This is a genomic window from Vreelandella hamiltonii, assembly GCF_014651775.1.
Lineage (GTDB): Bacteria > Pseudomonadota > Gammaproteobacteria > Pseudomonadales > Halomonadaceae > Vreelandella > Vreelandella hamiltonii.
In genome coordinates this window covers 1-46351 of sequence record NZ_BMXN01000027.1, presented here as the reverse complement: position 1 = coordinate 46351, position 46351 = coordinate 1, and the positions used below count along the sequence as shown (strand labels likewise).

Annotated in this window: 25 protein-coding genes and 1 tRNA gene; 18 read left to right on the top strand and 8 right to left on the bottom strand. The window is 58.4% G+C overall.

The features are described from left to right. Positions 1-143: 143 nt before the first annotated feature. The 13 genes from IE091_RS16200 (at position 144) to cysQ (ending at position 21514) form a co-directional block, all read left to right on the top strand. Positions 144-1082: a hypothetical protein gene (locus IE091_RS16200; RefSeq protein WP_189464120.1), complete on the top strand. Its 939-nt coding sequence runs from the start codon at positions 144-146 to the stop codon at positions 1080-1082. Continuing rightward, positions 1079-3538, top strand: coding sequence for an acylphosphatase (locus tag IE091_RS16195; RefSeq protein ID WP_189464119.1), 2460 nt, complete (start codon positions 1079-1081; stop codon positions 3536-3538). The genes IE091_RS16200 and IE091_RS16195 overlap by 4 nt, the downstream gene beginning before the upstream one ends. A gap of 46 nt (positions 3539-3584) precedes the next feature. Then, positions 3585-4370 carry a polysaccharide lyase gene (locus IE091_RS16190; RefSeq protein ID WP_189464118.1) on the top strand — a complete coding sequence of 262 codons (786 nt, stop codon included), beginning with the start codon at positions 3585-3587 and terminating at the stop codon, positions 4368-4370. A 244-nt stretch (positions 4371-4614) separates the two neighbouring features. After that, positions 4615-5841, top strand: a complete 1227-nt coding sequence (locus IE091_RS16185) for a glycosyltransferase (RefSeq protein WP_144984505.1) — start codon at positions 4615-4617, stop codon at positions 5839-5841. A gap of 226 nt (positions 5842-6067) precedes the next feature. Continuing rightward, positions 6068-7234 (top strand): nucleotide sugar dehydrogenase, encoded by a 1167-nt coding sequence (locus tag IE091_RS16180; RefSeq protein ID WP_144984502.1) that lies wholly within the window; start codon positions 6068-6070, stop codon positions 7232-7234. 169 nt (positions 7235-7403) lie between these two features. Further along, complete coding sequence (locus IE091_RS16175; RefSeq protein ID WP_189464117.1) at positions 7404-10385, top strand: glycosyltransferase; 2982 nt, start codon at positions 7404-7406, stop codon at positions 10383-10385. Between the two features lie 72 nt (positions 10386-10457). Beyond that, positions 10458-12755: a glycosyltransferase family 2 protein gene (locus IE091_RS16170; RefSeq protein WP_189464116.1), complete on the top strand. Its 2298-nt coding sequence runs from the start codon at positions 10458-10460 to the stop codon at positions 12753-12755. Positions 12756-12790: 35 nt separating this feature from the next. Beyond that, positions 12791-15097: a glycosyltransferase family 2 protein gene (locus IE091_RS16165; protein WP_189464115.1), complete on the top strand. Its 2307-nt coding sequence runs from the start codon at positions 12791-12793 to the stop codon at positions 15095-15097. A gap of 93 nt (positions 15098-15190) precedes the next feature. After that, positions 15191-16273: a glycosyltransferase family protein gene (locus tag IE091_RS16160; RefSeq protein WP_096923232.1), complete on the top strand. Its 1083-nt coding sequence runs from the start codon at positions 15191-15193 to the stop codon at positions 16271-16273. Position 16274: 1 nt separating this feature from the next. Continuing rightward, a complete protein-coding gene (gene pgm, locus IE091_RS16155) occupies positions 16275-17867 on the top strand; it encodes a phosphoglucomutase (alpha-D-glucose-1,6-bisphosphate-dependent) (protein ID WP_189464114.1) in 1593 nt (530 codons plus the stop codon). Between the two features lie 261 nt (positions 17868-18128). After that, entirely contained in the window at positions 18129-19826 is a 1698-nt protein-coding gene (gene pgi / locus IE091_RS16150) for a glucose-6-phosphate isomerase (protein ID WP_189464113.1), read from the top strand. Continuing rightward, entirely contained in the window at positions 19823-20677 is an 855-nt protein-coding gene (locus IE091_RS16145) for a UTP--glucose-1-phosphate uridylyltransferase (RefSeq protein ID WP_096923229.1), read from the top strand. Before pgi ends, IE091_RS16145 begins: the two co-directional genes overlap by 4 nt. Before the next feature lie 69 nt (positions 20678-20746). Next, on the top strand, positions 20747-21514 hold the full coding sequence (gene cysQ / locus IE091_RS16140; protein WP_189464112.1) for a 3'(2'),5'-bisphosphate nucleotidase CysQ: 768 nt from the start codon (positions 20747-20749) through the stop codon (positions 21512-21514). Positions 21515-22673: 1159 nt separating this feature from the next. Here cysQ and rfaH read toward each other — a convergent pair. The 7 genes from rfaH to IE091_RS16105 form a co-directional block, all read right to left on the bottom strand. Further along, positions 22674-23189, bottom strand: coding sequence for a transcription/translation regulatory transformer protein RfaH (gene rfaH, locus IE091_RS16135; RefSeq protein ID WP_039177757.1), 516 nt, complete (start codon positions 23187-23189; stop codon positions 22674-22676). 233 nt (positions 23190-23422) lie between these two features. After that, on the bottom strand, positions 23423-24751 hold the full coding sequence (locus IE091_RS16130) for an aminotransferase class I/II-fold pyridoxal phosphate-dependent enzyme (protein WP_189464111.1): 1329 nt from the start codon (positions 24749-24751) through the stop codon (positions 23423-23425). Continuing rightward, positions 24748-32091: a type I polyketide synthase gene (locus IE091_RS16125; protein ID WP_189464110.1), complete on the bottom strand. Its 7344-nt coding sequence runs from the start codon at positions 32089-32091 to the stop codon at positions 24748-24750. The genes IE091_RS16130 and IE091_RS16125 overlap by 4 nt, the downstream gene beginning before the upstream one ends. Next, entirely contained in the window at positions 32088-33749 is a 1662-nt protein-coding gene (locus IE091_RS16120; RefSeq protein ID WP_189464109.1) for an LTA synthase family protein, read from the bottom strand. Before IE091_RS16120 ends, IE091_RS16125 begins: the two co-directional genes overlap by 4 nt. Then, a complete protein-coding gene (locus IE091_RS16115; protein WP_144984470.1) occupies positions 33746-34543 on the bottom strand; it encodes an SDR family NAD(P)-dependent oxidoreductase in 798 nt (265 codons plus the stop codon). The genes IE091_RS16120 and IE091_RS16115 overlap by 4 nt, the downstream gene beginning before the upstream one ends. Continuing rightward, complete coding sequence (locus IE091_RS16110; protein WP_189464108.1) at positions 34540-35775, bottom strand: capsule biosynthesis protein; 1236 nt, start codon at positions 35773-35775, stop codon at positions 34540-34542. The genes IE091_RS16115 and IE091_RS16110 overlap by 4 nt, the downstream gene beginning before the upstream one ends. Position 35776: 1 nt before the next feature. Beyond that, positions 35777-37804, bottom strand: a complete 2028-nt coding sequence (locus tag IE091_RS16105; protein WP_189464107.1) for a capsular polysaccharide biosynthesis protein — start codon at positions 37802-37804, stop codon at positions 35777-35779. A gap of 273 nt (positions 37805-38077) precedes the next feature. Between IE091_RS16105 and IE091_RS16100 the strand changes: the two genes are divergently transcribed. Continuing rightward, entirely contained in the window at positions 38078-40093 is a 2016-nt protein-coding gene (locus IE091_RS16100; RefSeq protein WP_189464106.1) for a sensor domain-containing diguanylate cyclase, read from the top strand. On the opposite strand, the gene IE091_RS16095 is transcribed toward IE091_RS16100, so the two are convergent. Continuing rightward, positions 40090-43164 (bottom strand): bifunctional diguanylate cyclase/phosphodiesterase, encoded by a 3075-nt coding sequence (locus tag IE091_RS16095; protein WP_189464105.1) that lies wholly within the window; start codon positions 43162-43164, stop codon positions 40090-40092. The two genes, IE091_RS16100 and IE091_RS16095, sit on opposite strands and share 4 nt — an antisense overlap. Before the next feature lie 127 nt (positions 43165-43291). Between IE091_RS16095 and IE091_RS16090 the strand changes: the two genes are divergently transcribed. The 4 genes from IE091_RS16090 (at position 43292) to IE091_RS18680 (ending at position 46144) form a co-directional block, all read left to right on the top strand. Beyond that, positions 43292-44239, top strand: a complete 948-nt coding sequence (locus IE091_RS16090; protein WP_039177736.1) for an AEC family transporter — start codon at positions 43292-43294, stop codon at positions 44237-44239. A 52-nt stretch (positions 44240-44291) separates the two neighbouring features. Then, positions 44292-44368: transfer RNA gene (locus tag IE091_RS16085), tRNA-Arg, on the top strand. Positions 44369-44501: 133 nt separating this feature from the next. Then, positions 44502-45743: a tyrosine-type recombinase/integrase gene (locus tag IE091_RS16080; RefSeq protein ID WP_308428146.1), complete on the top strand. Its 1242-nt coding sequence runs from the start codon at positions 44502-44504 to the stop codon at positions 45741-45743. Beyond that, entirely contained in the window at positions 45740-46144 is a 405-nt protein-coding gene (locus IE091_RS18680; RefSeq protein WP_422822539.1) for an ogr/Delta-like zinc finger family protein, read from the top strand. The genes IE091_RS16080 and IE091_RS18680 overlap by 4 nt, the downstream gene beginning before the upstream one ends. The last annotated feature ends 207 nt before the right edge of the window (positions 46145-46351 follow it).

Genomic DNA, 46351 nt, shown 5'->3' with positions numbered 1-46351 from the left:
TATGTTGGGCATGGCACTGTCTGGGTGAATGGCGATAATGGCTATATTGCCATGCAGGTCAGTGGGTTAGAAGTGCTTCCGGGGGCCGGTCTCACGGATTCAGGTCTTTCTCATTTATCGTCGTTCTGAGGTTTCAATAAAAAATGTCTTGGTCAATTCGTTATGTTGGTGATGAAAGGTCATTTGCTCGTTGGGGTGGAGTAAAAGATATTTACTTTTCGTTAGACCAGTTTGAATCCGTGGATAGTTTAGTTGATGGCTGCTACACGATTTATGAAAGTGGCGCTTTGATTGATATTAATGTAGAAGCTGCAAGTGCTGGGCCTCTGTTGGTTTTTTTCAATGGGGCTAAAAATAGAGAGGATAGTACGAAGCTTCCTATTTTTTCCGGTGCTAAGGTAACGCCTTCAGGTAAAGCAAGTCGGCTTTCCATTAATGATCCAGCCTTGTATCTCGCAGATGATATATCTATGGGTTGGTACGCAGGCACTAAAACGATTGCTCTGCAAAAAGATATTATACCGAGAATTGTAAGTAAAGTTGCATCTCTTCTTTCAGCCAGCAAGATTGTCTTTGTGGGTGGTTCTGCGGGAGGTTTTGCCAGCCTGTTTTATGCTTCAAAGTTCCCGGATTCTATTTGTATAACATCAAATCCTCAAACATCAATTTTTAGATATTACAAATCACACGTTAATCGTTATTTGAAGTATGGTTTTGATGTGGAGAGTGTGGATGCTGTTAGAGCTAATTCAAAGCTGACGCGTGGCACCGTTACCAATTTGTTGAAATATTACGATGGTTCTCTTAAGAACAAAACGCTTTACATGCAAAACCAAAAAGATTTGCATCATGTAAATCGTCATTATATTCCATTCTTGGAGTCGCTTGGTGTTGAACCCATGCTGAATGCAGGGGCGCATCAACATAACGATCACTTAGTGACGTGTAATGGTGATTGGGGCGATGGACATAAAACAGCTCCAAGGGGTTTTTGGGCAAACGTTCTAAATAATGTCGTTGAGAATGTCAATGATATTGAAGATATGTTTGCTCATAAGCGGGCGGCGGATCTTTTTAAGTGATTTTGGTGGCTCAGGCAATGATGAATGAACACGATGTTGCTTTGTTTGAATCTGTTAAGAGCTGCAATGTCCATAGTAGCTCGCTATGCTGCCATGCGATAATGGCAAGTGCGTTAGCTCGTGATGTTAAGGTTTATATCTATTCTGCTGAAGAGATTAAAAAAATATGCGCTACGCACGGTCTGAAGTTTCGCCAAAGTTATTACGGTGTAGGGCAAGTTTTTTCATTGACCTATGGCGATAAAACCTATCTTGTTAATAAGACCAAGTTTCTACTTTCTAAACTGCCGCCTGCTTTTTCAAAGAAAGCATTGAAAGATAGTGAGCATCTAGGTGTCGATTCACCCAAGGGTGTTTTTTTTAAAAAGAATCAGTTCTCATCTAAGCTGCTTGAAAAAAACGGTATCAAGTTTCCCGTTGTGTTGAAGCCGGTTGGCGGAAGCATGGGAAAGGGCGTTGTTCTCGATTTGAAAAGCATTAGTGCACTAAAAGTAGCAATAGAGAATAGTGTGTCTGATGATCTGGTAGTAGAAGAACAAGTGTCTGGTGATGAATATCGTATTTACCTTGTAAAAGGTAAGTACTTTGGTGCTGTCAAAAGAGTGCCTGCCAATGTTGTAGGTAACGGCGTGATGACAGTTGAGCAACTGATTAAGCAAAAAAATGCGTTAAAAAAGCAAAAACATCACCCTCTGATCAAAAAGGAAAGCGCGTTGGCTTTCCTATCTGCTCAAGGGAAAAGCGTTGATGTAGTGCCAGCTGATGGTGAGTTTGTTGCTTTAACTAATGTGCTGGGTCGCTCCTCAGGTGGAGATGTGTACGATGTTTCTCATCAAATGCCTGGCTGGGTGTTGAAAAAAATAGATAAGCTAGGGAGTTATTTTAACGATAGTTTATGTACAGGCTTGGATGTTATTGTCAATGAAGAGAGCTGTTATCTGATTGAGGCGAATAACCGGCCACAGTTGAGTTCTTTGCTTATGCCTGATGATGGGAAAGGCAGAAATATTGCAGACGCACTGGTCAGTGCCCTTTTTCCGACCACTCAGATAAAATATGTGATTGGTGGCAGAATTGGCGACATAAAAAAATCCGTCAATTTGTCTAGAAAGAATGATACAGGAATATTATTGGATCCTGGGGTTAATCGCTATCCATTAACCTCTGATTCAGTTAATGATCTCAAGTTTAAGGAGTTGAGCTCATTTTCAAATAGTAATAGGCTGGTGTTACGCCGAGAGATCCATTCCCGAGGCTTGTTTTTTGACACTTGGAGCACTGAGAAGGGAAGCAAGCGTTGGTCTATTACCAGTGCTCAACGGTCTATTGTTTTTCGTGAGAATATGCCTGCCCAAACGTCTTATGCTACAAGGGCCCTCACAAATGATAAAGAGAAAACCAAGCAGCGTCTGTCTAAATATGGTATCCATGTGCCTTCCGGTATTAGGGTTAAGCAATCGGATTTCAATGCTGCTGAAAAATGGTTTGATTCTCTTGGTTCCAGTCCTTTAGTGGTTGTTAAGCCTTATAATGGTTCGGGTGGAAAGGGAGTTACTTCGGGTATCGCATCAAAGAAAGTGATGCTTGATGCTCTTGCTGGCTTGGACGATGACGATGCTGTATTAGAAGAGCATATCAATGGTTTTGATTATCGCTTGTTTGTAGTAGGCGGTAAGTTCAAGTATGCCATTAAACGACATCCTGCACACGTTGTAGGTGATGGTGTCTCTACGGTATCAATGCTCGTAAATGCAAAGAACAAAGTTCGAAGACATAATCCATATACTGGCAAATATTTGCTAGCGTTAGATCAAGCTGTCATCGAACGTATTTCGAGTAAAGGCTATTCTCCTGAGTCTATTCTTGACGCTGGAGAAGTGTTGTATTTGCAAACTATTGCCAATATCGGTGCAGGGGGCGATAGTGAGGATGTGACGGAGCTTGTGCACGCTGACTTTATTGAAATCGCTGAGCGTGTTTATGGCGCATTTGAAAATCTTGCATTCTGTGGTTTGGACCTTATTACGGAAGATATCAGTTGCTCATCAGGCGCACAACGTTATGCCGTTATTGAAGTAAATGCTAACTGTGATTTAGCAATGCATCACTTCCCTACGCGGGGAGAGCCACGTGATGCAGCGGGGGCAATTCTTGAAAATCTTTTCCCAGAGTCATCACCTGCGTCTGTTGTAAGGCGTCAATTAACGATATGCGGGAAGGTTCAGGGCGTAGGCTATCGCAAGTGGTTGGCCCGTCAGGCAAGACTGCGCTCTATATATGGAACAGTATCCAATCAGAAAGATGGCTCTGTAGTCGCTATGGTTCAGGGCAGCGACTCTGCGATCTCTGACCTGGTACGTGCGGCGAATCAAGGGCCTGCCAAAGCACTGGTCAGTTACGTTAACGTAACGGATGGAGGGAGTGTCAGCGTCCTGGATAATTTCTCCATCACTTGATGTCACAAACGATGGGTGCATTCCATGACTCGAGGAGCCAGCAGCATTGATTAGGTTTTGGACGCTTGGGCTGACCCTAGTGGTCCTGTTCGCTCTTTGGTGGTCTGGCATTCAAGCGCCGCCCACCTCTGAGCAGGCCATCGAAACATTCGATAACCCTACTTTTTCCTCTCAGGGGCAAAGTCTTGTCGAGCACTCCCGTACCCAGTTAGCACCCGGCCATGGGGTCAATGGCAGTACTGCGTTGCGTGTTGACTATGAAGGATACGAGCGCGGCAGCCGTCGGGTAGTGGTGTCGCCTCGTATTGATCCTGCACTCCAGTATGAGCTCTCTTTCTGGGTTCAGTTCTGTGAAGGGTTTGATTTCGCTCGAGGTGGCAAGTTACATGGGCTAGGGCCTGCCAGCCCGGTGGCGGGTGGCAATGAACCCAGTGCCGACCAGTGGAGCGCCCGTTTGATGTTCCGCGGCGATGGCGGCTTGCAAACCTATGTTTACCACCAGGATATGGCAGGGCGTTATGGTGATACACGCCGTGCAGAGGCGTTCCAGTTTACGCCAGGGCAGTACCACCATGTGCGTATGCAGGTAGACTTGAACGCCCCTTCCTCTGCGAATAATGGGCAGGTGCTGGTGTGGGTGGATGATGCATTGGTCATCGAGCATACCGGTTTGCGCTTTCGAGATGTCGAAAACGATCAGAGTCTGATTCAGCGGCTGATGTTCAGTACGTTTCATGGGGGCAGCAGCCCTGAGTGGGCTCCAAGAGACAGCACGGGGGCCTTCAAGACAGACTGTGCCTTCTTCGATGATTTTAGCATGCTAATTAAATAGACAGTGGGTTGATTGCAAGGTCTTGTCCTGCACAGTGACGATGTGCTATACCTTTGTATCATAAGAATTCATAGATGTTTTAAAATGTAAGTCCAATAATAACGATATCACGCCACTCCCATGAAGCTGTTTAAAGGCAGTTGGCGTGGTGTTGTTATATTGTCATGTCGTATTGCTTTGAGTGGTTTTCTTGGGGTGGCGTGCTTTTCCATTGTTGGACAAGCCGGTGATCAGGAGAAAATCAATGAAAAAGCACATGTTTGTCATGATCCGCTATAGCGTTTTGTCTGAAAACAACACTGCTTGGGTCATTGGTCGTGATAACGAATTTGAAGCCTATAAAAAAGAGCTGTTCTCTGATGAGCGCATGTCGTTACATGAAGAGCTTTTCTTCAACGTAACGCTGCCTTCCTTGCAGAAAATGTCGCCTGACAAGACAACGGTATTGGTGTTTACGTCAGAAGCATTGCCTGAGAAGAACATGCAGCAATTACAGCGAGCACAGCAAGCCTGCCCCCATCTTGAAATCGTGCCTCTTTCCAGCAAAGGGGGGGTTATCTCGAAAATGCAGCAGCACCTGCTGAGTCGCTTGGAAGCATTTGGCGGTGAGGTATGTTACGCCACCGTTCGCCTGGATGACGATGATGCGCTGGCGGATGATTTTGAAGAGCAGCTATACCATTATATTTCGCCTGAATTCGAAGGCCATGCCATTACGTTTGCAAATGGTTATGAAGGTATCTATGAAGAGGGCGGATATTCTTCTTTTTTGCCACGGCATAGCCCCAAAATTGCGATGGGCCTGTCTTTGGTGCAAGTGTATCGGCCTTCCTCTCCTCCACGGTTACTCTCAGTATATAGCTTGGGTAATCACACCAAGGTGGATGAAAAGCATCCGCTGGTGGTTAATCCACGCTTTCCTATGTACGTGCGCACGGTACATCCGGGCAGTGACATTTTTGCCAAGCAGTTCAAGCAGAAGTTGAAAAAATCACGTGCAGCCAAGACGGCTGGCCAAAGTACAGTAGCTGAGCGCTTCTGCTTCTTGCGTGAAGGCAATGCAGTGGCGCTTGAAACGTTGCCGCAGCTTGATTTTCTGGGCGAGGGATTTTCTGCTGCTTGCTTGGTGACCCATCATAAAAGTGTCTTGGTGTACTCACACAGTAGTGAAGAAATCCATCACTGCCACCCCCGCGATGTGGTGCTGGACCATGACGATGAGCTGGTCTGCTTTGATCGTGAAAAGCACGCACTGACCCTCAGTGAAACAGGCAAGCAGCTGTTTCTCGATAACCGAAATGTCTTTTCCACCAATGATTCCTATGGCTGTAAACCGTTGGCTTTCAAGCGTAATGGCCGCGGGCTCGCGATCGTAGTGAAAGGTGCAGAGCGTTATTTGTCTGCAGAGCGTTCAGGCGAAGTGAGCTTCAAGAAAAACTGCAAAGCATGGGAAGTGTTTTACTTGAACTGATGCGGACTGAGTTGGCGATGGCCTGGGGGAGTGGGCGCTGAGCTTTCCAGGCCGTCTTTTGCGATAACATGCATACTGCCTTAGGAAGGCATCCCCCTTTGTAGGGAACTTTCTGGTGAATGTGATGGTTATGATGAATCGATGGGCGCGTAGTTTGTTACAATCGCGCCGACTCTGTCGCTTTGGCGATGACTGATGCAACGATGCTTGTTGGAGAACCTTAAGGATGAAGATTGCAGTTGCCGGTACGGGCTATGTTGGCCTTTCTAACGCGATGCTGTTGGCCCAGCACCATGAGGTGGTCGCGGTCGATATCGTGCCTGAAAAGGTCGAGATGCTGAATAACCGCGTATCACCGATTGAGGATGCGGAAATTTCAGCGTTTTTGGCCCGGGAAGACCTGCACTTCACGGCAACCCTGGATGCCAAAGCGGCTTACGCGGGGGCGGCGTTTGTCATTATTGCCACGCCCACCGACTACGACCCGGACACCAACTATTTCAACACCAAAAGCGTTGAGGCCGTGATTCAGCAGGTCATGGAGATCAACCCGGATGCGGTCATGGTCATCAAGTCCACCGTGCCGGTGGGCTATACACAGGAAACTGCTGAGCGTTTGAACACGCAGAATCTGCTGTTTTCGCCTGAGTTCCTGCGTGAAGGCAAGGCTCTGCACGATAACTTGTACCCTTCGCGCATCATTGTGGGCGAGCGTTCGGAGCGGGCGGCGACTTTTGCCGAGCTGTTGAAGCAGGGTGCCATCAAGCAGGAAGTCGATGTGCTGTTGACCAACAGCACGGAAGCAGAGGCAATCAAGCTGTTCGCCAATACTTATCTGGCCATGCGCGTAGCGTATTTCAATGAGCTGGATACCTACGCCGAAACTCATGGGTTGGATGCCAAACAGATTATCGAAGGGGTAGGGCTGGACCCGCGCATTGGCAAGCATTACAACAACCCCAGCTTCGGTTATGGCGGCTACTGCCTGCCTAAAGATACCAAGCAGCTGTTGGCGAATTATCAGGATGTGCCCAACAACATGATTCAGGCCATCGTGGAAGCGAACCGCACTCGCAAAGATTTTATCGCGGAGTCGGTGTTGCGCCGTGAGCCGGAAGTGGTGGGCGTGTACCGTTTGATCATGAAAACCGGTTCCGATAACTTCCGTGCCAGTGCCATGCAGGGCGTCATGAAGCGTCTTAAGGCCAAGGGCATCGAAGTGGTGGTGTTCGAACCTGCCTTGGATAAAGAGAAGTTCTTTGGTTCTGTGGTGATGCGCGACTTCGACGCCTTCAAACAGAAGGCAGATGTGATCTTGGCAAACCGCATGGTGCCTGAGCTGGAGGATGTGGTGGACAAGGTCTATACCCGTGACCTGTTTGGCAGCGATTGAGCGAGCCCATGGAAATTTAACGCTTCGGGTATGCTATATTGCCGCTAGGCCTCGGTTTTATTTATAAAAACGTGTTGCCCATAAATGCATGTAAGGGCCGTCAACCCAGGGTTTGACGGCTTTTTTGTATGTAGGGTTTTGGGATTTCACTTTTCGCTAATGGGTTGCCATGTTTTCTTTTCTGGCTAAATGGTGGGGTCGGCCTTCATCGGCCCAAGATGCTGTTCACGCCACTCCGCTACGGCAGGATGACGCGGCTGATTTCGATGCTCAGTGGTATCTCGACGCTTATCCCGATGTGGCTGAGGCGGGGTTGGACCCGTGGCAGCATTATCAGCGCCATGGCCGGGCAGAGGGCCGGCAGCCTTTTCGCAACCGAGTGGTGGGCTGGGAGCATGCGTTATGGCGAGGAGCCGATCGTGTCATGCTGCCTCGTTTAGCGCAGCTGCTTTCCTCGTCTTCTGCCAATGCTACCGAGCGGCTGGCGGCGCGTTGGGCGTTAGCACGCTGGTATGCCTGGCAGCAGCGTTGGGATGCGGTGCTGGATAGCCTGATGCCGGAAGGGCGGTGGGAGGCTTTTTCGTCCCCTGGGCCGGCGCTGTTGGTCATTGATGCGTGTTGTCGGGGTAAGGTGGCTCGTCACACTAGGGGGGCAGCTCAGCAGGTGCTGACGTTTTTAGAGAGCCATTACCCACATTTGGCCGACACCGCTCTGGCACGCTGTAACATGCAGCAATGGTTGAATGAGCCTTCCGCATCGTCATTGGGTGTTTTGAATGCCATGTTCGAGGCGCATGATCTCGCTCCCGTTGGTCTGGGTGATGATGCGTCTTCGTTTGCGCTGTCTGCTTTGCAGCTTGCTGGGGGCACGGGCAATAAAGAGGTCAATAATGTCATTCCGTTGAAATTGGTGAGTGTCATTATTCCGCTTTATAACGCTGAACGCACCATTGCCACGGCGTTGCGCGGGCTGTTTGCGCAATCTGGCGTGCGCCTTGAAATCATCGTGGTAGATGATGCCAGTGCGGATGACGGTGCTGCGGTAGTCAAGGCGCTTCAGCATGAGGCTCCCTCCCATGTGCAGCTGGTGTTGCTGCGCCACGAGCGTAACCAGGGGGCCTATGCGGCACGTAATACTGGGCTGAAAGTGGCGCGTGGTGAGTTCATTACTACCCACGATAGTGATGACTGGTCTCACCCTCAGAAATTGTGGCACCAATGTCAGGCGCTGGTGGCGCAGCCGCAGGTGCAGGCCTGCCTTTCGCATTGGGTACGTGTTACGCCGTCTTTGCACTTCCACCGCTGGCGCTTGGATGAGTTTGGGTGGGTCTATCCGAATATGTCTTCGTTGATGTTTCGGCGCTCGACGTTCGAGGCGTTGGGCTATTGGGATCGCGTGAACGTCAATGCCGATACCGAGTTCCGGTATCGTGTGGAAGCGGCTTTTGGGCCGGAAAGTGTGGCTGAGGTGCTGCCAGGTGTGCCCCTGTCATTTGGCTTGAGTGATAAAGGGTCATTAAGCCAGCATACCAGCACGCATTTGGTAAGTCAGTTCAGTGGAGCACGGTTCCGTTATATGCAGATGGCTCGCCAGTGGCATCAGGCAGCAGAAAGCAGAACGGCGCTGTTGATGCCTTTTATGCCTGAGTCAAGGCCATTTGCAGCACCGCTTTCGATGCTGCGCGAGCAGTCGCCTGCCAATGGGCCGTTGACCGATTTCGAGCGGGTCTGCGAATCCACGCTGTTTGATGCTGGGTGGTACCTTGCCCGTTACCCGGATTTGCTGAATACGCCAACCGAGCCGCTGCTGCATTTCTGGGAGGCGGGCGCCGCCGAAGGCCGAGATCCAGGGCCCGATTTTTCTACGTCTGGATATTTACGTTATTACCCGGAGGTGGCTCAACTTCCTTGTCAGCCGCTGACTCATTTTTTAAAGACGGGGTACGCACACGACTTTTCAGCCTTGCCAGAGTGGGAGGGGGAGCAGGCGTTTTCTAACCGGCCAACCGTCATGTTGTGCGCGCATCAGGCGGGTAAGACGCTGTTTGGCGCTGAGCGTAGCCTGTTGGATGTGCTGGATGCCATGGTCAAGCTGCGTTGGAATGTAGTGGTTACCTTGCCTGAGGCCATGAATGCCGAGTATGAGCAGGCCATTTTGAAGCGTTGCCGGGTGTTGGCCGTACTCCCCTATGGCTGGTGGCAGGCAGGGCGGTTGCCGGTCGAGAGGACGGTTGCTCATTTCGAAACATTGATCGAGCGCCACAAGGTCAATGCGATACACGGTAATACAGCAGTGCTTTTGGAACCTTATGTGGCGGCACGCCGAGCGGGGTTACCAACGCTGGTGCATGTTCGTGAATTGCCGCGTCATGATCCAGGCTTGTGTGCCTTGTTGGGCGCTGAGCCTGAGGCGGTGGTGGCCCATGTTCATGCACAAGCCGATGTGGTGATCGCCAACTCACGCTGCGCTGCCGAGGCATTTGCACTGCCGTCTTCAACGCCCGTGTGCGTGGTGCCTAATACGATCCATATGCCGCCATTATTGGCGCTGCCGCCCGTGCGTTTTTCACCCGGCGAGCGTCAGGGTGGGGTAAGGGTGGGCATGTTGAGTAGCAATGTTGCCAAAAAGGGCATCGATGACCTGGCCACCATGGCTCGTCACCTGCAAGCTTTGTCGCCCTTTGCTGAGGTGGTGGTGTTTGGGGCCTGCACCCCTGAGATAAAAGCGCTATTGGCGCGTCAGGCGCAGGGCCGTGCGCCTTCCAATGTGCGCTTTGCGGGTTACGTAGAACGCCCTGAAGAGGCGTTGGCTCAGCTTGATATCGTGGTGAACCTATCCCGCTTTCAAGAGTCTTTTGGGCGTACTGTACTCGAAGCCATGGCGGCAGGACGGCCGGTAGTGGCTTATCAGTGGGGCGCATTGGGCGAGCTGGTCGTTGATGGTGAAACGGGGTATCTCGTGCCGTATGGCGACCCGGCGGCGGCAGCCCAGCAGGTGGCAAAGTTGGCCGCTGCGCCCGCTCAATGCCGACGCTTCGGTCAGGCTGCACAGCAGCGAGCGGTGACTTGGTTTAGTTCGGCTGAGCTGGGCAGTGCATTGTGCAAGGCGTATCGGTTAACCGGTGTGTCTGCCTTTGCAGATACACCGTGATCGACTACGTGGCATTGATTACGTGACATCGACTACGTGACAAAACCATACAGATCCAGCGGAGGGACATGCTTGAAGCTTGCCATTGCTGCTATCGTCAAGAATGAACGAGAGAGCCTTCCCGAGTGGATGGCGTTTCATTTGTCGGTAGGCGTTAGCCACTTTTTGATTGCCGATAATGAAAGCGATGATGGCACGTATGAGTGGCTGGCTCCTATGCAAAAGGCAGGGCTGGTGACCTTGCTGTCTGTGCCCACCGAGGGGCAGCCGCCTCAGTTGCAGGCGTATCGGCAATTGTTGCATCATTGCCCTCAACTTATTGATCTGTTGGCGTTTATTGATGTCGATGAGTTCTTGCTACCCACCACTGAAACCCTAGAAGATGACGAGTATCCTTTGTTGTCGTGGTTGAAAACGCGCTTTTCTGACCCTGAGGTAAGTGCGTTGGGGCTGAACTGGGCCTGCTTTGGCTCTGCTGGTGCCAGGTTTCGTGAGGATGGGCTGGTCATCGAACGCTTCACTCGGCGTGCCCGGCAGGACTTCGGGCCTAACCATCACATAAAAAGTGTGGTCAGGCCGCGTGATGTCGAGTGTTTTATCAACCCGCATATTGCTCGCTTGCGCCATGGCCACTATCTCAATAGCCATGGGGCGCCGCTGATTGCACGTCAGGGGCCGAATGGCTCGGTTAGCCAGGGGTTGAGCGACACTGTTTGCTGGGACGGCGCGCGGATAAACCACTATTTGGTCAAGTCGGTAGAAGAGTTTGTGCTGGGCAAGGCTCAGCGTGGCAGTGCTGCCACCCCCCATTATCAAAAGCAGCGTGACTACTTTATGCGCCATGACCGTAACGATGTTGAGTGTCATGTGGCCGCTCAATTCGCGCCTAAGGTTAAACAGAAAATGAAATGGTTGCAGCAGCTTGCAGATAAGCAACATGACGTAACAGAAAATGCCGACGAGCGCTCGGCAGGGCAGGACCTGAAGCGCTGGCTAACGCGCCGTGTGAAGGAGTGGACTCATGCTACCCCAGAGCATGAACGAACCCCGATTGAACGCTGGTCGTTGGATTATCCTTCACCGCAGCGCGGGTCGCGTTTTCTGCCTTCTGGACGAGTGGTACAAGGGTGGCTGCTGCTGCCTGAGCATCTACAGGACATGCGAGCTCAGGTTCGCATCGTTGCTCGCTGGTTGCCCGTCTACGAACTGTGTTATCCGTTGGATATCGAGCGTCCTGATGTCATCGAGAATGTGCTGAGCGTAGCCGCCGAAGGGCACGCTCAGCAGCGGTGCGGTTTTCGCTTTACGGTGCCGCCCTTGTTGAGAGAGTTTTCACTGTGGCTTGCGTTGGGTGATGAGCGCTGGCTGTTGCAAGACGTTCACGTGGATACTCAGGATGTTGCTCCTTCACAGCCATTGAAAGTCCTCGAAGGTAAAAAAGGGTGGCTGTTTCTGGATAATGATACCAATGGCAGCGTAGACCAATTTACGGGACGGATGCAGCTGACCCAGGCTGGCGTGGAGGGGTGGCAGGCGTATCTGCGCCAATTGTCAGAGGTGGCGGGCCAGGTGCCCTGCGCGTTGTTGGTGGCGCCTTCCAAAGAGAGTGTCATGGGCGAGCAGTATCACCCTCAACAGGGCGGGGAGACAGGTCCCATGCAGCAGGTATTGGCATTGCCAGAAGCTGCTGAGTTGGTGTACCCCGTGGCGGCGCTGAAATCATTGGGAGACGGTGCTTTTATCCCGACCGATACGCACTGGACGCATCAGGGGGCGATGACCGCAACGCTGGCTTTTGCCGAGCGCTTGGGGCTGGATGCGTCGTCGTGTGCGTCAGTGTTTGCCAAAGATCGCTACAAGAAAAGAACCATGGGGGGGGACTTGGGCAATAAGTTGGCGCCCAAACAGACGTCCGTGGTGGAGGTCCTGACTTCTTTTACGCATACCCGCTACAAGACTTATGACAATGGCCTGCCTAATTTTGGCCGTCTGATGGTGATGGAGTACCCGAAAGCGCTGATGCCTGGCACGTGCTTGCTGTTTGGTTCCTCGTCCAGCTATTCCATGTTCAATTATCTGTGCCGCCTTTTTCAGCGCGTGGTGTTCGTGCATAGCGCAGGTAATGTTGACCCTGCTCTGGTGCAGGCTGTCAGCCCTGCTTATCTGGCCGCTCAGACCAATGCGCGCTTTGTGATTCAAGTACCTACAGTGGCCTATAGCTTACAGGAGATGGTGCAGAGCAAGTCGTCCCAGCTCGACGAGAAAGCACTTGAGGGTGTGCTGGAACGGCGTATCATCGCCGAGGATGAGTACCTGCAAACGGTGGGCATTCTGCCTTGGGCGCAGGCGGCTCGGGCACTTATTTCATGAAGGTTGCCTTGTCAAAGAATTGGGTTGAGGTGTGAATGGGGCAGCATACAGTTCGCTTTAAAGAATGGATGGCCGCGCTGGGTCGTTTGATTGACATGCCGCCTATCTGGCGGCGTCAGCCTGTCTTGAATATCAGAAATACGCCTTCGGCGCTTGATGAAGCAGTCGAATATGAACGCGAAAACGGTACTGTCGACTGCGAGGTAGTCGGCGACAAGCCTTGGCCAGGCTGGAATATGATCGAGCTGGATGGGCTGGCGGGTGATGCTCACGGTGCTGCTACTTTGGTGCTTCATACGCGGCAGGGGGAGCTTGAATCCTCTGTTTCTTTACGTCCTGGTAAAACGACTAAACGGATTGTTTGGGTGCCGCTGGGCGTTGTTGGTATTACGCTTTCTTTCAGTGCTTCCGAGGCGGCGCTGCAGTCGGCTACGTTGCGATGGGTGTGGTTGACGCCTTGGTTTGCACATAACCGCTTGGCGCGCCGGCTTATCAATAACCATGAAGACTTCAAGGGGCTGCGTACTCGCAAGGTGATCCGGCAATTGCATGTCGCGTCTGTGGCGGAAGGGTGCTCCTGGCGTAAAGTGGCCCTTACTGCCTATGACCAGACACATGCGAAGCAGCACATCAACGATGATTATGTGCGCTGGATCGATGTCAAAGAGCCTTCTGCTCACCTTGATGCTCAGGCCTTTATTTCCAGGCTGGCGCACGCGCCTTTGTTCTCGCTGATCATGCCCGTGACTCTGGAAGATTTTGAAAAAGGCGAGAAACATTTTGTTGCCACGATCAATTCGCTCAAGGCGCAAAGCTATTTCTTTTGGGAAATATTCATCGTGTTGTCGGCTGAGATTACCGATGCACAAAGGCGAAGTCTTGAGCGTTATATTCCTTCTACCAGCCGTATCAATCTGATCAGGAGCTATCACCGCACCTATGCGAAGTTGGATCACCAGGGGTTTATTCAAACCCAAGGGGATGGCGTGTTGCGGATTAGCGTTGGCGACCAGCTATCACCAGAGGCGCTGAGCCAACTGGCCAGGGCATGGAACGAGTATCCGGATGCGCAGCTGTTCTATGGCGATGAAGATGCCATTAATGAAAATGGCGAGCGTAGCAAGCCGGTTTTCAAGCCAGATTGGAACCCTGATTTATTGCTGTCTACCAATTACATTGGTCGCCTGGCACTCTACAAGCGTAAACTGCTATGGCAGCTGGAAACCGAGCAAGCAGACCTGTTGTCACATCTGACTAACCGAGCGGCTGTCGACTACGCCTTGGCGTTGACGTTTTTGATGTGGAAGAGTGTCCATGGGAGTGAGCGTTCGGTTCATCATTTACCTGCAATGCTGTATCACCGTAGTACGCTATTTCGCTATTCACTTTCTCAAGCGGATGCCATACAGCTGGTAACGCACGTATTGAAACAGCATGTGGCCAGTAATCATGCGGTTGTTCACCCTGGTTTGCTGGAGCATAGCGTGCGTATCGAGTGGCCGATTCCGCGCCCTGCGCCATTGGTAAGTCTGTTGATTCCTACCCGTAATGGGGTGGATATCCTGCGGCCTTGTGTAGATGCCATTCTTGCTCGTACGGCATATACCCATTTTGAAGTGCTGATTCTGGATAATCAAAGTGATTGCCCGGAGGCGCTGGCCTATATGAACGAAGTGGAGCAGCGTGATGCTCGCGTGCGAGTTTTGCGGTGGGATCACCCGTTCAATTATTCAGCCATCAATAATTTTGGTGCAACGCACGCGCATGGCTCGATTATTGGGCTGATAAATAACGACATTGAACCCATCAACGAGCACTGGCTAACCGAAATGGTCGGCCAAGTGTGTCGCTCTGAAATCGGCTGCGTTGGCGCTAAGCTTTACTATCCTAATGGAATGTTGCAACATGGTGGGGTCATCCTTGGGTTAGGCGATGTGGCGGGTCATGCGCATCGCTTCTTCCCGCGGGAAAGCGATGGTTATAACGGGCGTTTGAAAGTTGTGCAGAATCTTTCTGCTGTTACTGCCGCATGTTTGTTATTGCGAAAAAGTGTCTTTAATAAAGTGAAGGGCCTGAACGAGCGCGAGTTGGCAGTTGCTTACAACGATGTCGATTTGTGTTTGCGTGTTCGAGAGGCAGGTTACCGCAATTTATGGACACCTTATGCAGAGCTGTATCATCACGAGTCTATTTCCCGTGGTGCAGATGACACGCCTACCAAACGCGCACGGTGGCTGAGCGAAGTTGCTTATATGCGCCGCCGTTGGGCCAAACAGTTGGATAATGACCCTGCTTACAACCCTAATTTGACGCTGGTGCATGAAGATTTCTCACTCCGTTAACATGCTGGTGATACCTGTGAGTAACGCCATGTCTGTTTGGCCAGCTTCACGGCATGGTGTGCTCATGTGTTTTGTGTGCCTGCAAGATGCCTTATGACCCCGAAAGCAGACTGGGTTGTTTTTAGCGACGGCAGCAGGCCGACGGAAGATATCTACTTTCTTGAATCTGCTGTACCGGCGCTTCGCCAACAGGGTTTGCGCATTGAGCGCGTGATGGCTTCGAGGTGGTTTGCCGCGCCGTGGCTGCTGGGGCGAGATTTTCTGGATCATTATGCGGGGGCCAATCTGGTCGTGTGCCGCTCCCTGCCTGCCGCATGGATACGCTGGCTAAGACGTCATCGTCGTGTCTTTGGCTACGTCGTGTATTTGATCGATGATGATATCTCTGCCGCTGCCGCCGATGTATCACTCCCCGATGCTTACCGTAAACGCATGGCAGGTATTGCCGATAGCCAGACAGGATTGCTGGCCTTGTGTGATGAGGTGGTCGCGTGCAGTGAAGCGTTAGCCGAACAATTCCGTTCAGACCATGCCAATGTGTCGGTGTTGCCCCCTCCATTGATCGCCGCCCTTCCTGAAGACTTGAACCACTTCAGACAACCGCCTTCGCCAGGCTTACCTTGGCGAATAGGCTTCCATGGGACGCGCGCCCATTTGAGCGACCTGCAGCATATCGCTCCCGCGCTTAAGGCAATTCAGAACGCTCAAGTGGGTACACAGCTGGAAATTATGCTGGGGCGACATACGCCTTCCGAATTGGCTGAGTTACCAGGTGTGACTACGCCAGAACCACTGCCTTGGCAGGCGTTTCGTCACTACCAATCTCAGCATCGGGTGCATATTGGCTTGGCTCCGCTATGGCCTACACCGTTTAACCGGGGTAAGTCGTATATCAAGTTTTTAGATATTGCTGCCATGGGTGGCGTGGGTGTTTACTCGCGTCGGGGCCCTTACACTGATGTCGTTTCCCACGGTAGCAACGGCTTGCTGGTAGGTGACACGCCTGAGGAGTGGCAGGCTGCACTGCACTTCTTGATTCATCATCCCCAAGAGGCCGCGGCCATGGCCCGTCAGGCAGCTATAGATGCGCAGCGCATTGGCCAACCTGACGATGCGATACAGTTCTGGCAGGCACGGCAGGCTCGTTTTTCCGTATATCAATCAGGGAGTAAGTAGAATGGACGCCATTATCCAGGCATTTCATGATCAAACGCCGAATGCCAATGTCGTGAAGGAACGCATCGCCTTTGGTACGTCTGGCCACCGTGGCCGCGCCACCGAGCGTACGTTCAACGCGGCACATATCATCGCGATTACCCAGGCGGTGGTGGACTACCGCAAGGAAGAGAACTACCAGGGGCCGCTGTTTCTGGGGTTGGATACCCATGCGCTTTCGCGCCCCGCCTGGGAGTGCGCGCTGCGGGTGCTGGTGGCCAACCGTGTGCCGGTGCTGGTCGAGAAGGGCCATGGCTACACGGCGACGCCGCTGGTCAGCCAGGCCATCATCCATTACAACACTCAGCACCCGCTGGGTGACCCTGCTGCCAAGGCCGATGGGTTGATCATCACGCCTTCGCACAATCCGCCGGAAGATGGCGGCATCAAGTACAACCTGTACCACGGTGGCCCCGCCGATACCGAAGCGACCCGCTGGATCGAACTGCGCGCCAATGCCTACCTGCTGCGCCAGTTGAGCGATATTACGCTGGTGTCGTTGGAAGAGGCGCTGGCCCAGGTGCAGGAGTACGATTTCACGGCCCATTACGTCGCCCAGCTGGGCCGCGTGGTGGATATGGATGCCATCCAGAAGGCCAACCTGACCCTCGGGGCAGACCCCATGGGCGGTACGGCGCTGCCGGTGTGGCAGGCGGTGGCTGAACACTATGGGCTGAATCTGGAAGTGGTGAATACCACCCTCGATAGCCGGTTTGCGTTCATGCCGCCGGACCACGACGGCAAGATTCGCATGGACTGTTCCAGCGCGGCGGCCATGGCCAACCTGCTCGACATCAAGGACCGCTTCGATCTCGCCTTCGGCAACGACCCGGATGCCGACCGCCACGGTATCGTGGATGCCAATGGGTTGATGAATCCCAATCACTTCCTGGCGGTGTGTGTGGATTACCTGATGAGCCACCGCCCCGAGTGGAGCCAGGAGCTGCGCATTGGCAAGACGCTAGTGTCGTCTTCCATGATTGATCGGGTGGTGGCTTCCCATGAGCGGGAGCTGCACGAGGTGCCGGTGGGCTTCAAATGGTTCGTGGATGGCCTCTCCGATGGTTGGTTGGCCTTTGGTGGCGAAGAGAGCGCCGGGGCCAGCCTGCTGACCCGCGACGGCAAGGCGTGGTCTACCGACAAGGACGGCATTGCGCTGTGCCTGCTGGCCGCCGAGATTTTGGCCGTGACCGGCAAAACGCCCAGCGAGTATTACCAGACGCTGACCCAGCGCTTTGGCGAGCCTTGCTACAAGCGTGTGGACACGCCCTGCAGCGTGGAAGAGAAGGACGCCTTCAAGCAGCTCACCGCCGCCAGCGTTACCGACACCACCCTGGCGGGCGACCCCATCACCGCTGTACTGGTCAAGGCCCCCGGTAACCAGGCTGCCATTGGCGGCTTGAAAGTCACCACCGACAACGGCTGGTTCGCCGCCCGCCCCAGCGGCACGGAATCGCTCTACAAAATCTACGCCGAAAGCTTCAAAGGCCCCCAACACCTGGACGAACTGATCGACAGCGCCAAGCAATTACTTTCGGGCGTGTTGGCCGCGTAGAACTCTGTTAAGGCATATCCCCACTCCTTTCGATCGTCGCTTCGTTGGAGTGGGGAAGGTAGTTAATAGTGGCACAGTATTATGGCTATTGTTCGCTGCGCTGCTCTCTGGTGTCTCAATTTCCACGTATTATTCATTTTTGGCTGTGTACCTTCCCCCATCATCTTACTGTAAACTTTATGGTTAACACTGAAGTGATGCAGGTTGGCGTGGCAAATGCTTATTTCTCTTTGTCATGCCACCTTTTATCAAGGACGACACATGAACAGTTCACTATCCATTGTTAACGAGCGTACCTACACGCCTTTCAATGCATTGCATCAGCATGCTGACCAGCTGCAGGCTCAGTCATTGAGCGACCTGTTGGGGAACTCTGAGTCTGCTCAACAGCGGGCGAATTCTCTGGCGTTTTCATTTGGCACGCTGCATCTGGATTTCAGCAAACAGCGGTTGACCCAGCAAACGCTGCAGTTATTGGTGGCGTGGGCGCAGAGCTGTGGGCTGGAAGCGCGGCGTAGTGCGCTGTTTGCAGGCGCCAAGGTGAATCACTCCGAGCGCCGGGCGGCGTTGCACATGGCGGCGCGCTGGCCGGAAGCGACGCCTGCCCCTGAGGGCATGGAGGCCGCCGCCGCGTTTTGCCAGCAGCAGCGGGTGAAAATGGCCGAGCTGGTGACCCGTGTTCATCAGCAGGCGTGGTTTGGCGCCACGGGCCAGGCGATCACCGATATTGTGCATATTGGGGTGGGGGGCTCGGATTTAGGCCCCAAATTGGTGAGCGAGGCGCTGGCCGATTGCCCGAGCCAGGCGCAGGTGGGCGTGCACTATGTGTCTACCATGGATGGCTCGCAGCTGCTGCCGTTGATGGAAACGCTGAACCCGGCTACCACGCTGCTGGTGTTGGCCTCGAAGTCGTTCACCACGGCCGATACGCAGTTCAATCTGCGCACGGCGCTGGCCTGGTTGAGCGACGCCCTGGAAGTGGATGAGGCCACGGTGCGCCGTTACCAGCTGTTGGGGGTCTCTTCCAAGCCGGAAAAAATGACCGAGTTCGGCATTCCCGAGGCGCATCAGCTGGCGTTCAAGGAGTGGATTGGCGGGCGCTTTTCGCTGTGGTCGCCAATTGGCGTGAGCGTGGCCATGCAGCTGGGGGTGGCGCAGTTCGATGCCTTGTTGGAAGGTGCACACGCCATGGACCGCCACTTTCTGGAGACGCCGCTGGCGCAGAACCTGCCCGTGTTGCAGGCACTGGTGGGGGCCTGGAACAGCCAGTTCTTGAATATCCCGACCCACGCAGTGCTGCCCTACGATGGTCGTTTGAAGAGCCTCGCGGCCTATCTTCAGCAGTTGGAGATGGAGTCCAACGGTAAAAGCGTGGGGCTCGATGGCCGCTCGGTCAATCATGCTACCTGCCCGATTCTGTGGGGCGATGTGGGCCCCAATGCCCAGCATGCGTTCTATCAATTGTTGCATCAGGGTAGCCATACGGTGAGCGCCGATTTCGTGGCCGTGGCCCAGCGCCGCGCCGAGGTGGCTTCGCCGGTGGCAGAGGCGCTGGAGGCGCAAAACTCCCTGACCCTGGCGAACTGCCTGGCCCAGGCCCAGCTGTTTGCGCTGGGGGACGATGCCATTCCGCCCGCGTTGCGGGGGTATATGGCCCAGGGGTATCGGGGTAACCAGCCCAATTCGGTTATACTGGTGCGCGAGCTGGATGCGTGGTCGATTGGCGCGCTGCTGGCACTTTACGAGCATAAAGTGTTCGTTCAATCGGTGTTGTGGAACCTGAACCCCTTCGACCAACCGGGCGTGGAGCTGGGCAAGCAGCTGGCCACCAGCCTGTATCAGACGTTGGCGGGTTTGCCGATCGAGCACCAGAATGTAGAAGATCCCAGTACTGCTCAGCTGCTGCGTAAAGTGAGTGAGTGGCGCAAGCAACGTAACGAAAAAGGAAGTGTTGAATGACTCAAGTACGCAAGGCGATTATTCCGGTGGCGGGGTTTGGTACCCGCCTGCTGCCCATCAGCAAGGCGATCCCCAAGGAGATGGTGCCGGTGGTCGACCGCCCCTTGATTCAGCACGTGGTGGAAGAGGCGCTGGCCGCAGGCATCAACGAGATCATTTTGGTGACACGTGCGGGTAAATCGGCCATCGAAGACCATTTCGATGCCCACTTCGAGCTTGAGCATTCGCTGGCCAGCAAGGGTAAGGATGTGCTGCTGGAGACGCTGTCGGCCATTTCTCCCAAGCAGTTGAAGGTGACCAGTGTTCGCCAGCCAAATGCCAAGGGACTGGGGCATGCGATCTTTTGCGCGGCCCACCTGCTGGACCAGGACGAGCCGTTCGCGGTGATTCTGCCCGACGTGCTGGTCAAGCCGCAGCTGGGCAGCAGTGCCTGTGACCTGGGCAGCATGGTGGCGCGCTGGGAAGCCAACGACGCATCGCAAATCATGGTGGAAGCCGTGCCCCAGGAAGAGGTGTACCGCTATGGCATCGTGGATTGCGATGAGCCTGCGGCAGGCGAAAGCGCCAACATGCGAGGCGTGGTGGAAAAGCCCAAGCCGGAAGAAGCGCCTTCGCGCCTTTCCGTGATTGGCCGCTACGTGCTGCCTTACCGCATCATGGAGCTGCTGCGCGACCAGCCGCCCGGCGCGGGCAACGAAATCCAGCTCACCGATGCCATCGACCGCTTGATGCAGGAAGGCAAGTCGGTGCAGGCGTACCGTATGCATGGCCGTACGTTCGACTGCGGGCATATCGAAGGCTGGCTGCAGGCCAATACCACGCTGGCCCGTGAAGCGGGTTACGACGTTTAACGGCCTGTTGCAGGCTGCGTGTTCGAAAACCGTCCCCCGTGGGCGGTTTTTTCATGTTTGGGAGGTGCCATGCGCGAATTACTGGAACAGGTGTTGGCCATTGCCAAGGCGGCGGACAGTGCCATCATGGCGGTGTATGGCCGCGCCTTCGATGTGATGATCAAGCAGGACCACAGCCCGCTGACCGAGGCAGATCGAGCGGCGCATGACGTCATTCGGCAAGGTTTGCAGGCGCTGCCGCAGGGGCATCCCATTCTTTCCGAAGAGGATGTGGAAGGCTTTTCAGGAGTGGGTGACGATGGCCGCTACTGGCTGGTGGACCCGCTGGATGGCACCAAGGAGTTCATCAAGCGCAACGGGGAGTTCACCGTGAACATCGCGCTGATCGAACACGGTGCGCCGATCCTGGGCGTGGTGACCGCTCCGGTAACAGGCGTTGCTTACCTGGCGGCAGAGGGGCTGGGGGCCTACAAGGTAGCGCCGGATGGCCAGCGTACCCGTTTGCAAGTGTCGGGCAGGCCCGCCGAGGGTGCCATGTGGCGCGTGCTGGGCAGCCGCTCTCATCACGACCCCGCGCTCACCGATTGGCTGGCAGCGTTGGGGCCTTATCAGATGCACCCCATGGGCAGTTCGCTGAAAAGCTGTTTGATCGCCGAAGGCCAAGCCGACGTTTACCCCCGCTTCGGCCCCACCAGCCTCTGGGACACCGCCGCCGCCCACGCCATCGTCCACCAGGCCGGAGGGCGCATCGTCACCCTGGACGGCCAACCGCTGCATTACGCCACCCCCTCTCAAACTCTGAACCCGCCTTTTGTGGTGTGGGGGGATCGGGGGTGATGTTGGGGTGCGGGTGGTGGTGAGGGGGGCGTGATGGTGGGCGGTGGCGCGGCTGGTTGTGGTGGCGTAATCGGGGCGGCTGGCGCCGCCTTCGCGCCGGGCCGCCGCTGCGGGTGCCTCATTCGCTCGTTGCTCTCGCTCAATCGTTACGCCGCGCTACGGTGGTGCCCATGCTCATTTCCCTCGCCCAATATGGGCGATGTATCCGTAGCGCGGTGTAAGCGAAGCGCACCCGCGAAGCAACGCGGTGAGCGTTGCCGATGAGGGCACATGGGCGGCGGTGGCGCGGTGGGTTGTGGTGGCGTGATCGGGGCGGCTGGCGCCGCCCTTCGCGGGTGCCTCATTCGCTCGTTGCTCTCGCTCAATCGTTACGCCGCGCTACGGGGGTATCCGTGCCCATGTCCATGCCCACGCCAATTCGCCACGGTTAATATGGGCGATGACCTCGTAGCGCGGCGTAAGCGGAGCGCACCCGCGAAGCATCCCGTTAGGGATGCCGATGAGGCCATATGGGTGGGCGGTGGCGCGGTGGGTGGTGGTGGCTCAATCAGGGCGGCTGGCGCCGCCTTCGCGGGTGCCTCCTTCGCTCGTTGCTCTCGCTCAGTCGTTACGCCGCGCTACGGGGGTGCCCATGCCCGTGCCCATGACCATTCCCCATGCCCGATGTTGGCGATGACCCCGTAGCGCGGTGTAAGCGGAGCGCACCCGCGAAGCATCCCGTTAGGGATGCCGATGAGGCCATATGGGTGTGCGGTGGCGCGGTGGGTGGTGGTGGCTCAATCAGGGCGGCTGGCGCCGCCTTCGCGGGTGCCTCCTTCGCTCGTTGCTCTCGCTCAATCGTTACGCCGCGCTACGGGGTATCCGTGCCCATTCCCCATGCCCGTGGGCATGTCTATGTCCCCATCCCCAATATGGGCGATGACCCCGTAGCGCGGCGTAAGCGGAGCGCACCCGCGAAGCAATGCGTTAGCGTTGCCGATGAGGGCACATGGGCGGCGGTGGCGCGGTGGGTGGTGGTGGCTCAATCAGGGCGGCTGGCGCCGCCTTCGCGGGTGCCTCCTTCGCTCGTTGCTCTCGCTCAGTCGTTACGCCGCGCTACGGTTGATCATTCACCGTTTACCATCATTCGCCGTTCGCCGTTCGCCGTTCGCCATTCGCTTCACCGCTTTTCCAGGCTTTCTACGGGGAGTTCGACGGGGTGGGGGCGTTGGAGGACGTTGAGGAGGACGATGGCGCGTTCTTCGCCTTTGCAGCGGGTGAAGATGGCTTCGAGGTCTTTGAAGGGGCCTTCGGTGATGGTGACTTTGTCGCCGGCGGTGAAGATGCTGTGGTTGCCTTCCTGGCGGTGGGGTTGGGCACGGAGGGTGGCGACGAGGGCGTCGGGCACGGCGATGGGGGTGTTGCCGAAGGTGAGCAGGCGCAGGACGCCTCGGGTGGAGCGGATGGGGCGCCAGTTGCTGCTGACCTGGTCTAGCTGGATGAACAGGTAGTAGGGGAAGAGGGGTTCGGCGACGGTGGTGAGCTTGCCTTGCCGTTTGCGTTTGACGTCCAGCACGGGGTGGAACACCTCGTAGCCTTGGTTGGCGAGGTGTTCGGCGGCGCGGAAGGATTCACTGCCTTTGCATTGGATGACGTACCAGTGGGCGGTGCTGGTTTGGGGTGTTGCGATTACCATGCGGTTACCTTTTTTTGCCCTGGGTGGCGTGATAGGCGGTGGTGGGTACCCCGTAGCGCGGTGTAAGCGGAGCGCACCCGCGAAGCAATGCGTTAGCGTTGCCGATGGGGGCACAGAGGGTCGCGGTGGCGTGATCGGGGCGGCGGGTGCCGCCCTTCGCGGGTGCCTCTTTCGCTCGTTGCTCTCGCTCTATCGTTACGCCGCGCTACGGTTCACTCCTCACTCCTCACTCCTCACATTCCCTCGGCCAATAGCTTCTCCAGTACATCCAACGTTTCGTCGATGTGGGCTTGGGTGTGCTCGCAGGAGAGGAAGAAGCGTAGGCGGGCGCTTTTTTCGGGGACGGCGGGGTAGAGGATGGGTTGGACGTTGATGTCTTTTTCGAGCAGGGCGTTGGAGAGCTTGGCGGCCAGGGGTGAGCTGCCGACGATGACGGGGACGACGGCGGAGCCGATGCTGTGGCCGGTGTCCATGCCGCGTGCTTGCGCCTGTTCGAGGAAGTAACGGGAGATGGCCTGTAGCTTGGCGACCCGCTCGGGTTCCTGGGCCATGAGTTCCAGTACCTTGAGCGAGGGGGCGGCGACCTGGGCGGGCATGCCGACGCTGTAGAGGAAGCCGGGCGCGAAGTAGCGCAGGGTTTCGACCAGGGCTTGGTTGCCCGCGATGTAGCCGCCGCAGCCGGAGAGCGTTTTGCTCATGGTGCCCATCCAGATGTCTACCTGGGTGGGGTCGATGGCAAAGTGTTCCCGCAGGCCCAGGCCTGTTTCGCCCATGACGCCGAAGGAGTGGGCTTCGTCGACCATCAGCCAGGCTTGATGGCGCTGTTTGATGGAGATGAAGCGAGGCAGGTCGGGGATGTCGCCGTCCATGCTGTAGAGCCCTTCGATCACCACCAGCACGCGTTCGAACTGGTGGCGGTGCTGGGCGAGCAGCGCGTCCAGGGCGTCGGGGTCATTGTGGCTGAACGACATGCGCTTGGCCCCGGAGAGCTGGGCACCGACCAACGAGCTGTTGTGGATGTACTCGTCGTGGAGGATCAGATCCTTGGGGCCCAGCAGGTAACCTAGCGTGGAGACGTTGGTGGCATGGCCGCTGACGAAGGCCACGGCATCTTCCACGGCATACGCCTTGGCGATGGCCTGTTCCAGATCGCCGTGAATGGGGCGCTCGCCCGAGACCACACGGCTGGCAGATACCGAGGTGCCGTAGTGCTGGGCGGCCTCGCAGGCGGCCTGGATGACCCGCGGGTCGCCGGAGTAGCCCAGGTAATTGTAGCTGGCGAAGTTGATGCAGGTGCGACCTTGCATGACGCTGGTGGCCCCGGCCAGGCCGTCGTGCACCTTGAAGAACGGCACCTGCAAGCCCAGCTGTTGCGCGCCCTGACGCATCATCGAGAGCTGTTGATAGCCTGGGTGGGCATCGAAGCGGGTGAAGCGTTCGGGCACGGAACGGGTTGCCCCTGCGCTGGTGGCAGGGGCAGTGGGCTGGCTGGCTCTTGCGGTAGGGCGCTTGCGCGCCTGTTCCAGTAGCTGGCGTTTTAGTTCTGAACGCTTGGCGGTCATGGTGTCTCTGTCGCTGGGGAGGATGCGGGCTCACTGGTAATGCCGTCCGCACCGTGGCGGGCGGCCAGAGAGGCTAACGCATCTTGCGGCGACTCTTCAACGTCTTCATCGTGCTGGTGGAGCTTCTGGATCAGCACGCCTGCCAGCTTGTCGAGGGTGGAGGCTTCGCTGAGGACCATGACCGGCACTTGAACGCCCAGGCGGTTCTCGATGGCGGTCATCAGTTCCACGCCCATCAGCGAGTCGAAGCCCATGTCGTACACCGAGCGGTTGACGTCGATCTTCTCTTCGTCGATGAGCAGAATGCTGGCCAGCTCTGCGCGCAGCAGTTCGGTGATGGTGCTGTGCAGCTCTTCCGGCGAGAGGTCGGCCAGCAGGGCGCTGATGTCGTCGTCGTGGTCGAGGCTGCCGTCGTCATCGCTGGCGCGGGCAATTTCGTCGAAACGCGGGGTGTCGGAGGTGGGCAGGAAGCGCGCCAGTGCGCCCCATTCCAGCTCCAGCACGCCCAGGCTTGGCCCAGGGGTCAGCAGCATCTGTTCCAGCACCTTCAGAGCGTCGTCGGAACGCAGCGCCGAGCCTCCCAAACGCTCTTGGAGGGCGTCGCGGGTGCGGGTATTGCGGGCCAGGAAGCCGACGTCTTCGATGGCACCCCAGCGTACGCAGGTGGCCGGAAGGCCCTGAGCGCGGCGGCGGGCAGCGAAGGCTTCGAGCCAGTGGTTGGCAGCTACGTAGTTGCCTTGGCCAGGGTTGCCGAACAGCGTAGTGGCCGATGAGTAGACCACGAAGAAGTCCAGCGGGGCTTCCTGGGTCAGCGCTTCCAGGTGGCGCGCGCCATCGATTTTCGGGGCCAGCACTTTATGGATGCGTTCGGCGTCCAGGTTGCGGATCAGGCCGTCGTCGATCACCGTGGCGGCGTGGACGATGCCGTGCAGCGGGCTCAGCTCGGCCTTGGCGCGTTCCAGCACATTGGCCAGGGCGTTGCGGTCGGTGATGTCGCAGGCGGCGGCCATGACCTTGATGCCCTGGGCATCGAAGTCACGGATGGAGGCCTGGGCTTCTTCACTGGCAGGGCCGCTGCGGCTGAGCAGGATCAGTTCCCGTGCGCCTTTGCTGACCAGCCACTGAGCCGTCTTGAGGCCAAAGCCGCCCAGGCCACCCGTGACCAGGTAGCTGGCATTGGCGGGCAGGGTGAGGCTGCCGCTGCCCAGCTGTTCCTGGCGCGGTGGTGCAATAGGCTGTTCGTAGGTGACGACTACCTTGCCGATCTGGCGAGCCTGCTGCATGTAGCGGAAGGCATCGATGACCTGGCTGTGGCTGAAGGCGGTGAACGGCAGCGGGCTGAGGGTGCCGTCGTTGAACAGCGCCATCATTTCGCTGAACAGGGTTTGGGTGAGCGCGGGCTGCACTTTCATCAGCTGGTCGGAGTCGATGCCGAAGTAGCTGAGGTTGTTGCGGAACGGGCGCAGGCCAATGTGGGTGTTCTCGTAGAAGTCGCGCTTGCCCAGCTCCAGGAAGCGGCCGAACGGGCGCAGTGCGCGCAGGTTCTGGTTGATCGCTTCACCTGCCAGGGAGTTGAGCACGATATCGACGCCTTCGCCCTGGGTGTCTTCGAGGATTTCTTCGGCGAAGGTGAGCGAGCGGGAGTCATAGAGACGCGCCTCGCCCATCAGGCGCAGGAAGTCGCGTTTCTCTTCCGAGCCCACGGTGGCGTAGATGTCGGCGCCCATCCACTGGGCAATTTGCAGCGCGGCAATACCCACGCCCCCGGCGGCACCATGGATCAGCACCTTTTCACCGGGCTGCAGGCGTGCCAGGTGCTTCAACGCGTAGTAGACCGTGAAGAAGGTGGTCGGAATGGTGGCGGCCGCGGCGTAGCTGACGCCTTCGGGCAGCGGGGCCACGGCGTGCTGGCTGGCGACCAGGCGGTCGCTGAAGCTGGCAGGGCCGAAACCGACCACGCCTTGGCCGGGGGCCAAGTGGGTGACGTTGCTGCCGACAGCCACGATTTCCCCGGAGAACTCCAGGCCCAACGTGGGGCCGGCAAAGCCGTTTTCGATGGCTTCATCGGAGAGCAGCCCGAGGGTGTACATGACATCGCGGAAGTTCAGGCCGGTGGCCTTGACGCGCACTTCCACCTCGTCGGCACCCAGTTCGGGGAGCTGGCGTGGCCGCCACTGTAGCTGGCGCAGCTGGCCGGGCAGGGCAAAGCCCAGCGTCATGGCCTGGCGCGGCGCTACCTGGCTGGCCTTGTGCGGGTGCGGGGCGGGCAGGGTACGCAGGCGGGTGGCGTAACGGGTGCCTGCCTGGGTAATGACCAGCTCGTTCTCCGCATCCGGGTGGGTCACGGAATCGGCAATACAGGCCAGGGCCTCGCTGCTGGGCTGCTCGGGCAGTTCCAGCAGAGTAACGCTGTGGCCTACGGCTTCGTTGGCCAGCGAGCGGCCAAAGCCCCAGAGCGCGGCGTCGTCGCCGTGCTGGTAACCCTGGGTGAGCAGCCACAGCGTGACACGGCTGCCCTGGGCTTCCAGGCCGCTGTGTTCGAGGGCCAGCGACCACTGTTGAGCCAGGTGGCAGCGCTGGGTCTGTGCGGCGGTAGTGTCTTGGCCCAGGCCGCGCAGGTCCAGCACGTTCAGCGCGGCGGGAGGCGTTTCGTGCTGGCGCAGCTGCTCGGCCAGCAGGGCCGCAGGCTCGCCATCGCTGAGCAAGGTGACGTTGTCCAGCGCTGCCGCCAGCGCGTTGGCCAGGGCTTGCTGGGTGTCGTCGGCAATGACCAGGGTATGTGCCTGGGGCGCTTGTGCTGCGCTGCCCGGCTGTTCGCTGGGGGCTTGCGCGTGCAGCAGGTAGGCGCCGTTCTCTTCCAGCTCGATGGGCGCGGTCACGCTGAGCCCTTGGGCGGAGAGCCACTCGATGAGGGTGGCTTGTTCCAGCGCGGCCTGGCCGATGCCGGGGGTGGCCAGCAGGTCGTCCAGCCAGCGGCTGGGATGAATGCCGACCACGATGAGCTGTGCGCCCGGTGCCAACTGCGAAGGCAAGGCCTCGATGAGCTGGCGGGTGCGCTCGGGCTGGGTGACATCGGCGCTGATGAAGGCCAGCTGGGCTTTTTGTGCTTCTGCCAGCGTGGGCAGTGACTCTTCCAACGGCTGAACGTCGATCAGCGGGTAGCGTTCCTGCAGCTGCTCCGCTTGATGGCGCGCCGTGTCGCTGGTGGTCAGCGCACGGTAGCGGTAGCTGTCGGTGACTTTGGGTGAGTGATGGGCAAGCCGTTCCAGCAGGCGTTGGCCCAGCGCGGGGGCGCAGGGGCCTGCTTCCAGCAGAGCCAGCCGCTGGCCTTCGGGCAGGGCGGCCAGGGCTGCTTCCATCAGGCTGCCCAGCTCGCTGGCCAGTACTTGCCAGCCGCTTTCACCAATCAGGACGCGGTTGATGCCTGCCAGGTGTTCGTGAGTGACGCCCAGGCTTTCCAGGGTGTCGGTGCCACGCGCCAGGGCTTCCTTGTGCAGGCCGAGCCTGCCCACCAGATGAATGGGGGCGAAGTAGTCCGGGTAGTCTTGTACCAGCAGTTGCCAGATGGTTTCCGGGGGCAGGGGCGCTGCCTCGTCGCTGGCGGCATCGTCGCCGGGTGCGGTGGGCTCGGCAGGCTGGCCCTGCTGGGCGAAGGCTTCGCTGAGGCTGTCCAGCAGCGGAGCGACTTCCTGGGCGTAACGCTGGCCGGTGCTGGCGCTGAAGGCATCGCTTAGCCCCATCAGGCGTGGCAGGGCCTCGCTTGGCATGGGTAGCGTGACGGCGCTGAGCGGCGCGGGCGTGAGTTCGATATCCAGGTAGCTGAAGTGCTGGTGGTGCGCGCGGTTCAGGCGAATGGCCTTGAAGCGGGTCTGGCTGAGCACGGCCACGGCGCGGCCTTCGGCATCGTAGAGCTCGAAGTCGGCGGTGAAGGAGTGCGGTGCCCGTTTGCCCATGACGGCGCGGGCCAGCACGGGGGTTCCGGCTTCGGCATTGACCTGAATACGGCCTACGCGCACGGGCACGAAGGCGAGCTGCGAGGCAAACTCGGCCTGGCGTGCCAGCAGCGGAATGAACAGCTGGAAAGCGCTATCGAGAATGCCGGGATGCACGTGCAGCGTGTCGAGCTGGGCGGTGACGGCTTCCGAGAGGTGAATCTCGCCGATGACGCTGTCGCCCTCGATCCAGCCACGGGTAATGGCCTGGAAGGCGGGGCCGTAGTGCAGGCCGATGCGCTCGGCCATGGCCAGGTGCTGCTCCAGGGTGTAGTCGGCAGCGCGGCTGGGCAGTGCCGGGGCCTGGCGATTGAGCAGGAAGCCACGGCTTTCACGCATGCGGCGAGCCACGGTGTTGAGCTGCCATTCGCTGCCGGTGGCGGGCTCCCGGGAGTGAATTTCCAGGCGACCGTCATCGGGGTCCAGCGTCAGGCGCATGGTGCGCCCGTTGGGGCCGTCCAGCAGCAGCGGCGCGCGAATTTCCAGCTCTTCGATATCCAGCAGCGGGGTGTCTTTTTGCTGCATGGCGGCGGCCAGGGCCAGCTCGATGAAGCCCGCGCCGGGGAAGACGGCGCCTTCGCCCACCACGTGGTCGGCCAGCCAGGGCTGGCGCTTGGTGTCCAGCTGGCTTTCCCAGGTGTGCTCCTGCTGGGCCAGCGGGTAGCCCAGCAGCGGGTGCTGGTAGTAGCGCGACAGCAGGCCTTGGCCATCCTGAGTACCTTGCACCCAGAGGTGGGTGCGCTGCCATGGGTAGCGAGGCAGCAGAACGCGCTGGCCTTCCACGGGGAAGTAGTGCCCGCTGGGCAGGGAAAGCCCGCTGAGCAGCAGTTGGCCCAGCGTGCGCTGCAGCCCTTCGAGACCGGGTTTGTGGCGTTCAACGGTGCCCAGTACCAGGCCGCTGTGCTCTTGCTGGCGCAGCGACTCGTTGAGGTAGCGGCGCAAGATGGGGTGCGCACCGACCTCGACGAAGACGTTATAGCCCTGTTGAATCAGCTGCGTGGCGGCATCGTCGAACAGTACCGGTTCACGGATGTTCAGCCACCAGTAGTGGGCATCCAGCGTCGTGCCTTCGGCCAAGGCTCCGGTGACGGTGGAGAAATACGGAATTCGAGTGGGCTGCGGCTGAATACCGGCCAGCGCTTCCACCACGCCTTCCTGGATGCTGTCCATGGCGGGGCTGTGGAAGGCGTAATCCAGCGGCAGGCGTTTGGCAAACACCTCTTGGGCGCTGAGCGCCGCTTCCAGTTCGCTTAACTGGTCTTTATCGCCTGCCAGGGTAATGCCTTTGGGGCTATTGATACCGGCCAGGCTGACTCGGCCGAACTCGGGCTTGGCCAGCCAAGGGGCGATGTCGTCGGCACTCATGGCCACGGCGGTCATTTCGCCTTGGCCACGGGTCTTGCCCTGGAAGTCGCTGCGGTAGTAAATCACTTTCACCGCGTCTTCCAGGCTCAGGGCACCCGATGCCCAGGCGGCAGCGACTTCACCCACGCTGTGGCCGAACACGGCGGCGGGGGTAATGCCTTGCTCCTTGAGCCATTCGGTGAGCGCCACTTGCAGGGCAAATAGCGCTGGCTGAGCAATTTCGGTGCTGACGAAGCGTTCTTCTTCGCCGGCTTGCTGGTTCAGGCCTGCCAGCTCGGCGCGCAGTGAGAAGTTGCCGTGGCGCTGGAACAGTGCATCGACGCGGTCGATGGCGTCGCTGAAGGCCGGTGCGGTGTCGAGCAGGTCGTGGCCCATGGTGGCCCACTGGCAGCCGTTGCCGTCGTAGACGAACACCGGGCCCTTGGCGTCAGTGAGGCGCTCCAGGGTGGTGAGCTGGCGAGTATCGCCCTCAGCAAACTGGCCAAGCGCGGCAGCGGCTTCTGCTGCGCTGCTGGCAAAGCAGAGCGCCCCGTGGCTGTGCTGCTCACGGTGGTGAAACAGGGTGTGGGCAATGTCGTAAAACGGCTGCTCGGTGGCCTGCAGGTGGTTGGCCAGTGCCTGGGCACTGGCGGCCAGGGCGGCTTCACTGCGTGCGCTGATACGTATGGGCAGACGGGTGTCCGGCACCTGACGCTCAGCGGCGGGCGTTTCCGGGGCACTTTCCAGAATGACGTGGGCGTTGGCGCCGCCAAAACCGAAGGAGTTGACGCCAATGACCAGCTTGCCCTCGGGCTTGAGCGGCTGGGCCTTGGTGACCACGTGCAGGTTCCATTCGTCGAACTTGATGCGCGGGTTCAGCTTGCGAATGCCGATGGTGGCGGGCACTTCGCGGTGCTGAAGGCTGTACAGCGCCTTGGCCAGCCCGGCCACGCCGGAGGCGGTTTCCAGGTGGCCCACGTTACTCTTCACCGAACCGATGAGCAGCGGCGTTTTGCGATGCTGGCCGAGGGCTTCGCCGATGGCACGGGTTTCGATGGGGTCGCCGACGGCGGTACCGGTGCCATGGGCTTCCAGGTAGTCGATCTCATCGGGGGAGATGCCCGCTTGCTCGTAGGCGCTGCGCATCAGGGCAACCTGAGCGCTGGGGTTGGGCACGGTCAGGCCGGATTTGTGGCCGTCGGTGTTGACCGCCGACCCTGCTACCACCGCCAGGATGTTGTCGCCGTCGGCGACGGCCAAGTCGTAGTCCTTGAGCAGAAACAGGCCCGCGCCTTCCGAGCGCACGTAGCCATTGCCTGCTTCATCGAAGACCTGGCAGCGCCCGGTGGGCGACAGCATGCTGGCTTTGGAGAAAATGATGAAGCCGTAGGGGTGCAGGTGCAGGCTGATGCCCCCTGCCAGCGCCATGGGAGTTTCACCGCTGCGAATGGATTGGCAGGCCTGGTGGAACGCAACCATGGAAGACGAGCAGGCGGTGTCCAGCGACATGCTGGGGCCGTGCAGGTCGAAAATGTACGACAGCCGGTTGGAGGCGATGCTGGACGTGTTGCCCGTGGCCGTGGAGGCGTCGATGGCCGCCATGTCGTCGGCAAGCCGATAGGAGTAATCCAGGCTGGCCACACCAAGGAACACACCGCACTGACTGCCACGCAGGGTGCTGGGCACGATGCCCGCGCTTTCCATGGCTTCCCAAGCCAGCTCCAGCAGCATGCGCTGCTGGGGGTCCATGTTGGCTGCTTCCCTGGGGGAGATGCCGAAAAACTCTGCGTCGAACCCGCTGATATCGCCCAGGCTACCGGCGGCGAACGTCACGCTGGTGCCGGGGTGGCGCTTGTCGGGGTGCCAGAACGCATCGTGGCTCCAGCGGTCGGGCGCTACTTGGGTGACGAGGTCTTTTTCAGCTTGCAGGTCTTGCCAGAACGTTTCAGGGGTGGTGCCTGGGAAACGATGGGCGGCACCAATAATGGCCACGCGTTTAGTCATTCTTGCTCCTGAGGTTCTGGTTCTGCCTTGATCACATCACTACTTATATCGCGTCCAAACACTTGTTTAAATAGTCGGACGCCAAGTTCGTTTGCTGCTATTCCCTGCGGCATGTGCTCGGCAGGCGGTGGGTCAGACGGTTGCCGTTGCGTTGACCATATCATGTATGGCGTGCGGCCCGTAGGGGCGCCAAAATATCCATACGCGGCGGGCAGGATGGGCACATGATCGCCGTACCATCCCAGTAGCCCCGGCCTTTGCGCCTCCGTCAAGGCCGTTTTGAGCCCCCCCAGCATGCGGTCTGCTTCGCCCAGATGGTGAAGATAGACTGCCAAGTCTCGCAAATGGTTCGGCAGCGGCCATGGGGCGTTGGGCAGCGTCTCGGCGAGGCGCTGCTGCTGGGGTGCTTCCAAGTGCAGCGGGCCGTGATTTTCCATGGTGATCACAAACACGAATAGCGGCCTATTATCGTCATCTTTCAGCAGGCGTCCAACCTTTCGTGCGACGGCCTGGTCGCCGATGTATTGGCCGTGCTTTTCCTGGGTTTCGAAGGCGCTGAGATCGATAAACGTGTCGAAGCCCAGCAGAGGAATGACCTTGTCGCGTAGGTAGAAGGTGGCCGGGTACGGGTGCACGCACACGGTGCGATACCCTTGGGCCTTGAATGCGCTGGCCACGCTGGCGAGAGGGTGGCGTGACAGCGTACGGTAGGGGTTGAATTGACGCGGCCCCCAGTCGCTGGGCGTCAGGCCTGTCAGCACTGCGCATTCAGTGCGCACGGTGTTGGCTCCCCAGGCGGGTACGTGCAGTTCGCCCTGTTCGAGGGCTTCGGCGGCGGTGGCATCGAACTGGCTGAGCAGCCCTGGCGCCACGTCCTGGCACCACGGGCGGGGGTCGAAGAAGGACTCGCTCTGCACCAATATCACGTTTGGCAGTGTGTTGCCCTTGCTCGTGGGCGCGACGGTGGTGGCGTCAGGCGGGCACTGCGGTTCGCCGAGCGGCTGGCTGAACGGTTGGAACGGTGAGCGTTCCGGGCCAGGCGCACGGGAGCGCATCAGCGCGACGCCGTAGCTCCACAGGCTGGTGTATAGCCCCGTTTCATGCAGGTCGTGTGTGGGGGCTAGCGTGGGCGGGGGCAAGCGCTTCAGGCTGGCCGCCAGCAGCAGCGCACCCGCCAGTATCAGCAGCAGGCAACTGAAGAGCCAAGGCATCAAGCCCCACTGGCCCACCAACGACGGCTCGAAATAGAAGAAGCTGCCGATGGCCACGGCCCCAGCGCTGCTGGCAGCGATGGCGAGCCCGATGCCGAAGAAGGGCACGTACAGCCTGGGGTGCAAGATGGCATCCCAGAAGTATTCGAAATCGTGGCAGATGAAAGGCTCGTTGAGCGTGGCCGATTTGGTGTTGCTGGACTGCACCACCACCAACTGCAGCGAGAGAATGAACACCACGGCAAACCAGGGGCGCTGCAGCAGCAAGGTGAACACGCCAAACAGCAGCAGCCAGCTGCCCAGGTGCACGGCATTGGCGGCCAGACGGCGCTGCCAGAAAGGGCGTGGCTGGGGGCGCAGCAGCGCTTCAGCCAGCAGGCTGCCGAGTAGCCCGGTGACCAGCGCGAGGGCCATGGCGGCCATTGCGGCACCTGAGAGCAGCATCATGAACCGCCCTCCAGGTGGTCGAACCCCAGCCGTTTGATCAGCCACTGGGACACCGACGCGGGCAGTACGGCCAGCCACCAGGTGCCGAAGTTGAGCGGAAACGGGAAGCTGACCCGTGGCCGGTTGGCTGCGATGCCCCGGGCAATGACGCGTGCGGCACGCTCAGGTGGCCACTCCCAGGGTTTGGGGCCGGGCATGGCGTTGCACATGGGCGAGGTGACATAGCCGGGCATGACCACGGTGACGCCGATACCGGCCGGTGCGAGCAGCCCACGCAGGCCTTCCCCGTAGGCTTTGATGGCCGCTTTGCTGGCACTGTAGGTGGGCGTGCTGGGCAGCCCGTGCCAGGCGGCCAGGGAACTGATGAACACCAGTTGGCCACTGCCCCTTGCGCGCATGGCGGGCACCAGATGGTGGGCCATGGCGATGGGGGTGGTCAGGTTGATGTCCAGCAGCGCCTGAACGTCTGGCCAGGGTTCCAGCTCGCCCGCTTGGGGCGGGTGGGTGTTCTTGCCCGCATTGGCGATCACGATATCGGGCAGGTGGTGGGTGCATAGCTCGCCCAGCCAGTTGGCCAGTGCGGTCTGATCACCGAGGTCGATGTTCGATAGCGTGACCTGGGCCCCTTGGGCGCGGCAGTTTTCGGCTACCTGTTCCAGCACGACGAGGTTTCGGCCGTGGAGGATCAGGTGGGTGTCTTGGGTGGCATATTCGTTGGCCAGGGCGCTGCCGATGGCTCCGGTGGCGCCGGTGATCAGCACGCAGCGGTGGCCTGTTTGGGGTGAGGTGCTCACAGCAGTCTCTCCAGCGGGGAGGGGCAGGCTTCGAGTACCTGGGCCGCGTTATTGACCGCCAGGTCGATGCCGGGCTGGCAGTAAAACCCCCCGTTGAGCTGGGTGGCATACATGACAGTGTTACGGAAATAGTCGAACAGCTGGGCGCTGGGCGGTGGCGGCTGGTGCCAGAACTCGTCGAGACTGCCTTGATAGGTCAGGCCTGCCATATGATAGATCGGGTCGCTCAGTGCAAAGGTGGGGCACTTGTGTTCCAGGGAAACGATACCGACGGTACTGTTGACTGTTACCGTGCCTGCTGCATATTTGAGCAGTCGATTGAGGTCTCCTGACTCTAAGTAAACGATCCGCCCTTGAAGACCATAAAAATCGGCCAGCCGCTGGATGATGGCGGGGTAGTCGACTAGCCCCATGTCTAGCGGGTGGTTCTTGATGCATAGCTGGGCACCTTGTGGAGCGTTGACCGCAAAAGAGCCCATCACATGGTCCATGACCTCCTCCATGTTTTGATAGGGGGAGTGGTCACGGATCTGGGCGTCGGTGTTGAGCTGTAGCGGCAGCATGAAATACGAGCGTCCGCTTTCGATCAACGCCTTGATGCGCTGGGCGTCGCGTTTTTTCCACTGTTTCAGTTGTGTAAAGCGCTTGATGTAACCCGCGTATTCCACTGGTGCCGTGATGGGGGAATGGTTGCGGTAGCGTGGGGCGATCAACGGGTTGAGCAATCCGGCTGTGTGGTAAGCAACATCGTGCAAAGCACGGATCTTGAAAGCCGAACGAAAGCGCACTGGCTTTGGTAGCAGAGGTAATGTTTTCCCTGTTTCATAGAACCAAGCAGGGTCTCGCGGCAAAAGAGAGTGCCCATTGACGCCATCGCGCTCAAGCGTGACCCAGAAAGGGCGAAAGTAACCTTCCTCAAAAACATGGGTACGCACCCCGGCCTTGTCGGCTTGTTCGATAGCCGAGCGATGGACGGGGCGCCGATCACCGAACATGACTTGGTCGGTAATGTCGTAGCGCTTCCAAAGCGATGTGATGTATTCAGGTAGTACCGTTAACGGACCACGAAATAAATGATGTTTGCTATGGGTGCGCTGCCAATAAAGAATGTCACCTGCATTGAAGTTGACTTTGACAACACGGTGGCCGTCATCGGTCAAACGCCGAGCCAGACGCTGATAAAAGGGCGAGCATACGCCCTGCAGGAATAAAAATGCGCGCTTCTGCTTCAACTCAATGTCTTCCAATGAATACGTTACGATAGCTGCGATATAGCCGCTGCTTCCATGTAAGCAAATGTTTTTGTGAGTGATGCTGACGCGTCTTGGTCTGTTCCAGTAGCGCGACGACGGTTTCAGCGTTGCATAGCTGACCCGTGTTTGGGTCGACATAGCCGGGGTATACCAGCAGGGTGCCTGCCACCAGCTCATCCAGGGTCAGCTTGCGTGTGCGTCTTGGGCAGTGCATGGCATCGCGGGTCAGCCCCCAACCGGCATAAAAGGGCAGGCCATAGGTGTGTACCTGACGATGTCTCAACAGCGCCTCGAAGCCGGTCAATGAACTCATGGTGTGCACGGCATCGACCCGCTCCAGCAGGGCGGTGATCTCCATGTGGCTGCCGTCGAGATCATACAACTGTTTGGCGTCGCTATCGAGTTTGCCGACCCGCGCACCACTGGTAACGTCTGGGTGAGCCTTGTAGATGATGAAGGCGTCCGGGTGGCCTTGGCGCACGGCGCGCAGCAGGGCGCTATTGGTACTGACTTGGGGAGAACCGGTGGCGATCGAGGCGTCGCTTTCCACCTGGCCGGGCACCAGGATGATGTGCTTGCCACTGGGCAGGTCTATTTTGGCCTGACCATAGACGTTGTATTTGGAGAGCTTGAGAGCCACCAGGCGTTCACGCAGCGCTGCGGCGCGTTCGAGCAGCGGCGCATCGAAGGCGTGGGTTTCCAGAAGCGTTTCCAGCTCGCTGGGCTGGGTGGGGTCGTAATAGATGCCTTGGTGGTCGATGGCCAGGGACAGCGGCGTGGTCAGGTCTGCCCCAAGCCCTACCGAGCGAATGAAGCCATCTTCGATGCGCCATACTTTATGCAGAGCGTGGGCATTACGTGCCTTGAACTCTGGCGTGAGGGCGCTGGACCAGGCCAGGATGCGGGGTGCCGATGGCGTGCCTTCGATAGTGCTGGGCAGCGTTTCCTGGTAGTGAATGTTGGCGCAGGGGCCGAGAAAACAGCCGATGAAACCGCGTTTCCAGGCGGAGAAACCGCAGGCTACCCATGGCCCGCGCAGGCGTTCCTGCTGGCGACGCTGGTCGGCCAGCAGTGTAATGGTTTCTTCCAGCGTGGCGGGCTGGCAGGTGTAGGGGTTGGCGTAGCGTGCGTAGCGCAAATACGCCGCCGCAAAGACTTCCGGCAAGGAGCGGGTGCGCGTACGGCGCGGGCAGGCCAGCTTGTCCTGGGTCAGCCCCCAACCTGCGTAGAAGGGCAGCCCAAAGCAATGCACCTGTTTGCCTGCCATGAGGGCTTCGAAGCCGAGCTGGCTGGTGACGACGTAAACGCTGCTGACCTGATCGAACAGTGCCCAGGGGTTGATGTCTTCACTGATGATGCGGCAGCGGGGGTGGTCGAGTGCCTGGGTAAGATGACCCTGTTTCTTGCCCGCAATCACGTCGGGGTGGATCTTGACCAGGATCTCCTCATCGGGGTGATTGGCCAGGGCTTCCTGCAGCATGTGTTGAAAGCTCTCGCTGCTGGCACCACCATAGGTGATCGATGCATCGCCTGCGGTCTGGTCGACGACCAGGACCGTGGCGTTGGAGTGATTCAAGGGTGTATCGGGGGCGTGATTGTACTTGGAGAGACGATGGTGCCGCAGCAGGGCCATGCAGCGCTCGGCACGGGCCAGCTCTTCGCTGCTGAAGGTGGCTTCGTTGAGGCTCGTTTCCAGGTCGCTGGGGCGCGAGGCGTCATAATAGATGCCGGTGACATCCACCACCATGCTATGCGGTTGATAGCCCTCGACACCGAGGCCAAGCGAGCGCAGGAAACCGTCCTCCAGTGCGATGTGGGGCAGGTTCTTGCGCTCGGCATAACGTTTCGATTGTCGCGTCGTGGGCTTGAGGCCCCAGCCAATGACCGTTGACGGCGGAGAGCAGAAAGGCCTGATCGGTATGACGTCGTCAAACTCGGACAGCAGCACTGAAAGAGTCGCAATTTTACCGATGCCTGAGGATGTATAACCCGCCGTACGTTTTGCCATGGAAAAGGCCGCAAGTCGTCCTGATAAAGATACCAAACAGGCGGCGAACATACGTGAATTGGGCAGGGTTATCAATTCGTGGCGCGCAGTGAGCACTTGGCTGACCAGGCTAGCGTGCTGGCATGCCTTGGCCTAGGGTGATACAAGGAGATTAAGTGGAATTATATCAACGCGCAGTTTGTGATTGTTTTTGGTAAGTTGATTGCCAGTGATGCAATAACGCTTGAACTTTAGGGCAGTATTCAAGGAACGTTGACGAAATAGGAATTTCTGGTGCGACTAGCCCCCCTCATCAACAGGCTGTTGACGTTACGCTCCTTGAAAGGGCGGCTGCTGCTTGGCCTCTCTTGCGCCTTGGCGATTCTGGCGGGTGCCGTATTGAGCATGGCCTGGCAGGTTGGCAAGACCATGGTGCACGAGACCAACATGTCTCATTTGCGCTACGAGGCCAGTTTGCTGGCCGACGAGATCACCCAGCAGGTGAATCAGCGTGTCCATGCGCTCAAGCGGTTGAGCAGCTCCATGGGGCCTTCCAATGACGTGGGTTGGCTTTCATACGAGCTGCAGAAAAACGATGCCTTGCTCTCCTGGTTCGATGGACTGATTGTGAGTGACGAACATGGTGAGATCGTGGCGGACTGGCCCAGTGTGGTGGGGCGAGTGGGGCTCGATACCTCGGAACTCGAATATTTCAAGATGGTGCGGGGTATTCGCCGCCCTTATGTGAGCGAGCCTTTCATTGGCCGTGCCAGCGGCATGCCCATGGTGCTGATTACCGTGCCCCGCCTGGATGAAGACCGCCGTTTTGCCGGGTTCGTGGCGGGGATGGTGAGCCTGGATCGTAGCGGCCTGTTCAACCGATTGGCCACGATTCGTTTGGGTGACCACGGGTTCGCGGCGGTTTCCACGGCGTCAGGCAAGATTCTTTACCACCCTGATTACGAGCTGGTGAATGCAGAAATCAGCCACGCCCAGCGCAATGACCTGCTGGATATGGCACTGGATGGCTGGCAAGGCGAGGGAGTCAGCGAGCTGGCCAATGGGCGCACCAGCCTTCAGGCGTATGCACAAGTGTGGCCTGCCGACTGGATCGTTGGGCTGTTCTTGCCCACCGAGCAGGCGCAGCTTCCGCTTTCGGGTTTCATCTCCAAGCTGTTTGGTATCTGGCTGGTGATTTCCCTGTTGATGATGCCGCTGCTGTGGTGGTTGCTGGCGCGTATTCTCAAGCCCCTGGAGCATCTCGAACGCCAGATTGGCGAAGTAGGGGCTGGGCGGCGTTCGCAGCTGGCCCTGGCCACGGGGATGCAGGAGCTACAGCAGGTCGCCAATACCTTCAATCGTGTGGAAGACGAGCGCCAGCAGCTGGTGGGGCATTTGCAGGAGCGTGAGGCGTTTCTCGATTCGGTGCTGAGCGCCACCCCCCAGGGCATGTTCGTGGCCAACTTCGGTGGCAAGATCACCTACATGAACCCTGCGCTTTTGCAGATGCTGAGCATTTCAGCCGATACCCCGATGGAGCAGTGGCTGACACAGATTCACGCGGATGAGCGTGAGGGTGCGCGTGATATGTGGACGCATAGTCTCAAGACCGGCAGCGACTTCGTGCGCCAGCTGCGTTTTCTGCGCAGCGACGGCGAAACGCTGTGGCTGGATATTCATGCCCGGGTGGTGATGTTGACCCAAGGCGGCCACTCCTTGGGGTTGGTCGGTGTGGTGAAGGACATTACCGAGCGGCGTCAGCAAGAGGCGCTGCAGCGTTGGGAAGCCGAACATGACCCCTTGACCGGGCTGTTGAACCGACGTGGCTTCGAGCGCCGCCTGGAAGAGGCCTTCGCCGATTTTCAGAAAACCAGTACGCCTTCGGCGCTGCTGCTGTTCGACCTGGATCACTTCAAGCCGATCAATGACGAAGGCGGCCATGCCTTGGGTGACGAGATGCTGCGTCGTATTGCTCAGGTGGTGGCCTGGGAGGTGCGCCGCAGCGACCACGTGGCCCGCCAGGGGGGCGATGAGTTTGGCGTGCTGTTGCCTAGCTGCACGCTGGGGCAAGCCAAGGTGATTGCCGATTCACTGCGCAAGGCGGTGAGCGAGGTGTCGGTGACCCATGAGGGCAAGGAATATACCGTTACCTTGAGTATTGGGGTGACGGTTTTCGATGAAAGCGATGATGCCGTGGAAGTCGCCCTGGCCCGTGCCGATGCCGCCAGCTACGACGTCAAGGGCCAGGGGCGCGATGGCGTGATGGTCAAGCTGACGGGGGAAAGCGACCCGATGACGCTGTTCGATTAACGCAGCGCAAACCCTTCTGCCTGCCAGCTTTCCAGCCAGCCTGGTAGTTCGTCGGCAGGCATCGGGCGGGCAATGCCGTAACCTTGTGCCAGATGGCAGCCCATGGCCAGCAGGGCCTGGGCGTGGGCCATGGTCTCGACCCCTTCGGCCAGCACCGGCCGTGAGAATTTTCTGGCCATGAAGATGATGCTTTCCACGATGGCCTTGTCATCCTCGCTTTCCAGCATGTCGCGCACGAAGTCGCGGTCTACCTTGATCAACTGCACGGGCAGGCGACGGAAGTAGGCCAGCGAGGAGTAGCCGGTGCCGAAGTCGTCCAGGGCAATTTCGATGCCGAGCCGCTGGCACTCTTCCAGCACGTGCAGGGCGGCCTGCATGTCATCCAGCGTGGCCGATTCGAGTATCTCGATGGCGAGCAGCCGTGAGGGGACTTGCGGGTAGTACAGCAGCAGCTGTTCCAACTGTGGCAGAAAGCCGGGGTGCAGCAGGTGTTGCGGGCTGATGTTGACACTCACCTGCAGTTCGATGCCCATGGCCAGCCAGCTTTGCAGCTGCTTCAAGGCGGCTTCGATGACCCACTCGCCCAGATGAAACTCCAGCTCGCTGCCTTCCAGCAGGGGCAGAAACTCTGCCGGGTTGCGCAGCCCGTGTTGCGGGTGAATCCAGCGAATCAACGCTTCTGCCCCGACCACGGTGTGCGATTTGAGATCGACCTGGGGCTGGTAGTAGAGACGAAACTCGTTATTGGCCAGGCCATGCTGAATGGCGCTGCGCTCTTGCTGGCGCAGTTTGACCAGGTGTTCTTCATCGGTGCTGTAGCGGACGCACTGGGCGATCCCTTGGGTCTTGGCCTGGTACAGCGCCTGGTAGGCATGGCGAAACAGGGCGTCTGGGTCGACGTTGTCGTTGGGGTAGCTGGTTATGCCGAGACAGGCGGTGAGCTTCAGCTTTTGCCCGTTCACATGCAGCGGCTGCTGGATGGCGTGCTGGATGGTGGACGGGGTGAGGCGCTGGACTGGTCCGGCCAACACGAACTCATCGCCGCTGAGCCGCGCCGTGATGCCCTGGGCCTTGAAGGGGCTGACCAACGCTTCCAGCCGTTTGGCAATGCGCTTGAGTATGCTGTTGCCGGTGGCGTAGCCAAACAGGTCGTTGAGGCGTTTGAAATCGTCGATGTTGAGGATCGCAACGGCCAGCGGGGTGTCCTGGCGTACCAGCGCTTCCAACTGCGTGCGGGCCAGCCGCTGGTTGGGTAACCGCGTCAGCTCGTCGATATTGGCGGCTTTGTACAGCGCCTCTTCATGGAGCTTGGTGTCGGTGATGTCCGACTGGATGGCAATGAAGCCGCCGCCGGTTTGCTCGTTGGCGGGCAGCGGGTTACAGCTGATATGTACCCAGTACGGGGTGCCATCCTTGCGGTAGTTGAGCAGCTCTTCCTCGAAGTGCTGGCGGTGGCGCAGAGCATGGGCGATGCGCAGTACCGTGGCGCGGTCGGTGGCTTTGCCCTGCACCAGTTGCCCCGGCTTCTTGCCGACCGCTTCTGCGAAGGTGTAGCCACTGAGCCGGGTAAAGCCATCGTTGATCCATTCGATGTTGCCACGTGCATCGGTGATCACCACGCCGTTGCTGGTGTTCTTGGCCACCAGGGAGAGCCGTGCGATGGCCTGTTGGTCTTGCTGCTGCTGGCGGTGGTGGCGCAGAGTGTTGATGAACTGCCCGATACTGCCCAGCAGCGGGGCCAGATACTCCACTAGGTCGGGATGATAGCCCCCGGGGCGATTGGCCAGGCCAATCATGGCGATGCAACGACCGTGGAAGTGAATCGGTGCCCCCAGAAATGCATCGAGCGGTGGATGCCCCGGTGGCAGGCCGCCGCGCCTGGGGTCGTGGGCGGGCTCATTGGCAATGACCACTTCTTCATGGCGCATGACATGACCGAACAGGGTGTCCAGGTTGCTGAACACCATGCCGTTGGGGGCGTGCTGAGCGTAGAACTGCCGCGAGGGCTCGTCCCAACTGATGTCGGTGATGGCATGGGCCACTAGGTAGGGTGTCTTGTCGGGGTGGTAAAGCACTTCGCCGATGAAGCCGTATTCGCTGCCGGTGAGGGTAAGCAGGTCGTCGAGCAGCGGGTTCAGCGCCTTCGCATTGCCCTGTTCGTCGATGAAGCTGGCTTGCGCCCGCATGATGGCCTGCTCCAGTGCCTGCTGGCGCAGTAGCTGTGTTTCGACCTTCTTGCGGGGGGTGACATCGAGCATGGTGCCGATGAGCTGCACCACTTGGCCATCCACGGCCAGGGGGTTGCCGGTGATTCTGACCCAGAGCGGCTCGCCCGAGGGGGTCTGCATCTCGAAGATGTCGTTGAAGGGCGTTCCGTGGGCAATGGCGGTGTCGATGACTTCGACGAGCCGGGCGCGGTCAGCCGAGGTGTACGCCTGCATGCGCGCTTCGAAGGTGTTGGCTTGCCGAGCATCGGTTTGATAGAGCGCATCGACCACGTCGTTCCAGTGGGTGGTTCGGGTGGCGACATCCATCTCCCAGAGGCCGATGGCGGCATTGCCAATGGCTTGATAGGCGCGTTGGCTCAGGTAGTGCTCGAACTGCAGCACGGTGCTGCTGGCCAGTTGCTGTAGCAGTTCCCGCTGGGTAGGGCTCAGTTGGCGGGGCTTTTGATCCATGACGCACAGCGTGCCGATGATGTTGCCATCTTCGGCAACCAGCGGCATGCCTGCATAGAACACGACATGGGGCGCTTCACTGACCATGGGCAACTTATGGAGCCGCGCATCCAGGCGTGCATCCGATACTTCGAACAGCTTGGGTTCGAGGATGGCTTCCCCGCATAATGAAAGCTGACGCAATACCGTGGGGCTGTATTCGCCCACGCCACTTTTGACCCAGACGTGACTGGCATCCACCAGCGTGATCAAGGCCATGGGGGTTTCGCAGTAAGCAGCCGCTAGACGGGTGATGCGGTCAAACTCCTGGTCAGCCGAAAGATCCCCCAGTGTGTACCGCTTCAGGGTGAGAAGCCGCTGTGCTTCGTGTTCAGGGACGGCGGGCTGTACCATACGTAACGTATCCGTGATGCGCGTTTAGGGCTACTTTCCCTTATGCCGAGGTGCCTGTCTAGCCAGTCGACAAATCCTGGTCAACGGTAGAGTATAAGATGTCGCTTATCCAACTGAGAGAGCTGCTGTGGATCTACTGGAACTGTTTACCCGCACGCTAGACGTGACGCTACCCGTGTTTGCCATGGTGTTCATCGGCATTGGCTTGAAACGCCTTGGCTGGATCGACAGTGCCTTTATCAGCACGGCCTCGACGCTGGTGTTCAAGGCGACGCTGCCGACGCTTATTTTTCTGAGTCTAGTCAAGGCCGACCTGAGTGTCGCGTTGGACATTCCGCTGCTGCTGTTCTTCGCCGTGGCCACCCTGGCGCAGTTCGCCCTGAGCTGGGGCTGGGCGCATCTACGTGTGCCCCAGGCAGACAGAGGGATATACGTGCAGGGGGCCTTTCGCGGCAACTGCGGCGTGGTGGGGCTGGCCTTGGCGGCGGGCATGTACGGCAACTACGGGCTTTCGGCGGGAAGCCTGCTGCTGGGCGTGGTGATCGTGATGTACAACGCGCTTTCCGTGGTGGCCCTGGCGGCGTACCAGCCCGGCCAATCCACCGATTGGCGCAGCCTGCTGGGGCATATCGTCAAGAACCCGCTGATTCTTTCCGTGTTCGCGGCGTTGCCGTTCACGGCGTTCTCGGTAGGGCTGCCGAGTTGGGTGATGACCTCGGGCAACTACTTTGCCTCGCTGACGCTGCCCCTGGCGCTGATCTGCATTGGCGCCACGCTCTCGGTGTCCAGCTTGCGTGAAGGCAGCCAAGTGGCCATGAGTGCCAGCCTGATGAAGATGGTCGCCTTGCCCGCCTTGTCGACGGTCGCGGCGTGGCTGTTGGGCTTTTCCGGCGCGCAACTGGGCCTGCTGTTCCTGTTCTTCGCCAGCCCCACTGCCGCCGCCAGCTTCGTGATGGTGAAGGCCATCAACGGCAACGTGGCCCTGGCCGCCAATATCATCGCCATCACCACCCTGATGGCCAGCATCACCGTGACCCTGGGCATTTTCGCCCTGCGCCTGGCGGGGTGGATTTAAAGCGCGACGGTTGGCCGAGGCAAGCCAACGCGCTATACTATGCGCCCCCTAAGTCCCTGTAGCTCAGTAGGATAGAGCAGCCGCCTCCTAAGCGGCAGGTCGCAGGTTCGACTCCTGCCAGGGACGCCATTGGGGGGTCTCAGCAAGTCCTAGAAAGGCCAGAAATTAAGTGTAACACTCTGAATCACATTGATTTTTGGCTCCCTGTCGTTCCTCTGCGTTCCTTTCAAAACCAGCCGACAAGTGGTATACAGAATGGTATATGTCACCATTCGAAGATGCTCGGTATACCACCATGGCGCTAACTATCCGGCAGATCAGCACAACCAAGCCTGGCATGAAAGTTGTCTCCCTCTCTGATGGCCAGGGATTAGAACTCAGGATTTGGCCGGATGGCCGCCGTGGGTGGCGTTTGCGCTATACCCGCCCCAATGGCAAGCGCAACATGGTCAGCCTTGGCAAATACCCTGATGTGAGCCTTGCAGAGGCCCGTGAGAAGCGAACGGACATACGGCGGCAACTGGCCCAAGGTATCGACCCCGTAGAGCAGAAACAGAGCGATAAACGCCAGCAGCAGTACGCCGCGCAGAACACGTTCAAGGTGATTGCACTGGAGTGGCACGCCGCCATGGTGCCGCGCTGGAAAGAAAGCTCGAAGCGTGCCAACGACAGCAAGCGCGTGCTTGAAATGTACGTGTTTCCGAAGGTGGGAGACCGCCCAGTTGAGAGCATTCTGCCGTTGGAGTGGCTGGAGATCCTGCGAGCGCTGGAGGATGCAGGCATATTCGAGCAGCGACGCCGCCTGCACGCCTTTTGCCGAGACATCTACCGCTTTGCCATCATTACGGGCAGGGCCAGCTACAACCCCCTTACAGACCTCAATACGGCGCTCAAGCCCTACAAACGGGGCAGCTTCGCCCATATCGCTCAAAGCGAGCTGCCGCAGTACGTGAGCGACATCGAGGCTTACGATAAAAGCCCGATGGTTCGCATCGGCTTGAAGCTCCTGCTGCTAACGGCGGTGCGCCCTGGTGAGCTGCGCATGGCGGAATGGGAAGAGATCGACCTGCAAGCCGCTGTGTGGAAGATCCCTGCCGAGCGCATGAAGATGGGCAGGGCGCACCAAGTGCCGTTACCTACCCAGGCAATAGACGAGCTACGCCACCTGCACAAGCTAACGGGGGCGTTCAAACTGCTGTTCCCTGGTCGTAACAACCCACGTAGGCCGATGTCCGACGCTGCGTTTGGCATGGCGTTGAAGCGCATAGGCTACGACGGTCGTCACGTGCCCCACGGCACGCGCCATGTGGTGGCCACGGGCCTGAAAGAGTTGGGCTACCCTAGAGAGTGGATCGAGGCCCAGCTTTCGCACAAGCTGCCGGGGATCGAGGGCATTTATACCCACGCCGAACACATGGCCCCGGATCAGCGGCCCGCCATGATGCAGTTTTGGGCAGACCACCTCTTTGGCACCGAGAGGCGAAGTGAAGGGCTAGCGACATGAAAGGGCTAGGGGAGAAGTGCCCAGCGTGCGGGACGATCATGAGAACCACACAGCGCCGCAGGATAACCAACCAGCACCAAGAGGCGGTGTTGCAATGCTACGGCTGTCGACGGCTTTGGCGCGTAGACCTGCATTTCTCGCCTGTTAGGGCTTACAAGCGCCCAAAGGCCGAGAATGAAATAAGCGAGAAGGAGCCTGAAGCTAGCTGCGTACTGGTTGACGAAAGGATCTGCTATCCAGATGAATTGTGCTTTTTTGGCGATATGTGCCCAAAATGTGGTTCGTTGTTCCGCATAAGAACTAGCAGGCGCGTTTCGGAAATTTTTAAGGTGTTCTATCTAAGTTGCACGGGCCCCAGTTGTGGGGCCAAGGTTAAAATAGATTTATCTTTTTCTGGTTAATTAGATTTTTTAGCCTTTAAAAAATCCAAATGTTGAGTTTTTGGATTATTTTTTAAGCTCATGGATTATTTTTTCATATTTTTCTGGCAGTAGTGCATATTGGGGTTCTTCGTCACTTCATGTGGATTTGGCCTGATCGAACAGGCGGCCCACCGGGCTGCCAATCAGGTAGATCATGGCGATGAAGTTGGCCTCGTTACGGTAGCC

What these genes read in the sequence shown, in the direction of transcription:
- IE091_RS16200 (WP_189464120.1), top strand. Translation starts at nt 144, where the DNA reads ATGTCTTGGTCAATTCGTTATGTTGGTGATGAAAGGTCATTTGCTCGT.
- IE091_RS16185 (WP_144984505.1), top strand. Translation starts at nt 4,615, where the DNA reads ATGAAAAAGCACATGTTTGTCATGATCCGCTATAGCGTTTTGTCTGAA.
- IE091_RS16180 (WP_144984502.1), top strand. Translation starts at nt 6,068, where the DNA reads ATGAAGATTGCAGTTGCCGGTACGGGCTATGTTGGCCTTTCTAACGCG.
- IE091_RS16175 (WP_189464117.1), top strand. Translation starts at nt 7,404, where the DNA reads ATGTTTTCTTTTCTGGCTAAATGGTGGGGTCGGCCTTCATCGGCCCAA.
- IE091_RS16165 (WP_189464115.1), top strand. Translation starts at nt 12,791, where the DNA reads ATGGGGCAGCATACAGTTCGCTTTAAAGAATGGATGGCCGCGCTGGGT.
- IE091_RS16160 (WP_096923232.1), top strand. Translation starts at nt 15,191, where the DNA reads ATGACCCCGAAAGCAGACTGGGTTGTTTTTAGCGACGGCAGCAGGCCG.
- pgm (WP_189464114.1), top strand. Translation starts at nt 16,275, where the DNA reads ATGGACGCCATTATCCAGGCATTTCATGATCAAACGCCGAATGCCAAT.
- pgi (WP_189464113.1), top strand. Translation starts at nt 18,129, where the DNA reads ATGAACAGTTCACTATCCATTGTTAACGAGCGTACCTACACGCCTTTC.
- IE091_RS16145 (WP_096923229.1), top strand. Translation starts at nt 19,823, where the DNA reads ATGACTCAAGTACGCAAGGCGATTATTCCGGTGGCGGGGTTTGGTACC.
- cysQ (WP_189464112.1), top strand. Translation starts at nt 20,747, where the DNA reads ATGCGCGAATTACTGGAACAGGTGTTGGCCATTGCCAAGGCGGCGGAC.
- rfaH (WP_039177757.1), bottom strand. Translation starts at nt 23,189, where the DNA reads ATGGTAATCGCAACACCCCAAACCAGCACCGCCCACTGGTACGTCATC.
- IE091_RS16130 (WP_189464111.1), bottom strand. Translation starts at nt 24,751, where the DNA reads ATGACCGCCAAGCGTTCAGAACTAAAACGCCAGCTACTGGAACAGGCG.
- IE091_RS16125 (WP_189464110.1), bottom strand. Translation starts at nt 32,091, where the DNA reads ATGACTAAACGCGTGGCCATTATTGGTGCCGCCCATCGTTTCCCAGGC.
- IE091_RS16120 (WP_189464109.1), bottom strand. Translation starts at nt 33,749, where the DNA reads ATGATGCTGCTCTCAGGTGCCGCAATGGCCGCCATGGCCCTCGCGCTG.
- IE091_RS16105 (WP_189464107.1), bottom strand. Translation starts at nt 37,804, where the DNA reads ATGGCAAAACGTACGGCGGGTTATACATCCTCAGGCATCGGTAAAATT.
- IE091_RS16095 (WP_189464105.1), bottom strand. Translation starts at nt 43,164, where the DNA reads ATGGTACAGCCCGCCGTCCCTGAACACGAAGCACAGCGGCTTCTCACC.
- IE091_RS16080 (WP_308428146.1), top strand. Translation starts at nt 44,502, where the DNA reads ATGTCACCATTCGAAGATGCTCGGTATACCACCATGGCGCTAACTATC.
- IE091_RS18680 (WP_422822539.1), top strand. Translation starts at nt 45,740, where the DNA reads ATGAAAGGGCTAGGGGAGAAGTGCCCAGCGTGCGGGACGATCATGAGA.